This window comes from Stenotrophomonas sp. Nf1 (assembly GCF_003028475.1).
Taxonomy (GTDB): Bacteria; Pseudomonadota; Gammaproteobacteria; order Xanthomonadales; family Xanthomonadaceae; genus Stenotrophomonas.
In genome coordinates, this window is the sequence record NZ_PYTV01000009.1 from 113407 (window position 1) to 170252 (window position 56846).

Annotated in this window: 52 protein-coding genes and 1 tRNA gene (2 of these 53 only partly in view); 16 read left to right on the forward strand and 37 right to left on the reverse strand. The window is 68.5% G+C overall.

Translation table 11 applies throughout. From position 1 onward, the window contains the following. Both C9412_RS16190 and C9412_RS16195 read right to left on the reverse strand, forming a co-directional pair. Nucleotides 1–309, reverse strand: partial view of a hypothetical protein gene (locus tag C9412_RS16190; RefSeq protein ID WP_258190309.1) — the 5' portion only. Its footprint begins 6 nt before the window's first position; 309 of the gene's 315 nt are visible here — the first part of the coding sequence; the start codon lies at nt 307–309; the stop codon falls past the left edge of the window. A 33-nt stretch (nt 310–342) separates the two neighbouring features. Then, entirely contained in the window at nt 343–1200 is an 858-nt protein-coding gene (locus C9412_RS16195; protein WP_107232585.1) for a class I SAM-dependent methyltransferase, read from the reverse strand. Nucleotides 1201–1369: 169 nt separating this feature from the next. Between C9412_RS16195 and C9412_RS16200 the strand changes: the two genes are divergently transcribed. The 4 genes from C9412_RS16200 (at nt 1370) to C9412_RS16215 (ending at nt 5802) form a co-directional block, all read left to right on the forward strand. Continuing rightward, nucleotides 1370–2326, forward strand: coding sequence for an aldo/keto reductase (locus C9412_RS16200; RefSeq protein ID WP_107232586.1), 957 nt, complete (start codon nt 1370–1372; stop codon nt 2324–2326). 648 nt (nt 2327–2974) lie between these two features. After that, nucleotides 2975–3046: transfer RNA gene (locus C9412_RS16205), tRNA-Gln, on the forward strand. 353 nt (nt 3047–3399) lie between these two features. Beyond that, complete coding sequence (locus C9412_RS16210; RefSeq protein WP_107232587.1) at nt 3400–4524, forward strand: slipin family protein; 1125 nt, start codon at nt 3400–3402, stop codon at nt 4522–4524. 57 nt (nt 4525–4581) lie between these two features. Continuing rightward, nucleotides 4582–5802: an RtcB family protein gene (locus tag C9412_RS16215; RefSeq protein WP_107232588.1), complete on the forward strand. Its 1221-nt coding sequence runs from the start codon at nt 4582–4584 to the stop codon at nt 5800–5802. Nucleotides 5803–5985: 183 nt separating this feature from the next. Here C9412_RS16215 and C9412_RS16220 read toward each other — a convergent pair whose 3' ends face one another. Beyond that, entirely contained in the window at nt 5986–6891 is a 906-nt protein-coding gene (locus tag C9412_RS16220; protein WP_107232589.1) for an NAD(P)/FAD-dependent oxidoreductase, read from the reverse strand. Next, complete coding sequence (locus C9412_RS16225; RefSeq protein WP_107232590.1) at nt 6881–7336, reverse strand: Rrf2 family transcriptional regulator; 456 nt, start codon at nt 7334–7336, stop codon at nt 6881–6883. Before C9412_RS16225 ends, C9412_RS16220 begins: the two co-directional genes overlap by 11 nt. Before the next feature lie 184 nt (nt 7337–7520). On the opposite strand from C9412_RS16225, the gene C9412_RS16230 reads away from it, so the two are divergent. Continuing rightward, on the forward strand, nt 7521–9641 hold the full coding sequence (locus C9412_RS16230; RefSeq protein WP_107232591.1) for a methyl-accepting chemotaxis protein: 2121 nt from the start codon (nt 7521–7523) through the stop codon (nt 9639–9641). Nucleotides 9642–9782: 141 nt separating this feature from the next. Here the strand turns inward: C9412_RS16230 and C9412_RS16235 are convergent, their stop codons facing one another. Next, nucleotides 9783–10685: a LysR family transcriptional regulator gene (locus C9412_RS16235; protein WP_107232592.1), complete on the reverse strand. Its 903-nt coding sequence runs from the start codon at nt 10683–10685 to the stop codon at nt 9783–9785. Between the two features lie 105 nt (nt 10686–10790). Between C9412_RS16235 and C9412_RS16240 the strand changes: the two genes are divergently transcribed. Continuing rightward, nucleotides 10791–12005, forward strand: a complete 1215-nt coding sequence (locus tag C9412_RS16240; protein ID WP_107232593.1) for an MFS transporter — start codon at nt 10791–10793, stop codon at nt 12003–12005. 85 nt (nt 12006–12090) lie between these two features. Then, the gene (gene dkgB / locus C9412_RS16245) at nt 12091–12900 is read left to right on the forward strand and encodes a 2,5-didehydrogluconate reductase DkgB (protein ID WP_107232594.1); all 810 of its coding nucleotides are present in this window, start codon (nt 12091–12093) and stop codon (nt 12898–12900) included. Between the two features lie 67 nt (nt 12901–12967). On the opposite strand, the gene C9412_RS16250 is transcribed toward dkgB, so the two are convergent. Further along, nucleotides 12968–13675, reverse strand: a complete 708-nt coding sequence (locus C9412_RS16250; RefSeq protein WP_107232595.1) for an alpha/beta hydrolase — start codon at nt 13673–13675, stop codon at nt 12968–12970. Between the two features lie 165 nt (nt 13676–13840). Here C9412_RS16250 and C9412_RS16255 point away from each other — a divergent pair, with 165 nt between their 5' ends. Continuing rightward, entirely contained in the window at nt 13841–14221 is a 381-nt protein-coding gene (locus C9412_RS16255) for a YbjQ family protein (RefSeq protein ID WP_107232596.1), read from the forward strand. Between the two features lie 60 nt (nt 14222–14281). Here the strand turns inward: C9412_RS16255 and C9412_RS16260 are convergent, their stop codons facing one another. Then, nucleotides 14282–17002: a bifunctional acetate--CoA ligase family protein/GNAT family N-acetyltransferase gene (locus C9412_RS16260; protein ID WP_107232597.1), complete on the reverse strand. Its 2721-nt coding sequence runs from the start codon at nt 17000–17002 to the stop codon at nt 14282–14284. 167 nt (nt 17003–17169) lie between these two features. After that, nucleotides 17170–18540 carry a magnesium transporter gene (gene mgtE, locus C9412_RS16265; protein WP_107232598.1) on the reverse strand — a complete coding sequence of 457 codons (1371 nt, stop codon included), beginning with the start codon at nt 18538–18540 and terminating at the stop codon, nt 17170–17172. 376 nt (nt 18541–18916) lie between these two features. Here mgtE and C9412_RS16270 point away from each other — a divergent pair, with 376 nt between their 5' ends. Beyond that, the gene (locus C9412_RS16270) at nt 18917–20695 is read left to right on the forward strand and encodes a monovalent cation:proton antiporter-2 (CPA2) family protein (RefSeq protein WP_107232599.1); all 1779 of its coding nucleotides are present in this window, start codon (nt 18917–18919) and stop codon (nt 20693–20695) included. Nucleotides 20696–20850: 155 nt separating this feature from the next. On the opposite strand, the gene C9412_RS16275 is transcribed toward C9412_RS16270, so the two are convergent. The 27 genes from C9412_RS16275 to C9412_RS16405 all read right to left on the reverse strand — a co-directional run bounded on the left by C9412_RS16275 (nt 20851) and on the right by C9412_RS16405 (nt 46137). Next, nucleotides 20851–24189, reverse strand: a complete 3339-nt coding sequence (locus C9412_RS16275; RefSeq protein ID WP_107232600.1) for an ankyrin repeat domain-containing protein — start codon at nt 24187–24189, stop codon at nt 20851–20853. Further along, nucleotides 24182–24442, reverse strand: a complete 261-nt coding sequence (locus C9412_RS16280; RefSeq protein WP_107232601.1) for a YcgL domain-containing protein — start codon at nt 24440–24442, stop codon at nt 24182–24184. Before C9412_RS16280 ends, C9412_RS16275 begins: the two co-directional genes overlap by 8 nt. 150 nt (nt 24443–24592) lie before the next feature. Then, nucleotides 24593–25096: a hypothetical protein gene (locus C9412_RS16285; RefSeq protein ID WP_146160153.1), complete on the reverse strand. Its 504-nt coding sequence runs from the start codon at nt 25094–25096 to the stop codon at nt 24593–24595. 52 nt (nt 25097–25148) lie between these two features. Continuing rightward, complete coding sequence (locus C9412_RS16290; RefSeq protein WP_107232603.1) at nt 25149–25589, reverse strand: excinuclease ATPase subunit; 441 nt, start codon at nt 25587–25589, stop codon at nt 25149–25151. 58 nt (nt 25590–25647) lie between these two features. After that, nucleotides 25648–26886: a beta-ketoacyl-ACP synthase gene (locus tag C9412_RS16295; RefSeq protein WP_107232604.1), complete on the reverse strand. Its 1239-nt coding sequence runs from the start codon at nt 26884–26886 to the stop codon at nt 25648–25650. Further along, complete coding sequence (locus C9412_RS16300) at nt 26886–27617, reverse strand: 3-ketoacyl-ACP reductase FabG2 (protein WP_107232605.1); 732 nt, start codon at nt 27615–27617, stop codon at nt 26886–26888. The genes C9412_RS16295 and C9412_RS16300 overlap by 1 nt, the downstream gene beginning before the upstream one ends. Beyond that, nucleotides 27614–28069, reverse strand: coding sequence for a hotdog family protein (locus C9412_RS16305; protein WP_107232606.1), 456 nt, complete (start codon nt 28067–28069; stop codon nt 27614–27616). The genes C9412_RS16300 and C9412_RS16305 overlap by 4 nt, the downstream gene beginning before the upstream one ends. Continuing rightward, complete coding sequence (locus C9412_RS16310) at nt 28066–29250, reverse strand: beta-ketoacyl-[acyl-carrier-protein] synthase family protein (RefSeq protein ID WP_107232607.1); 1185 nt, start codon at nt 29248–29250, stop codon at nt 28066–28068. The genes C9412_RS16305 and C9412_RS16310 overlap by 4 nt, the downstream gene beginning before the upstream one ends. Then, the gene (locus C9412_RS16315; protein WP_107232608.1) at nt 29247–29804 is read right to left on the reverse strand and encodes a DUF3261 domain-containing protein; all 558 of its coding nucleotides are present in this window, start codon (nt 29802–29804) and stop codon (nt 29247–29249) included. Before C9412_RS16315 ends, C9412_RS16310 begins: the two co-directional genes overlap by 4 nt. After that, entirely contained in the window at nt 29792–31042 is a 1251-nt protein-coding gene (locus tag C9412_RS16320) for an NAD(P)/FAD-dependent oxidoreductase (RefSeq protein WP_107232609.1), read from the reverse strand. The genes C9412_RS16315 and C9412_RS16320 overlap by 13 nt, the downstream gene beginning before the upstream one ends. Before the next feature lie 53 nt (nt 31043–31095). After that, a complete protein-coding gene (locus C9412_RS16325) occupies nt 31096–33450 on the reverse strand; it encodes an MMPL family transporter (protein ID WP_107232610.1) in 2355 nt (784 codons plus the stop codon). Continuing rightward, nucleotides 33443–34066: an outer membrane lipoprotein carrier protein LolA gene (locus tag C9412_RS16330; RefSeq protein ID WP_181358703.1), complete on the reverse strand. Its 624-nt coding sequence runs from the start codon at nt 34064–34066 to the stop codon at nt 33443–33445. The genes C9412_RS16325 and C9412_RS16330 overlap by 8 nt, the downstream gene beginning before the upstream one ends. Before the next feature lie 2 nt (nt 34067–34068). Beyond that, complete coding sequence (locus C9412_RS16335) at nt 34069–34500, reverse strand: acyl-CoA thioesterase (RefSeq protein ID WP_107232612.1); 432 nt, start codon at nt 34498–34500, stop codon at nt 34069–34071. Next, complete coding sequence (locus tag C9412_RS16340; RefSeq protein WP_107232613.1) at nt 34487–36037, reverse strand: aromatic amino acid ammonia-lyase; 1551 nt, start codon at nt 36035–36037, stop codon at nt 34487–34489. The genes C9412_RS16335 and C9412_RS16340 overlap by 14 nt, the downstream gene beginning before the upstream one ends. After that, complete coding sequence (locus tag C9412_RS16345) at nt 36027–36968, reverse strand: acyltransferase (protein ID WP_107232614.1); 942 nt, start codon at nt 36966–36968, stop codon at nt 36027–36029. Before C9412_RS16345 ends, C9412_RS16340 begins: the two co-directional genes overlap by 11 nt. Nucleotide 36969: 1 nt before the next feature. After that, complete coding sequence (locus C9412_RS16350; protein WP_107232615.1) at nt 36970–37740, reverse strand: glycosyltransferase family 2 protein; 771 nt, start codon at nt 37738–37740, stop codon at nt 36970–36972. Beyond that, nucleotides 37730–39415, reverse strand: coding sequence for an AMP-binding protein (locus C9412_RS16355; RefSeq protein ID WP_107232616.1), 1686 nt, complete (start codon nt 39413–39415; stop codon nt 37730–37732). The genes C9412_RS16350 and C9412_RS16355 overlap by 11 nt, the downstream gene beginning before the upstream one ends. Beyond that, on the reverse strand, nt 39408–39959 hold the full coding sequence (locus C9412_RS16360) for a hypothetical protein (protein ID WP_107232675.1): 552 nt from the start codon (nt 39957–39959) through the stop codon (nt 39408–39410). Before C9412_RS16360 ends, C9412_RS16355 begins: the two co-directional genes overlap by 8 nt. A 22-nt stretch (nt 39960–39981) precedes the next feature. Beyond that, complete coding sequence (locus tag C9412_RS16365; protein WP_057497823.1) at nt 39982–40239, reverse strand: acyl carrier protein; 258 nt, start codon at nt 40237–40239, stop codon at nt 39982–39984. Between the two features lie 17 nt (nt 40240–40256). Next, nucleotides 40257–40514: a phosphopantetheine-binding protein gene (locus C9412_RS16370; protein WP_005411610.1), complete on the reverse strand. Its 258-nt coding sequence runs from the start codon at nt 40512–40514 to the stop codon at nt 40257–40259. Continuing rightward, nucleotides 40501–41298, reverse strand: a complete 798-nt coding sequence (locus tag C9412_RS16375; protein WP_107232617.1) for a lysophospholipid acyltransferase family protein — start codon at nt 41296–41298, stop codon at nt 40501–40503. Before C9412_RS16375 ends, C9412_RS16370 begins: the two co-directional genes overlap by 14 nt. After that, complete coding sequence (locus C9412_RS16380; RefSeq protein WP_107232618.1) at nt 41291–42034, reverse strand: beta-ketoacyl synthase chain length factor; 744 nt, start codon at nt 42032–42034, stop codon at nt 41291–41293. The genes C9412_RS16375 and C9412_RS16380 overlap by 8 nt, the downstream gene beginning before the upstream one ends. Before the next feature lie 216 nt (nt 42035–42250). Continuing rightward, nucleotides 42251–43264: a cytochrome d ubiquinol oxidase subunit II gene (cydB, locus tag C9412_RS16385; RefSeq protein ID WP_107232619.1), complete on the reverse strand. Its 1014-nt coding sequence runs from the start codon at nt 43262–43264 to the stop codon at nt 42251–42253. 1 nt (nt 43265) lies between these two features. Further along, entirely contained in the window at nt 43266–44663 is a 1398-nt protein-coding gene (locus C9412_RS16390; protein ID WP_107232620.1) for a cytochrome ubiquinol oxidase subunit I, read from the reverse strand. A 251-nt stretch (nt 44664–44914) separates the two neighbouring features. Next, nucleotides 44915–45130, reverse strand: coding sequence for a hypothetical protein (locus C9412_RS16395; RefSeq protein WP_107232621.1), 216 nt, complete (start codon nt 45128–45130; stop codon nt 44915–44917). After that, nucleotides 45127–45771, reverse strand: a complete 645-nt coding sequence (locus tag C9412_RS16400; protein WP_107232622.1) for a sigma-70 family RNA polymerase sigma factor — start codon at nt 45769–45771, stop codon at nt 45127–45129. The genes C9412_RS16395 and C9412_RS16400 overlap by 4 nt, the downstream gene beginning before the upstream one ends. 36 nt (nt 45772–45807) lie before the next feature. Then, a complete protein-coding gene (locus C9412_RS16405; protein ID WP_010482336.1) occupies nt 45808–46137 on the reverse strand; it encodes a hypothetical protein in 330 nt (109 codons plus the stop codon). A 166-nt stretch (nt 46138–46303) separates the two neighbouring features. Between C9412_RS16405 and C9412_RS16410 the strand changes: the two genes are divergently transcribed. From C9412_RS16410 to C9412_RS16440, 7 genes are all read left to right on the forward strand, one after another. After that, nucleotides 46304–48673 carry a S9 family peptidase gene (locus C9412_RS16410; protein ID WP_107232623.1) on the forward strand — a complete coding sequence of 790 codons (2370 nt, stop codon included), beginning with the start codon at nt 46304–46306 and terminating at the stop codon, nt 48671–48673. Nucleotides 48674–48683: 10 nt separating this feature from the next. Continuing rightward, a complete protein-coding gene (locus C9412_RS16415) occupies nt 48684–49103 on the forward strand; it encodes an NUDIX domain-containing protein (RefSeq protein ID WP_107232624.1) in 420 nt (139 codons plus the stop codon). A 30-nt stretch (nt 49104–49133) separates the two neighbouring features. After that, nucleotides 49134–49694: a hypothetical protein gene (locus C9412_RS16420; RefSeq protein WP_107232625.1), complete on the forward strand. Its 561-nt coding sequence runs from the start codon at nt 49134–49136 to the stop codon at nt 49692–49694. Nucleotides 49695–49726: 32 nt separating this feature from the next. Further along, on the forward strand, nt 49727–50698 hold the full coding sequence (locus C9412_RS16425) for a hypothetical protein (protein ID WP_107232626.1): 972 nt from the start codon (nt 49727–49729) through the stop codon (nt 50696–50698). A gap of 37 nt (nt 50699–50735) precedes the next feature. Continuing rightward, nucleotides 50736–52349, forward strand: coding sequence for a hypothetical protein (locus C9412_RS16430; RefSeq protein ID WP_107232627.1), 1614 nt, complete (start codon nt 50736–50738; stop codon nt 52347–52349). A gap of 54 nt (nt 52350–52403) precedes the next feature. After that, the gene (gene hemF, locus C9412_RS16435; RefSeq protein ID WP_107232628.1) at nt 52404–53300 is read left to right on the forward strand and encodes an oxygen-dependent coproporphyrinogen oxidase; all 897 of its coding nucleotides are present in this window, start codon (nt 52404–52406) and stop codon (nt 53298–53300) included. Between the two features lie 97 nt (nt 53301–53397). Next, nucleotides 53398–54918, forward strand: coding sequence for a hypothetical protein (locus C9412_RS16440; protein WP_107232629.1), 1521 nt, complete (start codon nt 53398–53400; stop codon nt 54916–54918). Between the two features lie 109 nt (nt 54919–55027). On the opposite strand, the gene C9412_RS16445 is transcribed toward C9412_RS16440, so the two are convergent. Both C9412_RS16445 and polA read right to left on the reverse strand, forming a co-directional pair. After that, nucleotides 55028–55507, reverse strand: a complete 480-nt coding sequence (locus tag C9412_RS16445; RefSeq protein WP_107232630.1) for a YetF domain-containing protein — start codon at nt 55505–55507, stop codon at nt 55028–55030. Between the two features lie 370 nt (nt 55508–55877). Next, a protein-coding gene (gene polA, locus C9412_RS16450) for a DNA polymerase I (protein WP_107232631.1) crosses the window boundary here: on the reverse strand, nt 55878–56846 show its 3' end. Its footprint extends 1806 nt past the window's final position; the window shows 969 of its 2775 coding nt (coding positions 1807–2775); its start codon lies beyond the right edge, outside the window — the gene reads right to left on this strand; the stop codon is at nt 55878–55880.

The window sequence follows — 56846 nt, forward strand, 5'->3', positions numbered from 1 at the left end:
GAAGACCTTCCACTCCAGCAGGAACGAGCCCAGCACCAGCGCGATGCCGCACGCCGCGATGACATTGGCCCGGCGCCGCAGGCGAACCGGCGGCGGATTCGTGGCACGCGCGCGCTGTTCCAGCAGCGCACCGGCAAACAGCACGGCAAATCCCACCGTCGCCACCAGATCGTAGGCATGTCCGCCGTAGAACACGAAATCAATCAGCCGCGTCAGCACCAGCACCGCGACAGCGATGTAAAAGATCTTCTTCAACAGTCCATGTCCTTGAATACGATTGAATCCCGGCGCGCGCGGTGAGCCGAGCATGGGCTCGGCTCTACAGGGTCAGCGCATGCCCCGTTACGGCTTGATGAAGCGCAGGGTCATACGGTCGCTTTCGCCGATCGCCTGGTACTTCGCATCATCGGCCTTGTCGTGCTGGTTGGTCGGCGGCAGCGTCCACACGCCGTTCGGGTGGTCCTTGGTGTCACGCGGGTTGGCGTTGACCTCGCTGCGCGCCTCCAGCTTGAAACCGGCGGCCTCGGCCATCGCGATCACCTGCTGCTGGCCGACATAGCCGGTGTCATCGTCGTCGGCCACATCGGTCTTGGCGCGATGCTCGACCACACCCAGCACGCCGCCCGGCTTGAGCACGTTGAAGAAGCCCTGGAACATGCCCTGGGCCTGGCCGGCCTTGCGCCAGTTGTGCACGTTGCGGAAGGTCAGCACCACATCGGCCGAGTTGGCCGGGCCGAACACCGGCTTGGCCGGATCGTAGGCCACCACGGCGGTCTTGCCGAACTGCGCCGGTGCAGCGGCGTACTTCTTCTCCAGGCTGTCGCGGCTGCGCTGCTGGTAATCGCGGCCACGGCCTTCGGCCACGGCCATCGGGTCGACCACGGCGGCGATGTAATGGCCCTTGTCATGCAGCAGCGGCGCCAGGATTTCCGAGTACCAGCCGTTGCCGGGGGTGATCTCGATGACCGTCTTCTCCGGTGCGACCTTGAAGAAGGCCAGCGTCTGCGCGGGATGGCGATAGGTGTCGCGCTTGGCATTGTTGGCATCGCGGGTCGACGCCTTCACCGCCGCATCGATAGCCGGCGAAACCTGGATCTTCGCCGGCGCCACCGTGGCCGGTGCGGCAAAGGCGGGAACAGCAGCAAGCAGGGCCGAAGCAAGCAGCAGGCGGCAACCACGCAGGGACGAAGCAGGCATCATCGGGACGACTCCAGCGGAAGATGCGGCGAGACTAGCAGCCGCAGCGCCCCAGGTGTTCACAAAACGTTATCGGCGTGCGCGTTGCGGAACACTGTTTTGTGGCCACCGCCGCAGCACGGTCACACAACGCGTTCTATTCTGGAACACTTCCCCCAAGGAGTCCGTGCCCATGACGGCAACCCGCGAACTGGGCCGTTCCGGCCTGCATGTACGTCCGCTCGCCTTCGGCGGCAACGTGTTCGGCTGGAGCGCCGATGAAAAGGCCAGCTTCGCCCTGCTCGATGCCTTCGTCGATGCCGGCTTCAACCTGGTCGATACCGCCGATGTGTATTCAGCGTGGGTGCCCGGCAATGTCGGCGGCGAGTCGGAAACACTGATCGGCAAATGGTTCGCGCGTAGCGGCAAGCGCGACAAGGTGGTGCTGGCGACCAAGGTGGCCAAGTGGGCCGAGCGCCCCGGCCTGACCCCGGACAACATCAATGCCGCCGTGGAAGATTCGCTGCGCCGGCTGCAGACCGACGTGATCGATCTGTATCAGGCGCACGAGGACGACGAGTCCACACCGCTGGAAGCCACGCTGGCCGCATTCGGCCGCCTGATCGAAGCCGGCAAGGTGCGCGCCATCGGTGCCTCCAACTACAGCGCCACGCGCCTGGCCGATGCGCTGAAGGTGTCCACCGACTACAAGCTGCCGCGTTACGAAACCCTGCAGCCGGAGTACAACCTGTACGACCGCGCCGGCTACGAAAGCGAGCTGGAACCGCTGGTGCAGCGCGAACAGATCGGCGTGATCGGTTACTACGCGTTGGCCAGCGGTTTCCTCAGCGGCAAGTACCGCACGCCGGCCGATGCGGCCAAGAGCCCGGCGCGTGGCGAGACGGTGGTGAAGCGCTATCTGAACACGCGCGGCCTGCGCATCCTGGAGGCGCTGGATGATGTGGCCAGCAAGCACAGCGCGACCGCCGCGCAGATCGCGCTGGCGTGGCAGATCGCACGGCCGTCGATCACCGCGCCGATCGTCAGCGCCACCAGCGTCGAGCAGCTGCATGACCTTCTGGCCGCCGCGAACCTGTCGCTGAGCGTGCAGGATGTCGCGCAACTCGACGCCGCCAGCAAGGAAGACTAAGACCCGGTAGTGCCGGCCGCTGGCCGGCATGACACCCACACCAAAGAAAATAATTCAACAAAATGGTTGCGCACGACTAAATCGTGGTTTATCGTGCGCACCTCGTTTCAACAACCACTGGAAACCTCCCTTGAACGCGCATTCCGTCGCCATCGCCAAACTGCTGCCATGCCTGCGCATGGACGTGCTGGCGCGCGCGTTCGGCAAGGAAATCCAGCTGACAACGGCCTGATACCCGCCCTGCGGAGATCGGCCACCCCGATCTCCGAGGCTTGACGACGCCCTCGGAACGCAAGTCCCGGGGGCGTTTTCGTTTGCGTCGACACAAGGACCCGCGATGCCAGAACTGCACCCCGCGCGGCAGCCCGCCACGCACTGACCCAGGTTTTCCCACCTCGCCGGAGGATTTTCTCTGCGCGCATGGCAACGCCTGGACATTATCTGCATCGCACTCAAACATTATCGCTCGCGATAATGTCGGTGGCCTGCACCCTAGATTTTCCAACGGTCCCGTTTCAACCACGGGCTGGTGCGCGCGGCATTGCCGTGGCGTATGCCGGAGGTCGCGGTCATGCCATCGCCTGGATCGCCTGCTGGAGGCAGGCGCCGGTTCGCCGGCACGCGGTTCGATTCCGCGCGGTTCACCACTGGATAGCTCAGTAGGGATAGAGCAACGGATCCTGATTCCGTCTGTCGTGGGTTCGACTCCCACTCCAACCACATGACCTTCCAAGTCATGACGTGAAGCAACACCCGGGGCGCAAGCCCCAGCGGCCATCGTCGCCGGTCCTGCGAACGCCTTCGGGCGCCACAGGAAGGGCAACGGACCGCACGCCGGGCCTCGGCCTGTCACCACTACCTGCCCCACCCTGCTCCGGTGCTGTCTGCCGGCAGCGATGGCCGCAAGCGTGATGACGCACCGCAGGCTCCGCGCGCGGACCGTCCGCCGATGGCCGCCCTCTTCCGCCGGCGGCACAGCATGTGCCGCCGGCCCTGCCACGACCTGTTCGACCCGGGTCATGGCAGTCATTCCATCGGGTCGAACCACCAGAGCCATACAAGGAGAGACTCCCATGTTCTGGACCATCAAGGTCGTGATCGGCGACGGCGAGCGCGGCCTGGTATATCGCAACCGTCGTTTCCAGCAGATCCTGCTGCCGGGTGTGCACCGCCTGTCGCTGTTCGGCGGCCGCCCGCAGGTGGACATCCACAGCGCATCGAGGGGCGCGGCCTACACCGGCAGCGACCAGGACAGCCTGATCGAAGCGCTGGGCGCGACGCTGGACACGCACTTCGTGCTGGCCAACGTCGGCGCCGGCGAGGTCGGCCTGCTGCTGCGCAACGGCCGCATCGACGAGGTCCTGCCGCCGGGCAGCCGCCGTCTGTACTGGCGCGGTTCGGTCGACACCCAGGTGCGCGTGCTGGCGCTGGGTGACGAGCCGTACGTGCCGGTGGACGTGCAGCAGCGCCTGGGTCAGCTGGGCGTGCTGCCGCGTGTGGCGGTGATCAGCACGGTGCCGAGCGAGTCGGTCGGCCTGCTGTTCATCGATGGCACGCTGCGGCAGACGCTTGGCGCCGGCCTGCACGCATTCTGGAACTTCAACGGCAACGTGTCGGTGGAGCGGGTGGAGCTGCGTGCGCGTTCGCTGGACGTGTCCGGCCAGGAACTGCTCAGCCGCGACAAGGTGACCCTGCGGGTGAACCTGGCCGCGACCGTGCAGGTGGTCGACCCGGTGCGTGCACACCGCACGCTCAGCAATGCCGATGAGTTCATCTATCGGCAGCTGCAGTTCGGCCTGCGCCAGGCGATCGCCGCACGCAGCCTGGACGAGCTGCTGGGTGACAAGGCCGCGCTGGACGGCGAGATCGCCGCCCATGTACAGGCCGCGATCGAGGGCCACGGTGTACGCCTGCTCGGCGTCGGCATCAAGGACGTGATCCTGCCGGGCGAGATGAAGGAGATCCTCAACGGCGTGGTGCTGGCCGAGAAGCAGGCCCAGGCCAGCGTGATCCGTCGCCGCGAGGAGGCCAACGCTACGCGTTCGCAGCTCAACACCGCAAAGCTGATCGAGGACAACCCGGTGCTGATGCGCTTGAAGGAGCTGGAGGCGCTGGAGAAGGTCACCGAGAAGATCGACAAGCTCACCGTGTTCGGCGGCCTGGATGGCGTGCTGAAGCAGCTGGTGACGATCAGGTAGGGGGTAGCGGCGGCGCAGGGACGCGCCGCCGGCCCATCAAGGACATTCAACAAGACAATGGACACGCAACAGAACTATCAATGGCTGCACGCGGAGGGGACCACGCCGATCAAGGGCTGGGTCAACGGCGTGCCGCTGGAAGCACAGGCCCACGAGCAACTGCGCAACATCGCTGCGATCCCGTTCGTCGGGCCGTGGGTGGCGGTGATGCCGGACGTGCACCTGGGCAAGGGCGCGACCGTGGGCTCGGTGATCCCGACCCGCGGTGCGATCATCCCGGCCGCGGTCGGCGTCGACATCGGCTGCGGCATGGCGGCGGTGCGTACCACGCTGCGCGCCAACGACCTGCCCGATGACCTGCGGCAGCTGCGCAACAGCATCGAGCGCAGCATCCCGGTCGGCAATGGGCGCGGTGGCGAGCATCACCGCATGCCTGACAGCATCCACACCCGGCTGGTGCAGTCCGGGCTGGCCGCCGGGCTGGAGAAGATCAAGGACAGGCATCGGAGGATCCGCACCGACAAGCTCGACCGCCAGCTGGGCACGCTGGGCGGCGGTAACCACTTCATCGAGCTGTGCCTGGACGAGACGGACACGGTGTGGGTGATGCTGCACAGCGGCTCGCGCGGTACCGGCAACCTGATCGGCACCTACTTCATCGAGAAGGCGCGCGAGGAGCTGGCACGGCGTGTGCTCGGCTTCCACCTGCCGGACAAGGACCTGGCGTTCTTCATGGAAGGCGAGCCGCTGTTCGACGACTACGTTGAGGCGGTGTCGTGGGCGCAGGACTACGCGCGGCAGAACCGCGAGGCGATGATGTCGCGGGTGCTGGCCGAGATGCGCCACCGCTTGCCGAAGTTCCAGCTGGCGGCGATGGCGGTGAACTGCCACCACAACTACGTGCAGAAGGAAACGCACCACGGCCAGGAACTGCTGGTGACGCGCAAGGGCGCGGTCAGTGCGCGCGAGGGCGAGCTGGGCATCATTCCCGGCAGCATGGGCACGCGCAGCTACATCGTGCGCGGCAAGGGCAACGCGGACAGCTTCCACAGCTGCAGCCACGGTGCCGGCCGGGTGATGAGCCGCGGTGCCGCGCGCCAGCAGATCACGCTGGCCCAGCATCGCGAAGCCACCGCACACGTGGAATGCCGCAAGGACAGCGGGGTGCTGGACGAGTCACCGGCAGCATACAAGTCGATCGACGATGTGATGGCCGCGCAGCTGGATCTGGTCGACGTGGTGCACACGCTGCGGCAGGTGCTGTGCGTGAAGGGGTAATGGAAGGGTGCCGGACAGGGCCGGCACCCACCACGCCCGATTGCGGTGGTTCCATGCACTGCGTGGATGTAGATGCACCCACGTCCGTAGCGTCCAGCTTGCTCGACCGCCCTGCAGTAGATCCACGCCATGCGTGGATGAAACAGCGCCGACCAAGGTCGGCATCTACCGGAACACGCGCGTTCAGCGCGGCACGCTGTCTTCGGCCACCAGCGCGTGATGCATGCCGATGCCCGCGCGCACGCCTTCGGCAGCAGCCAGGGTGATGTTGCCCACGGTGGTCGCATCGCCGGCGGCGTAGACGTTCGGCACCGAGGTCTGCTTCATCGCATCGACCTCGATCAGCACGCCCAACGGGCTTTCCGCCAACGCGCAACCCAGCTGCTGCACCAGCGGCGTGGCCATCGCCTGCGTGGCCGGCACGAACAGTGCGCGCTGGGCGATGCGGCGGCCATCGGCCAACTCCACTTCCAGCCAGGTCGGCTGATCGCCGTGCACACCCACCACCGGCACCGTCTCGATCTGCACGCCGCGCTGCTGCATGGCGGCGAGCTCTTCGTCGGTGATCGCCAGGCCCTGGCTGAAGAAGGTGACATTGCCCCAGTCGGCAAACAACGGCGCCTTGGCGGCCGACATCGGATGACCGCCAAGCAGGCCGATGGCACCGCCACCGACTTCATAGCCGTGGCAGTAAGGGCAATGCAGCACGGTGCTGCCCCAGCGCTCGGATAGGCCCGGCAACGCCGGCAGCTGGTCGGCGATGCCGCTGGCCAGCAGCAGCTTGCGCGCCGCCAGCACCTGGCCATCGGCGGTACGCACTTCCACACCGTCGGTGGTGGCACGGGCCTGCATGGCCTCGGCATTGAGCCAGCGCACACTGGGGTAATCCAGCAGTTGCTGGCGCGCGGTCTTCAGCAGCTCGGCGCCACTGATGCCGTCGAGCCCGAGTACGCCGTGCGAGTGGCTGGCGAAGCGGTTGCGCGGTGAACCGGCGTCGATGATCGTGACCGGCCGACGGGCACGCGCCAGGATCAGGCCAGCGGCGATGCCGGCATAGCTGCCGCCGACGATGAGCACATCAGGATTCATGGTGACCTTCCAGGGAGCGGTGATGAGCGAGATGACGGGCGAAGTCGGCGCCGAGCTGGTCCAGCGTGGTCGCCTGCAGGCGCGCTTCCAGCAACCGCTGCGCCTCGCGCGCGCCCTCCAGCAGGGCGTTGTTGACCAGCTGCTGGATCGGGCAACCATGGCCGGCATCGCGCGTACCGACCTGCACCAGCGCAGGCGCCCCGACGGCCAGATAGATGTCGTGCAGGGTGATCGCTGCGGCATCGCGTGCCAGCTGGCTACCGCCGCCGTGGCCGCGCGTGCTGTTTACCAGCCCGGCTTTGTGCATCTGGGCCAGCAGGCGGCGGATCACCACCGGGTGGGTCGGCAGGCACGCGGCCAGCTGTTCGGAGGTGCGCGGGCCCTGCTGGCCGACCAGGTGGGCCATCACGTGCAGGGCGTCGGAAAGCGGGTTCGCAGATTTCATGTAACTACAATAGTTACATTTAAATCCCCTGTCGAGGGTCTGCTTTCGTTCCATCTGGACACATTTGTCCTATGAAATGTTTCCTTCACCTCCTTGAACGAAACGCGAATGTGATGGATGTCCCACTTCAGAGGTGGTCGAAACCGGTCGATACCGCATCGCCCCTTCCCGAGAGTGCTCCCACATGAATGAGTCCACCCGTGCGCCGCGGCTGCAGTCCAAGCTGCTCGGCGCGGTTTCCGTTGGCCTGGCTGTGGTTCTGCTGTGCGCCCTGGCCGGCCTGGCATCTGCCTGGTTGAAACTGTCCACCGAAGTCCCGCCCGAAGTCGCGCACAGCCGCGACGCTGAACGCCTGCAGCGCGAGTTCCGCGGCCAGGTGCAGGAATGGAAGAACGTGCTGCTGCGCGGCCACGACGATGCGCTGCGCAAGCGCCATCTGGAGGCCTTCGACAGCGAGGGCCGCCTGGTCGAACAGCTGGCCAAGGGCCTGCTGGCCAGCCCGGATGCACGCACGCGTGAACTGGCGCAGGCGTTCACCGGCCTGCACGCGCAGCTGCAGCGCGATTACCACGCCGCGCTGCAGGCGTTCGCGGAAGCCGGCTATGACCCGGCCGCCGGTGACAATCTGGTGCGCGGCAAGGATCGCCCGGTGGCGAGCGCGCTGGACGCACTGAGCACGCACGCTACGCAGGTGGCCGAAGCGGCGGTGGCGGCGCGCTCGCAGCAGGCGCGGCAGACCCTGCTGCTGTGCGCGGCGCTGACCGTGCTGGCTGCGGTGCTGCTGCTGATGGGACTGGCCTGGTGGCTGCGACGCGCCGTGGTGCAGCCGGTGCTGGCGGTGGAAGCGGCCGCCCGCGCGGTAGCCGCCGGCGACCTGCAGCACGTGGTGCAGGTGCGCAGCCGCGACGAGATCGGTCGCCTCGCACAGGCCATGCAGGCGGTGCAGTCCACGCTGCGCGGCGTGCTGGATGCACAGACCGCGATGGCGCAGGCGCATGAGGCCGGCACCATCAGCCACCGCATGGATGCCAGCGCCTTCCCCGGTGCGTTCGGCACCATGGTGGCCGACAGCAACACGCTGGTCGATGCGCACATCCAGGTGAAGATGCGCGCGATCGCGATCATGGGCCGCTACGCCATCGGCGACCTGAGCCAGGACATGGAGCGCCTGCCTGGTGAGAAGGCGGTGATCACCGAGGCGCTGGATGCGGTCAAGCACAACCTCGGCGCGATCAATGGCGAGATCCGCCGTCTGGCCGAAGCCGCCGCCGCCGGCGACTTCAGCCAGCGTGGTGACAGCGCGCGCTTCGAGCATGATTTCCGCGCGATGATCGACGGCCTGAACCGCCTGATGCAGACCACCGAGCTGAACCTGGGCGAGGTCTCCAGCATGCTGCGCGCGATTGCCGATGGCCGCCTCGGGGCGCGCATGCATGGCGATTTCCAGGGCGTGTTCGCACGCATCGCCGGCGACGCCAACACCACCGCCGCACAGCTGGCAACCATCGTCACCGACATCAAGCACGCCTCCGGCAGCATCCACACTGCCGCCGCAGAAATTTCCGCCGGCAACAACGATCTGTCGCGCCGTACCGAGCAGCAGGCTGCCAACCTGGAAGAGACCGCTGCCTCGATGGAGGAACTGACCTCCACCGTGCGCCAGAACGCCGAGCACGCACGCCAGGCCAACCAGCTGGCAATCGGTGCGCACAGCGTCGCCTCGCAGGGCGGCAGCGTGGTCGGCCAGGTGGTGGCGACGATGGGCGCGATCGAGACCTCGTCGCGGCAGATCGCCGAGATCATCAGCGTGATCGATGGCATCGCGTTCCAGACCAACATCCTGGCCCTGAATGCCGCAGTGGAAGCGGCACGCGCGGGCGAACAGGGCCGTGGCTTTGCGGTGGTTGCCAGTGAGGTGCGCACGCTGGCGCAGCGCTCGGCCGGTGCCGCTAAGGAGATCAAGGCGCTGATCGAAGCCTCGGTGGAACAGGTCGGCCACGGTGCGCAGCGCGTGCGCGAGGCCGGCGACACCATGGCCGAGATCGTGGCGTCGGTGCAGCGCGTGACCGACATCATGGCCGAGATTTCCGCCGCCTCGCAGGAGCAGAGCGCGGGCATCGAGCAGGTCAGCCAGACGGTGATCCAGATGGATGGCGCCACCCAGCAGAATGCCGCGCTGGTGGAGGAAGCCAGCGCCGCGGCGCGCAGCCTGGAGCAGCAGGCGAACCGCCTGATCGATGCGGTGGATGTGTTCGACCTGTCGGCCAGCGCCGCAGCGAAGGACGCGCTGGCGCGCGCGGCGTGATTGATCCGGTTGCCGGCCAGCGGCCGGCACTACCGGACGGGGTAGCGCCCGACCGTTGGTCGGGCGACGGCAGGATCAGTGCGGACCGACGGTCCGCACCCACCGAAACCTGCGGTAGTGCCGGCCGCTGGCCGGCAACCCTCAGCGCAGGTAATCGCTCTTGGCCATCGCTTCACCCAGGTAATCCAGGAACGAGCTGATCCGCGCCGACACCGCCGTGTTGCGGTAGTACACCGCGTGGATCGGCTGATACACATCCAGCGTCTGCGCGGCCAGCACCGGCACCAGCGTGCCAGCGCCACGGTCGCGATCGGTGACGAAATCGGACAGGCAGCTGATGCCCACCCCTTCCACCGCCAGCCGGCGCAGGGTTTCGCCGCTGGATACCGCGATATCCGGGCGTACCAGCAACTGACCGTCGGCATCACCGGTCAACGGCCAACGGTTCAGCGACTCCGGTTCATTGAAGCCCAACAGGGTGTGCTGACCCAGCGCGGCCACACTGGCCGGTTCACCGTGCGTGGCCAGATAGGCCGGGCTGGCGACCAGCTGCAGGCGGCATCGCCCCAGCGAACGGGCATGCAGGGTGGAATCGGTCAGCGGACCGATGCGGATGGCCAGGTCCGTGCGCCGTTCCAGCAGGTCGATATAGCGCTCGGAACTGTTCAATTCCAGCTGCACTTCGGGGTAGCGCGCACGGTAGCCGGACACCAGCGGCGCGATCACGTGCAGCACGAACGGCATCGCCGCATCCACGCGCAGGCGTCCGGCCGGACGCTCGCGGCGCGCGGCCATCTGTTCTTCGGCCGACTCCACCGCGTCGATGATCGCCCGGGCGTGGCGCAGGTAGGCCTCACCCTCGGCGGTCAGGTGCAGGCGGCGCGTGGTGCGGGTCAGCAGCGTGGTGCCCAGCTTGTCCTCCAGCCGTCCCAGCGCACGGCTGACGCCCGAAGGCGTCTGCCCCAGCTGCTCGGCAGCGGCACTGATCGAGCCACTGTCGATCACGGCGAGGAAGGCCTGCATTTCGTCGAGGGTGGTCTTCATGCCGCCATTATTGACCGACAGGCAAGAGTGATTGGCGTGAAGACCGGTTTTTCCGCAAAGGTGGGCCGCGCACACTGCGCGCCTTCCCTCTCTCTGGAGCCTGCCATGATCCGTGGCATTCCCCTCGCATTGCTGGCCTTGACCCTCGGTGCCTTCGCCATCGGCACCACCGAATTCGTCATCGTCGGCCTGATCCCGACCATCGCTGCTGACCTGCAGGTCAGCCTGCCCTCGGCCGGCCTGCTGGTCTCGCTGTACGCACTGGGCGTGGCCATCGGCGCACCGGTGCTGACCGCACTGACCGGCCGCGTGCCGCGCAAGCAGCTGCTGGTGGCGCTGATGGTGCTGTTCACCGTCGGCAACGTCATCGCCTTCCTGGCACCGGGCTACACCTCGCTGATCGCTGCGCGCATCCTCACCGGCCTGGCCCATGGCGTGTTCTTCTCGATCGGTTCGATCATCGCCACCGCGGTGGTGCCGAAGGAGAAGGCGGCCAGTGCGATTGCCATCATGTTCACCGGCCTCACCGTGGCGCTGGTGACCGGCGTGCCGCTGGGCACCTTCATCGGCCAGCACCTGGGCTGGCGCGCCACCTTCCTGGCGGTGGCCGCGCTGGGCGTGGTCGCCCTGCTGGGCGCGCTGCTGTTCGTGCCGCGCAACCTGCCGCAGAGCGTGCCGGCCAGTTTCCGCCAGCAGCTGGCGGTGCTGGCCCAGCCGCGCCTGTTGCTGGTCTATGCGATGACCGCGCTGGGTTACGGCGGTACCTTCCTGGCCTTCACCTACCTGGCGCCGATCCTGCAGGACGTCACTGGCTTCTCGGCCAATGCGGTCAGCCTGGTGCTGCTGGTGTACGGCGTGTCGGTGGCGATCGGCAACCTGTGGGGCGGCCGCCTGGCCGACCGCGTGGGTCCGGTGCCGGCGCTGAAGCGCATCTTCGCGCTGCTGGCGGTGGTGCTGTTCGTGCTCACCTTCACCGCCTACAACACCTGGCTGATGCTGCTGACGGTGCTGGCGCTGGGCGCGGTGGCATTCGGCAACGTGCCGGGCCTGCAGGTGTACGTGGTGAAGCAGGCGCAGCGCTACGCACCGCAGGCCAGCGACGTGGCCTCGGGCCTGAACATCGCCGCGTTCAACATCGGCATCGCGCTGGGCGCCTCGCTGGGTGGCCTGGTGGTGGAGCACATCGGCCTGATGCACACGCCGTGGCTGGGCGCGCTGGTGGTGGTGGGCGCGTATGCGCTGACCGTGCTGAGCGGCCGCCTGGACCGTCGCGACGGTATCGATGACCGTGCCGAGGGCATTGCCGTGGCCGCACATTGATTCATGCAATGCAGCGTTGCCGGCATGCATACGGCACCTGCCCTACCCTCTTCCTTCTGCGACGCCCTCCCCCTTGGAGCTTCACATGACTGTCCCCGCTTTTGGTCTCGGCACCTTCCGCCTGAAGGACCAGACCGTGATCGACTCGGTGCGCAACGCGCTGGACGTCGGCTACCGCGCCGTTGATACCGCGCAGATCTATGGCAACGAAGCCGAAGTCGGCCAGGCCATCGCCGAGTCCGGCGTGCCGCGTGATGATCTGTACCTGACCACCAAGGTATGGATCACCGAGTTCAAGCGCGATGCGCTGCTGGCCAGCCTGCGTACCAGCCTGGAAAAGCTGCGCACCGACCGCGTCGATCTGGCGCTGATCCATTGGCCGTCGCCGAACGACAAGGTCGACGTGCCGATGGAGGAGTACCTGCCGGCGCTGGCCGAAGCCAAGGCGCAGGGCCTGACCCGCGCGATCGGCATCTCCAACTTCACCATCGCCCAGACCCGCAAGGCCATCGAGATCCTTGGTGCCGAGGCCATCGCCACCAACCAGATCGAGATCCACCCGTACCTGCAGAACCGCCTGCTGGTGAAGTTCCTGCAGGACAACGGCATCCACATCACCGCCTACATGAGCCTGGCCTATGGCGAGGTGATCAAGGACCCGGTGATCCAGGCCATCGCCGGCCGCCACCAGGCCACGCCGGCGCAGATCGCGCTGGCCTGGGCATTGCAGCAGGGCTTCTCGGTCATTCCGTCTTCGACCAAACGCGAGAACCTGGCCAGCAACCTGGAAGCGGCCGCGATCCGCCTGACGGACGAGGACATGGCGCAGATCGCCAAGCTCGATCGGGGGCACCGGCTTGCCAACCCGGAAGGCATTGCGCCGGCCTGGGATTGATCCCGACCGCGGTTGCGGAACCGAATCGGTGGGTGCCGACCTTGGTCGGCACCGACCAGAAGCGGGCTTATCCCTCGCTCTGCAGCAACCACCCACGCATCGCCGCGCTGACTTCTTCAGGCTTCTCCATTGGCGCCAGGTGCCCGCAATCGGGCACCACCACCAGCTGCGAATGCGGCACCAACGCGTGCATTTCCTCGCTCACCGCCAGCGGCGTGATGCGGTCGTTGGCACCGCACACGATCAGCAGCGGATCGCGGTAGCCCGCCAGCACGTCATGGCCATCGCGCCGCTCCAGCGCACTCTGGCGCAGGAACACCTCCGCCCCCAGGCGGGCGGTCATGTCGCGCACGCGCTGCACCAGCACGTAGTCGTCCAGCCGCGAGGCATCGATGTAGCTGCGCATCAGCGCATCGCCGAAGCCATGGAACCTGCCCGGCAGGCGCACGCTGGCGCGTTGGCTGCGGCGCTGCTCGGCGCGCTCTGCTGAGTCGGCGTGGATCGAGGTATCGATCAACGCCAGCTGCATCACCCGTTCCGGTGCAATGCGCAGGATCTGCTGGGCGACGAAACCACCCAGCGAGAAGCCCGCCAGCGCGAAGCGTTGCGGCGCCTGTGCCAGCACATCCTCGGCCACCGCCTGCAGGGTTTCGCCACGGGTCTGGTCGCCCACCGTGCAGTCGGCGATATCGGCCAGGTCGGCCAGCTGGGCACGCCACAGCTCGGCGTCGTTGAGCAGGCCGGGCAGCAGCAACAGGGGAATACGGTCGGTCATGGGGCTATTGTCGCGCCAGCGGGGTGACGGAACCATGCCGCAACGGGTGATTGCATTGTAGAGTCGAGCTTGCTCGACTGCTGTGCGCAGAACAGTCGAGCAAGCTCGACGCTACGAAACCCCAGAGCAGTCGAGCAAGCTCGACGCTACGACACGGACGCGACCATGGCAGATCCCTACAACAGCAGCCCCACTTCACCGCCCGCCCTTCGTTTCGACGATGCGCTGGTCACCACCGCCTTCGAGCTGCCCGGCCATCGGGTGGTGCGCAACCTGGGCGTGGTACGCGGTATCACCGTGCGTTCGCGCTCGATCGTCGGCAATTTCCTTGGCGGCATCCAGACCCTGTTCGGCGGCAACATCACCATCTATACCGAGCTGTGCGAGCAGGCCCGCGAGGAAACCTACCGCGACATGGTCAAGCATGCGCGGCAGCTGGGTGCCAACGCGATCATCGGCATGCGCTACGACGCCACCGACGTGATGACCGGGCTGACCGAGGTGCTGTGTTATGGCACGGCGGTGGTGGTGGAGCCGCTGCGTTGATGCTGTAGAGCCGAGCCCACGCTCGGCTCAGGCGCAAAACAGCCGAGCGTGGGCTCGGCTCTACAAAGGCGTTTCGGGCACTTCAACCTGCTGCACCGGCAGGGTCACCACCATCACCGTCGGGTCGTCCGGGTCGAGTCGGGTCTTGAAGCCCAGGCTCTGGCACATCGCCAGCATGGTGCTGTTCTCGCGCAGCACCTGGCCTTCGACCACATCCAGGCCCAGCCACTTGGCGTACTCGATCATGATCGCCATCAGCCGCCAGCCAATGCCGTGGCCCTTCAGGTCCGAACGGATCAGGATGCCGTACTCGCCGCGATGGTAATCGGCATCGGCGTGCAGGCGCACCGCACCCAGCATTTCGCCGCTGCGCGGTTCGATCGCCACCAGCGCGATCGAACGCGCATAGTCGAGCTGGGTCAGGCGCGCGATGAACTCGTGGCTGAAGTGCTTCACCGACTGGAAGAAGCGCAGGCGCAGGTCCTCGTCACTGACCCGGGCGAAGAATGCGCGAAACAGTGCGTCGTCCTCCGGCCGCACCGGGCGCACGAAGGCACGGCCACCATCGGACAGTTCGATGGTGCGCTCCCACTCCTTCGGGTACGGGAACACCGAGAAGCGCGGATGGCCGCGGCCTTTGTGCAGAATGCGCGAGGGTGCCACCGCTACACGCGCGTCAAGGGCGAGAATGCCCTTGCTGTCGACCAGCAGCGGGTTGATGTCCAGCGTGCGCACTTCGGGAATGTCGGCGGCCAGCTGTGCCAGCTTCACCAGTGCCAGGGCCAGCGCGCGTTCGTCGGCAGCCGGCACATCGCCATACGCCTTGAGGATGCGCGAGGCGCGGGTCTGCCCGATCAGTTCGTGGGCCAGGCGCAGATCCAGCGGCGGCAGCGCCAGTGCCTTGTCGTTGATCACTTCCACCGCCGTGCCGCCACGGCCGACCACGATCACCGGGCCGAACGTGGCGTCATCGGCGATGCCGACGATGATCTCGCGCGCCTTGGGGCGGACGATGGTCGGCTGCACCAGCAGGCCATCGATGCGCGCGTCCGGCCGCAGCTGGCGGGCGCGCGACAGGATCGCGTTGGCCGCGCTCTGCACTGCCGGCAGCGTCGTCAGGTTCAGGCGTACGCCATCGACTTCCGACTTGTGCGGAATGTCCGGTGACAGGATCTTCAGCGCCACGCTGGCGCCACGCTCCAGCAGCGGTTGCGCCAGATCCATCGCCTCGTGCGCATCGCGCGCGTGCATCACCGGCGCCGACGGAATGCCGTAGGCCTTGAGCAGTTCGTGGGTGGCCAGCGGGTCCAGCCACTGCTGGCCGTTGGCCAGCGCCGCATCGACCAGCGCGCGTGCGGCCGCCGCGTCGACACTGAAGTCCTGCGGCAGGCTGGGCGGCGTTTCCATCAGCGCGTTCTGCGCTTCGCGATAGCGCACCAGATGCTGGAAGCCGCGCACCGCTTCGGCCTCGGTCGGATAGGTCGGCACCCGCGCCGCGTTGAGCGTGGCGGTGGCCTGGTCATCGTTGCCGAGCCACACCGCGAACACCGGCTTGTCGCGATGGTGGCGCGGGCGCAGGCCGAGCGTGCGGGTCAGTGCCTGCGCGGCGTCGGCCGATGAGGTGAACGCGGTCGGCACATTGACCACCATCACTGCGTCGTTCTCGTTGTCGGCCAGCAGCGCCTCGATCGCCGCGGCGTAGCGGTCACCATCGGCATCGACCACGATGTCGACCGGATTACTGCGCGACCAGCCCTGTGGCAGCACCTTGTCCAGGGTTTCCACGGTGCTGTCGGAAAGCTGTGCCAAGGTGCCGCGCAGCGCCACCAGCTGATCGACGGCGAGCCGGCCGACACCGCCACCATTGCTGAGAATGGCCAGGCGGCGGCCGGGGAAGGTGCCCAGCCGACCCAGCGATTCGGCGGCGGTGAACAGTTCGTCCAGCGCGCCCACGCGCAGCAGGCCGGCGCGGTTGAACGCGGCGCCATACACATCGTCGGCGCGCGCCAGTGCCTGCACATGGGTATCGCGGCTGCCCGGCTGCACGCGTTCGGCGCGACCGGATTTCACCACCACCACCGGCTTGGCACGCGCGGCGGCACGTGCAGCCGACATGAACTTGCGTGCGTCCTTGATCTGCTCGACGTAGAGCAGGATGGCGCGGGTGCGGTAGTCGGTGGCGAAGTAGTCGAGCAGGTCGCCGAAGTCGACGTCCAGCGTGTCACCCAGCGACACCACGGCAGAGAACCCCACCGAGCGCGCCACGCCCCACTCCACCAGCGCCGCGGCAATGGCGGACGATTCGGAGATCAGCGCGAGATCGCCGGCCTGTGGGAAATGCGCGGCGATGCTGGCGTTGAGCCGCGCATGTGGTGCGATCACGCCCAGGCAGTGCGGGCCGAGGATGCGCAGGCCGTGCTTGCGCGCCACGCTTTCCACCTGCGCCGACAGCGAGCCCGGGCCTTCACCCAGGTGCGCGGTGAGGATGATCGCGGCCTGCACGCCACGCTCGGCGGCGGTACGCACCACCTGCGGCACGATCGCCGCCGGTGCGGTGATCACCACCAGGTCCGGCACCCAGTCCAGGTCCTTCAGCCGCTTGATCGTGCGGATGCCATCGATCTCGGCATGCCGCGGGTTGATCCACGCTACCTTGCCGGGGAAGCCAGTGCCACGCAGGTTGCGCATCACCGCGCGGCCGGCCGAGCGCTCGCGCGGGCTGCCGCCGATCACCGCGACCGACTGCGGACGGAACACGGACTGCAGGTGGTAGGTACTCATGCGCCTACGGTACCCAAATTCCGTGGCGATGGGGTCAGATCCCTTTCCTCAGGAAAGGGCTCTGACCCTTGCGTGCCGACCAAGGTCGGCAACTACCGGAGCACGGTGCTTCAGGGGTCAGAGCCCTTCGCGGCGCGAAGGGATCCGACCCCGCAACCGGCCACGGCTTACAACAACGTGCCGTGCAGGATCATCGCGGCGATGCTGAAATAGATCACCAGGCCGGTCACGTCCACCAGGGTGGCCACGAACGGGGCCGAGGCGCTGGCCGGGTCGAAGCCGAGGCGCTTGAGGATGAACGGCAGCATCGAGCCTGACAGCGAACCGAAGGTGACGATGCCGACCAGCGCCGCGCCGATGGTGATCGCCAGCAGGATCCAGTGCTCACCGTAGTCATGCAGGCCGCCGAGCTGCCAGATCACGATGCGCACGATCGCCAGGCAGCCGAGGATGGCGCCCAGCACCATGCCGGTGGGAATCTCGCGGATCGCCACCTTCCACCAGTCACGCAGGCGCAGTTCGCGCAGCGCCAAGCTGCGGATCAGCAGCGAGGTGGCCTGCGAGCCGGAGTTGCCACCCGAACTCATGATCAGCGGAATGAACAGGGTCAGCACCACCGCGCGGGCCAGTTCGTCTTCGTAGTGCTGCATCGCGCTGGCGGTCAGCATCTCGCCCAGGAACAGCACGCTGAGCCAGCCGGCACGCTTGCGCAGCATCTCGAAGAAGCCGATCTGCATGTACGGCTTGTCCAGCGCTTCCATGCCGCCGAACTTGTGCGCGTCTTCGGTGGATTCCTCGATCAGCGCATCCAGTACGTCATCGACGGTGACGATGCCGAGCATCTGCTGCTGCGCATCGACCACCGGAATCGCCAGCAGGTCGTGGCGGCGGATCAGCCGCGCCACTTCTTCCTGGTCCATCAGCGCATCCACCGTCACCGGTGGGTTGATCTGGGCGACGTCCAGGATCGACTCCTCCGGCAGGCCGGTGATCAACCGGCGCATGGTCACCACCTGCTGCAGCTGCTGGGTAGCCGGGTCCAGCACGTAGATCGCGTACACCGTCTCACGGGTGCGCTCGACCTGGCGGATGTGCTGCAGGGTCTGCGCCACGGTCCAGCTGGCCGGCACCGCCACGTACTCGGTGGTCATCAGCGCACCGGCGGTGTTGGGCGGGTAGCTGAGCAGCTTCTGGATGGCCTGGCGGGCATCGGTGCCGAGCAGCGGGATCAGCCGCGCGCGCTCGTCCTCGTCCAGCTCGTGGACGATGTCGGTGGCGCGGTCGTCGGCCATCAGCCCGAGCAGGGCGGCGGCGCGGGCCGGCGGCAGCACCGCCACCAGCTCGCCGCTGCGCTGCAGCTCGGGGGCTTCCAGCATCTTCACCGCACGCGGCAACGGCAGCGCTGCCAGCGTGTCGGCGGCGCGGGTCAGCTCCAGCGTATTGAGAAACTCCACCGCGTCGGCGGTGTTGTAGTTCGCCAGCGGTGCGGCCAGGGCAGCGGCATCGGCCACCGGGCGCAGCAATTGCTTCTGGTTCATCGGGTTTGCCTTGTGGGGGTGCGACCTCGCGCAACGCCAACGCAGGCAAACCGTCCCGATGTCAGGCGGTGGCCATCGCTGGCGTCGAACGAGGTCGACTTCTACTGTCGCTGGACATGGGTTGGGAACTCCGGGATGGGTGTACTGCCTGACACGCTCGACAACAGCGGGGCCGGCAGCGGCGGGCAGTCTGGACCTGCCGGCACGCCCGGTCAACCCTGGCCCGGGCGGATGGTCAGACGCCCTTGGGGTCAGAGCCCCTTGCTGCGCAAGGGGATCCGCCCCCCCGCATGCGCGCATAATGAAGGGGTGGCCTGCACGGCCGCGCTCCCCCGGACGAACGCAGCACAGGCCCCCGCGATGACCAGGTATTCCCATGCATAGCGGTGGTCTGGAACTGGCCCTGGTGCTGCTGCTGGCGGCGGTCATCGCCGTGCCGGTATTCAAGAAGTTCGGCTTCGGCGCGGTGCTGGGCTATCTGGCGGCCGGTGTGGTGCTGGGCCCGGACGGGCTGGGCTTCGTGCAGGACGCCGACCGCATCCTCGGCGCGGCCGAAATCGGCGTGGTGATGCTGCTGTTCGTGATCGGCCTGGAGCTGTCGCCGGCACGCCTGAAGGTGATGCGACGCTCGGTGTTCGGTGCTGGCGCGGCGCAGGTGGCGCTGTCCGGGCTGGTGCTGGGCGGCCTGCTGCTGCTCGACCACTTCCAGTGGAAAAGTGCGCTGGTGGTGGGTGTGGCGCTGGCCCTGTCATCCACTGCGGTCGGCCTGCAGCTGCTGTCCGAGCACAAGGCGATCAACAGCGACCACGGCCGGCTGGGCTTTGCCATCCTGCTGTTCCAGGACCTGATCGCGATCCCACTGCTGGCCGCCATCCCGCTGCTGGGCGGGGTGAAGAACGAGACCCTGCGCTGGGAAGATGCGGCCGTGGCGCTGGGCGCGCTGGCGGTGGTGATCCTGTGCGGGCGGCCGGTGCTGCGCCGGGTCTTCAGCACCATCGCGCGTACCCGCAGCCCCGAGGTGTTCACCGCCACCGCGTTGCTGGTGGTGCTGGGCACCGCCTGGTTCATGCAGGAGGCTGGCCTCAGCCCCAGCCTCGGCGCGTTCCTGGCCGGCGTGCTGCTGTCCGACTCGGAGTTCCGGCACGAGCTGGAATCGCAGATCGAGCCGTTCAAGGGCCTGCTGCTGGGCCTGTTCTTCATCGCGGTGGGCATGGGCATCGACCTGGACCGCATCGCCGCCGAGCCGTGGATGATTGCCGGGGGCGTCGGCATCCTGCTGGTGGTCAAGTTCGGCCTGCTGTACGCGATCGGCCGCGTCGCCCGGCTCAGTTCGCGGCAGTCGCTGCTGCTGGGCAGCGTGCTGTGGCTGGGCGGTGAGTTCGCGTTCGTGGTGTTCAACGAGGCGCAGCGCGCGCACCTGCTGGGCAACGCCAACCACGACCGGCTGGTGGCCATCGTCGGCCTGTCGATGGCGATCACGCCGCTGTTGATGATCGCGCTGCTGAAACTGCTCGGCCAGGAGAAGGCCGCGCCGCGCGAGCCGGCCGACGCCGACAAGGTGGCGCCGGACAACCGGCCCAAGGTGCTGATCGCCGGCATGGGCCGCTTCGGCCAGGTGATCGCGCGCCTGCTGACCGCGCAGAAGGTGCCGTTCGTTGCGCTGGAAGCGAACCCGGACACTGTGGCCGACCTGCGCCGTTTCGGCAACCAGCTGTACTACGGCGACCCGACCCGGCCGGAGATGCTGCGCGCGGCCGGCGGCGAGCATATCGATGTGTTCGTGATCACCGTGGATGACCCGGAAACCAACCTGCGTGCGGTACGCATGGTGCGCCGGCTGTACCCGGACGCGACGGTGCTGGCGCGTGCGCGCAACCGCCAGCATGCGTGGCGGTTGATGGACATGTCGGCCGAACCGTTCCGCGAAGTGTTCGGCACCAGCCTGGAGATGAGCGGGCGTGTGCTGACCGCACTGGGCGTGGCGCCGAACGTGGCCGAGCGCCACGTGCAGCGCTTCCGCGAGCACGACGAACAGCTGCTGCGCGACCAGTACCTGGTCTACGACGACGAGGCGGCGGTGATCCAGACCTCGCGTGATGCGCGCAACGATCTGATGCACCTGTTCGAGGCCGACGCGGAAAGCGACGACAAGTAGGCGTGCCGACCAACGGTCGGCACCCACCGTGGGCAGGATCGGCACCCACCCGATCGATGACGGACCCGGTAGTGCCGGCCGCTGGCCGGCAACCTGGGGATTCCGCAGGATTCATGAGGTTGCCGGCCAGCGGCCGGCACTACCCCTCTGGGGGATCAGCCGTTGTCGCGCAGGAACCGGGCCATCGACGAAACGCCCGGCACGCGCGGTTCGAACTCGCCGGCCACATCGATGAAACCGCGCATCACCGCGATCTCGCGCGGACTGCGGTTGAGGCTGTCGCGCACTTCCGGATCGGCACCGGCGCGCAGCAGGCGCTGCACCAGCAGCGGCAGGCCATGCAGGGCGGCCAGGTGCAGTGGGCCGAAGCCACGCGGATCGCGTACCTCCAGGCTCACCTCTTCATCGAGCAGGCGCTCCACCGCCGCCATCACCACCTGCTCATCGCAGGCGGTGCCGGGCTCGGCGCGCGCGCCCAGCAACAGCAGCAGCGGCGTAACCGAACCGGCGGCGGCCTGGTCCGGTTCGGCACCGGCCAGCAGCAGGGTGTCGAGCAGCGCCAGCAGGCGCGAGCGGTCGCGGGCACTGAAGCCGTACAGCGCGGCGCAGTGCAACGGGCCCAGCTGCTGCGCATCACCGGCATGCACGTCGGCGCCGGCGGTCAGCAGGCGCGCAACGATGTCCGGCAGGCCCAGCGCCGAGGCCAGCATCAGTACGGTCACCCCGCCCGGCAGGCGGTGTTCCAGCTTGGCGCCGGCGTCGAGCAGAGCCGAGACGATATCCACCTGGCGCATGCTCACCGCCGCCGACAGCGGCGTGGCACCACTGGCCGCCGCGTGCTGCGGATCGGCGCCGCGCGCCAACAGCAGGTCGGTCACCGCCAGATGGCCGCCACCGGCCGCGCGCAGCAGCGCGGTGCAGCCCTGCGCATCGACGGCATCGACGGCGAAGCCCAGATCGATCAGGCGGCGCACTGCATCGACGTCACCGGCCATTGCGGCAGCCGGCAGATCGGCCTCGCGCAAGGTGCGGCGCGGCAACGGCCACACCCGCCAGTCCAGCCAGTCGGCCAGATCGCGGCGGCCGATCGACAGCGCCACGCCCAGCGGCGTCTGGCCATCGGCGGCGCGGGCCTCCGGCGAGGCGCCGTGCTGCACCAGCAGCTTCAGCGCGCCTTCGCGGGCCAGCGCGGTGGCCAGATGCAGCGCGGTCATGCCGTGGCTGTCGCGCGCCTCGCGATCGACGCCCGCCTTCAGCAGCGCCTGCTGCAGGCGCAGCCAACCCAGGCGCACCGCCAGCGACAGCGGCGGATCACCGGCCGGCGACGCGGCGAACGGGTCGGCGCCGCGTTCCAGCAGTTCCAGCGCCAGCTGTTCCAGGCCACGCGCGGCCTGGTCGTGCTGCGCGCAGGCGGCCAGGAAGCGTGCCAGGCCACCGCGACCGGCCGGCGACAGGCCACGCTGCAGCATCACGTGCAGCGCCGGCACGGCATCGATGCCGCGCGACAACAGCGCGAACATCGGCGTGTCCGAGCAGGCATCACGTACGTAGGGATCGGCACCGTGGGCCAGCAGCCAGTCGACCGCGCGCGGCTCCAGCGCCAGTTCCGGATCGAGCAGCAGGCCGCCCAGTTCTTCCGGCTGGCACAGCTTGGCCAGTGCGGCCATGCCGTCGGTGTTGCCGAAGCCGAGCGCTTCGCGCAGCAGGGTCAGTGGCGGGCGGTCCGGCAACAGGCCACTGGCAGCGGCCGCGTCGCCGCGCTCGGCCAGGCCATCGCTGACTGCGGCCGGCAACGGATAGGCGGGATCCAGCAGCGCGACGATCGCCCAGCGGCCGGCTTCGGCGGCGTAGTCCACCGCACGGCGACCGACCGGATCGGTCGCGTCGGCGGCGATGCCCAGTTCCACCAGACGCTTGATCAGCAACGGCGAAACATCCTCGGCCATCGCGGCCAGCTGCACGGCATTGCGGCCTTCGCCATCCACGGCAATCAGGTCCGGCTTGTGCGGCAGCAGGTGTTCGACCACCGCGGCGCGGCCGGCGCGGGCGGCTTCCAGCCAGGGCGTGCGGCCCAGTGCGTCGCGCGCTTCCAGATTGGCGCCGGCACCGAGCAGCACGCCGATGATTTCAACGTGACCGGCCAATGCTGCCTCATGCAGCGCACTGCGGCGCTGGCGGTCGCGGGCATCGGCGCGTGCCTTGTGCTTGAGCAGCAGCTGCACGCCGGCCGGGTCGTCGTCTTCGGTGGCCGCGGCGGCGAGCAGTACCGGGGTACCGTCGGCCGGCTCGCTGCGGGCACCACGTTCAAGCAGGAAGCGCGCCAGGCGCCAGTTGCCGACCTGGCAGGCCACCGCCAACGGCGACCAGCCATCCTGGTTCAGTGCGTCGACTTCGGCGGCGGCATCGCGCAGCAGCGCGGCCACGCCCGGGTCGGAACTGCGTGCGGCATGGTGCAACGGGGTGTTGCCATCGCTGTCGACGGCGCGCGAATCGGCGCCGTTGGCGAGCAGGGTCATCACCGCCTCGGGGCGGCCATGCCAGCTGTCACGGGTGGCTGCCAGCAGCGGCGTCATGCCACGGTGCGGTGCATTCACATCGACGCCGCGGGCGATCAGTTCGCGCAGCAGGCGCAGGTCCGGCAGCACGGCGGCCAGCACCGCCAGACTGCGCTGGTCACGCCAGTTCGGGTCGGGCAACGCATAGGGATCGGCACCGGCCTGCAGCAGTTGCAGGCCGCGATCGATGCGGCCATGGCGGGCGGCCTCGTACAGCGCCGGCGTCAGTTCCTGCGGTGCCAGTGCTTCCAGCGGCGCGGTTTCGGCCGCTGCGGAGAACAGCGGTTCGTGCTCGTTGCTGGGCGTGGCCAGCGCGCCCGGACGCAGCGAGACCAAGGGCGCAGGCGCCACCCGCTGCAACAGCAGATGCAGCAGCGGCGACAACAGCACCACCGCCAGCGCGGCGGGCCAGCGTGCACTTTCCGGCAGCAGCCCGGGCCATGCCGGCAGCACGACCAGCGCGGCCAGTGCGATCACCAGCGCGGCCACACCGAGGCCGCGCCAGGCGGTCAGGTCGCGCCCGGCCAGCGCCTGCCAATGCTGGGCCAGGCTGCCATCCAGGCGTTCAACATCGTTCCACAGCGGCCAGGTGCGCCAGGCCGCCAGCAGGCCGGCACTGACCAGCACGCTCAGGCCCAGCACGGCGGCCAGACTGCCGCTGTCACGCAGCGCCGCCAGCGGCCAGGCCAGCAGCAGTGCCAGCAACACCGGCGCGGCCGACCACAGCGCCAGCAACGCCGGCAGGTCCTGGCGTGCCACCACCTTCAGCGGCAGCAGCACGCGGCTGCGCCGCCACCACGACACGCCCAGCGCGAACGCCGGCTGTGCCAATGCGGCAAGGATCGCCCCGGCAATGCCGCCCACGGCGGCGCCCAGCGCCAGCGCGGCGCCCACGGCGAAGGCGATCGACAGGGCGCGCGGACGGGACAGGTCAGTCATAGTGGCGCGGCATCAGGCTGGCCACCGACGGCGGCACCTGCAGATAGAAGCCACGCTCGCTCATTTCGCTGCGGACCTTGTCCGGGTCGGCCTGGGCCAGGCGGCGCTGGGCATCCAGGGCCACGTCCAGGACGAAGGTGAGCGTGCCCAGCGAGCGGAGCAGCGGCGCAGGCAGCGCGCTGAAATCATCGCGTCGGGGAACGTAGACGTAGGTGTCCGGCTTGAGTTGGCTTTTATAGACGTAGGCGTGCATGTCCACGGGACGATAACCCGGGAAGAGCCGTGATTGTGTCGGAAAGCCGACACCGGGGAAAGCCGTCAGCCGACGATGGCGGCGTGATCGACGGTGTTTCCCCGGCAGGGTTCAGCAATGTGGCGGCGGCGTTCAGGCAACGCCACGCGCTCAGTTGGCCGCGATCTCTTCGGTCATCAGCGGATCGAGCGTGGGGTTTTCCAGCCAGCGCGCCACATCGCCGCCCAGTGCCTCGGCCACCAGCTTCAGGGTGGTGCAGGCGCGGAAGGTGAAGGGCCGGCTGGTGGTGCGCTTGAAACTGAAATTGCCGACCACGCGGCCGTCCTCCTTCAGTTCGCCATAGATGCGCCCCCACTTCGGTCCTGAAATGGCGCCGCCCCCTGCGGCGTGGGCCTTGGTCACGACGATGTCCAGGCGGCGTCCGGCGTCTTCGCCCGGTGCGGCAACCACTACCCGGCCACCGGCATGGCGCACGATGCTGCTGCTCAGGTCGCGGCCGAATTCGCATTCCTGGCGGATCAGCTCGCCGCCGACCTCGGCCCGGTACGGCACCTCGGCGGCAATGCGGATGGGTGTTGCATCGGCGGCGTGCGCGGACCGCGCAGGCACGCAGCAGAAAGCCGCGGCAAGGGCCGCGACGAGCATCGATTTCATGGTGTCCCCCTGTGGACGGCATCCCCGACCGGCGGTCGGGGATGGCGATGGCTTACTTGACCTTGGCGTAGGTGCCCTTCAGCGCCACGCCGGCGACGAAGGTGCCGGCCCAGCACTCATAGTTGGTGCTGCTCTTGAACTCGTTCTTCTTGTAATAGCTGACGATGTCGACCACGGCGTTGGCACCACGCGACCTGGCGCCATCCTGCAGCGCGCGCAGCGCCGACAGCGCGACCCAACTGCAGGCTTCTGCGTCGCTCTTGTTGGCGGCGTTGGTCTTCTTGTTGGTCACGTCTTCGCCCAGGCGCTGCTGCACGCTGACCGGCTGGCCGGCCAGGTAGAAGCGCACGCTGCCGTCGATGCCGGCGTCCTTGGCGGCCTGCGAACTGACCAGTTCCTGCAGGGACTGCTCGAGGCGGGTATCGCGCGCGGAGGCGGTGGAGCTCAGGGCCAGCAGCGCGGTGGCAGCGGCGATCATCAGGGTACGGCGCATCGAAACATCTCCTTGTCGAGGGTGCGGGGTAACGGGAACGGTGCGGTGACGCGGTGGATCATTCGCTCCAGCGGCGGAACACCAGCGAGGTGTTGATGCCGCCGAAGGCGAAATTGTTGCTCATCACGTACTCGGCCCGCAGTTCGCGGCCCTGCCCGGTGATGAAGTCCAGCTGGCCGCAGCGCGGGTCGACCTCGGCCAGGTTCAGGGTCGGCGCAAACCAGCCGGCACGCATCATCTCGATGCTCAGCCAAGCCTCGAACGCACCACAGGCGCCGAGCATGTGGCCGACATAGCTCTTCAGCGAGCTGATCGGCACGCGGCCGCCGAATACCTGCGCGGTGGCCTGGGTCTCGGCGATGTCGCCGTGGTCGGTGGCAGTGCCGTGGGCGTTGACGTAGTCGATCTGCGCCGCATCCAGGCCGGCATCTTCCAGCGCCAGGCGCATCGCCTGGGCCATGGTGTCGGCGCTGGGCTGGGTGACGTGCTGGCCATCGCTGTTGGTACCGTAGCCGACCACCTCGGCGAGGATGGTGGCGCCACGCGCCTGCGCATGTTCCAGGTCCTCCAGGATCAGCGTGCAGGCACCTTCGCCCAGCACCAGGCCATCGCGGCCGGCATCGAACGGGCGTGGTGTGGTCTGCGGCGCATCGTTGCGCACGCTGGTGGCAAACAGCGTGTCGAACACCGCCGCAGCGGTGGCATCGAGCTGCTCGGCGCCACCGGCCACCATCACCGTCTGCTTGCCGCTGCGGATCGCTTCATAGGCCGCGCCGACGCCCTGGCTGCCCGAGGTGCAGGCGCTGGAAGTGGTGTAGACACGCCCGGACAGGCCGAAGAACACGCCGATGTTGACCGGTGCGGTGTGGCTCATCATCTTCAGGTAGGTGGTGGCGCTGATGCCCTCGGTGGTGAACTCGTTGAGCATGCGCCCGAATTCGCCGGTGGCCTCGTGGCTGCCCGACGAGGACCCGTAGGCCACCCCGGTACGACCGCTGCGCAGCACCGGATGTTCGTGCAGGCCGGCCTCGCGCAACGCCACTTCGGTGGCGCGCACCGACATGATCGCGACCTTGCCCATCGAGCGGGTGGTCTTGCGGTTGTAGTTGGGCGGCAGTTCAAAGTCCTGTGCCGGTGCGGCCAGCTTGGTGTTCAGCCCGGCATAGACGTCCCATTCGGGCATCGCGCGCACCGCGTTGCGGCAGCTGCGCAGGTGCGCCTCGATGGTCGGCCAGTCATGGCCCAGCGGACTGATCGCGGACGCACCGGTCACCACCACGCGACGATCGGCGGCCATCAGAGCATGCCTCCGTTCACCGAGATCACCTGGCGGGTGATGTAACCGGCCGGTTCGGACAGCAGGAACGCCACGGTGGCCGCCACTTCGTCGGGACGGCCGACGCGGCCGGCGGGAATCAGCTTGAGCGCGTGTTCAACCACTTCGTCGTTGAGCATTTCGGTCTCGATCAGGCCCGGGGCCACGCAGTTGACGGTGATCTGGCGGCTGGCCAGTTCCAGCGCCAGCGCCTTGGTGGCACCGATGATGCCGGCCTTGGCGGCGCTGTAGTTGACCTGCCCGCGGTTGCCGGCCAGGCCGGACACCGACGACAGGGTGACGATGCGGCCCGGCTTGCGCCGCCGCACCATCGGCATGATCAACGGGTGCAGCACGTTGTAGAAGCCATCCAGATTGGTGTGGATGACCTGGTCCCAATCGTCGGCCGACAGTGCCGGGAAGGCGCCATCGCGGGCGATGCCGGCATTGCAGACCACGCCGTAGTACGCGCCGTGCGCTTCCACATCGGCCTCCAGCGCGGCGCGTGCGGCCTCGCGGTCGGCCACGTCGAAGACCAGCACGCGGGCCTGTGGGCCCAGTGCCTGGATCTCGGCCACCACGGCCTGTGCCTCGTCCACGCGGCTGCGGCAATGCACCACCACGTCGAAGCCATCACGCGCGATGCGCAGCGCGATGGCCCGGCCGATGCCCCGGCTGGCGCCGGTCACCAGCACGCTTCGATTCCCTGTCATGCCTGTCCACTCTCCAGATAGGCCATCGCGTCGGCCGGTTCGAACACCGACACGTTGGCTGTCGCCCATTCGTCCTCGCCTGCCAGGATGCGGCAGGCGAACATCCCCAATCCATTGTCACCCAACAGCTCGCAGCGCGCCTGTACGCGCAGGCGGGTGCCACTGGGGAAGCCACTGCGCGGGCTGCTGTAGCGGCGGCTGCCGAGCAGGAAACCGAGCTGCGGCGGCTTGCCGGCCGCGCGTGCACGGCAGCCCGCCCAGGCCGCGATGGCCTGCGCCATGTATTCGATGCCGACCCACGCCGGCACCTGGCCGTCCTCGACGAACAGGCCGGCCTCGGGCACCACCAGTTCGGCCTCGATGGCGTCCTGGTCCCACTGCGTGATGCGCTCCAGCAGGCACATGTCCTGACGGTGCGGCACCACCTCTTCGATTGCGTACAGCGTGTTCATCGACGCTCCAGCGCCAGCACGGCATTGCTGCCGCCGAAGGCGAACGAATTGCTCAGCACCCTTCGCGGCGGCTGCGCCAGGCGGGTATCGGGTGCGACCAGCGGCAGCACCGGCAGCGCCGGATCGGCCACACCATCCCACCAGTGCGGCGGCAACTGCTGCTGCGGATTCTCGGCAAGCAGGATCCAGCACAGCGCGGCTTCGATCGCACCCGAGGCACCCAGCGTGTGCCCGGTCAGCGGCTTGGTCGAGCTGGCCGGCACACCCGTGCCCAGCACCTGCGAGACCGCCAGGCTTTCCATCGCATCGTTGTGGCCGGTGGCGGTGCCATGCAGGTTCACGTAGTCCACTTCACCAGCCGCCCAGCCGGCGCGTTGCAGCGCCTGCTGCAGGGCATCGATGGCGCCCAGCCCCTGCGGGTCGGGCGCGGACATGTGGTGGGCATCGGCCGATTCGCCCCACCCGGCCAGGCACACCGGGCCCGGCTCGCGGGTGAGCAGGAACAACGCGGCGCCTTCGCCGATGTTGATGCCGGCGCGGTGCTGCGAGAACGGGTTGCAGCGCGATGCCGACACTGATTCCAGCGCGCTGAAGCCGGCCACGGTGAAGCGGCACAGCGAGTCGGCACCGCCAGCGATGACCGCATCGACGATGCCGGCGCGCAGCATGCGCGCGGCCGACATCAGCGCCTTGGCACTGGACGAGCAGGCGGTGGACAGGGTCCACGCCGGGCCTTGGGCGCCACTACGCTGGCGCACGAACTGCGCGGCGGTGCCCATTTCCTGCTGGGCGTAGTCGAAGCCCGGCGGCCACTGGCCCTGTTCGGCGTGGGTGCGCAGCGCCTGCTCGGATTCACCAATGCCCGAGGTGCTGGTGCCCAGCACCACCGCGACGCGCTCGGCACCGTGGCGGGCGATGGCGGCGCTCACCGCCGGCGCGATCTGCGCCAGTGCCACCTCCAGCAGCGCGTTGTTGCGACCGCGCAGGGCGACCGGCAGGTCCTCCAGCGCCGGCAGCGGCGTGCGCACTTCGCCCAGCGCCAGGGTCCGCCCCGGCAGCAGGTGGTCGTTGTCGCTGAGCCCGCCCGGTGCATCGGCAAACAGCGCCGACGCTACCGCAGCACGGCCCTCGCCAAGCGCGCAGACCACGCCCAGGTCGTTCAGGTAGATCGGTGCACTCATCGGTCCTGCCCGGCCATGTCGATCGATTCGATGCGCAGTGCATAGCCCTCGGCGCGGTTGTCCAGCTGCACGCTGCCGTCATCCAGGCGCTGCAGCTGCAACCACACCACGCCATCGCGCGACAGGCTGCGCTGCTGGCCGTCATCGCTGACCTGCCAGCCGGCCGGGAGCGCGGCGGCGATGGCGGCGGTCGGCCACAGCGCGAACTGCAGGTCGTCCAGCACACGCTCGGCGCGCACCTGCGGTGGCAGCCACGGGGCGCGCTGCTGGGTCAGCTGCTGGCCGTCCCACTGTAGGCGAACGCCGGTCTGGCCCATCGCCTGCACGGCCAGCTGCACCTGCTGTGCATCGGCTTCCAGCAGCGCATCGAGGTCGCGTTCATGGCTGCCGAAACGGAAATGCAACTGCTGCTGCAACGCCAGCGGCGCCGGCAGGCTGGCCGGCGACAGGCGCAGCGGCGGCAGTTCCACCTGCGGCTTGGGCATGCGCCCGGCACAGGCGGCCAGCAGCAGGCACAGCAGCAGGGCCGTGGTGCGGACGATCAGGCGCTGCACAGTTCCTCCAGCACGCGCATGCGGCGGCCACTTTCGTCGGCCACATACGGGTTGTTGGTGTCCCAGGCGTATCCGGCCAGGATGGAACTGATCATGTTGCGCACTTCCGGCTGCTGCTGCGGGTGGTAGATGATCTTCTGGAAACCGCCCTGGTACCAGCTTTCCACGAAGCGGCGGAAGGTCTTCACGCCCGCGCGCAGCGGCCTGGAGAACTCCGCCTCCCAGTCCACGGTTTCACCGGCGTAGCGGCGCTTGAGGCAGTCGCTGGCCAGCTGCGCGGACTTGAAGGCGATGGTGACGCCGGAGGAGAACACCGGATCGAGGAACTCGCCGGCGTTGCCCAGCAGCGCATAGCCCGGGCCCCACAGCGAGCTGACATTGGCCGAGTAGCCGGTGATGCGGCGCACCGGCAGCACCGCCCATTCGGCATTGGCCAGCAGCCCGGTCAGGTTCGGGTCCTCGCCGACGATGGCCTGCAGCTTCTGCAGGTCGTCGCCTTCGTAGCGTTCGAAGAACGATGGCTCGGCGACCACGCCCAGCGAGCAGCAGCCATTGGAGAACGGGATCGTCCAGTACCAGACGTCGATGTGTTCGGGGTGGGTGGTGATCAGGATCTTGTTGCGGTCGAAGTCCGCTTCGGCCGGAATGTTGTCGCGCACGTGGCAGAAGATCGCGCCGCGCACCGGGAAGTTGGACGGCGACTCCAGCTGCAGCAGGCGCGGCAGCAGGCGTGCGAAGCCGGAGGCATCGAGGATGAAGTCGGCTTCGATGCGGTATTCGCTGCCATCCGGGCGGCGTACGTTCACCGCCGGCTCTTCACCGGGTTCGACCGACAGCACTTCATCGCCGAAGCGCAGCGTGGCGCCCATGCGCTCGGCACCGCGTGCCAGCACGTTGTCGAAGTCGGCGCGCTGCACCTGGTAGGTGGTGCCCCAGCCGGGTGAGAACTTCTTCCTGAAATCGAACGCGGTACGCGCCTCGCCGTGCACGAAGGCGGCACCGTTCTTGTACTGGAAACCGGCCTCGACCACGTCCTGCAGCAACCCGGCCGCTTCGATGTACTCCATGCTCTGCGGCAGCAGGCTTTCGCCGATGGAGAAGCGCGGGAACTGCTGGCGCTCCAGCATCAGCACCTGGCGACCCTGTTGGCGCAGCATCGCCGCGGCAACGGAGCCGGCCGGGCCCGCGCCGATGATCAGGATTTCAGTGCGTTCGACAGCATCCACAGCAGTACTCATCGGGGCGTCCTTGTTGCTCGATCAGAGGAAGAGAAGAAAACCGGAAGGTGGGCTCAGGCTGGCGGCATGTCGTGCGGCGCTGGCCGGAACAGCGGCGAGATCAGCCAGACCAGACCGATGCCGAACAGCAGGGTCAGGCCGAAGGCGCGCAGCGCCGGGGTCTGCGACAGGCCCAGCAGGCCGAACGACAGCCAGGTACTGGCCGCACCCACGCACACCGCCAGCCACGCGCTGGCATCGCCACGGTGCTCGATCAGGAAGATGCCGTAGTCGATGCCCATGCCCAGCAGCAGCATCAGCGCCAGCACGTTGAACAGCTGCAGCGGCTGGCCGAACAGGCCCAGCAGGCCCAGGGTCAGCGCACCGGCGATCAGGGTCGGCGCGAACACCCGCCAGGCCTGGCGGCGGTAGCGCAACCACAGCGCACCGAACACCAGCACGATGCCGACCAGCAGCAGCCCACCCATCAGCTTGCGGTAGTGGCCGAGCAGCTGCGAGAAATCGGCGGTGCGGTCGACCCAGCGCACGCCCGGCAGGCCCTCGGCCGCGCCACGCAGAGTCGTCAGTGCATCGGCGCGTGACAGGTCATCGACCATCACCACGCTGATCATCTGCCCGCCCACCGCGCCCACCCACAGATGGCGGAACGGTTGCGACGCCGGCGAGGCGAGGAAGGCCTCGGCAGTCAGCGGCGCGGCGGCGAAATCGGGGCGCGGCAGCGGTTCACCCACCGCCTCGGACACGGCATCCAGCACGCCCGGTTCCACCTTCGCGGTCAGCGCCGCATCGGCCTGCTGCCGCGCGGGCGACGGCAACCAGTCGCTGATCGCGCGGTAGCCGCCGATGCGCTTGTCATCGGCCAGCGCACGCAGGCGCGTTGTCAGCGCTTCCTCGCGTTGCAGCAGCTGCGCCGCATCGGCGCCCTGCACCAGGTAGAACTGCGCCGGGCTGGGCATGCCCAGCAGCTGGCTCAGGCGGATCTGCTGGGCCATCAACGCCGGCGGCGAAGACTGCAGGCTGCGCAGGTCGTCGTTGCTGTGCAGGCGCGCGATGCCGAGCGCGGACAGCGCCAGCGCGGCCACCACGAAGATCGCCACCGGTCGCGTGCCGTGCAGGCGCGGGAAACGTTCCAGCGTGTTGCCCAGCCACTGCGAGAAACGGGTCTGGCGGATCTCGCCACCATCCAGCCACGGGAACCAGAAGATCACCGTGAGGAACGCGGCGGCCAGGCCAACCACCGAGAACAGCGCCATCTGGCGCAGGCCCGGGAACGGCGCCAGGCCCAGCGCCAGATAGGCCAGCGCGCTGGTCAGCAGGGCCAGCCACAGGCCCGGCAACAGGTGCCGCAGCAGCTTCCAGCGGCGATCGGCCGGCTCGGCCTGGCGCGAGGCGAACCAGTGGATGCCGTAATCCTCGGCCACGCCCACCAGCGACGCACCGAACACCAGGGTCAGCACGTGCACCTTGCCGAACACCAGCACGGTCACCGCCAGCGCCACGCCGCAGCCGATCAGCAGCGAGGCGGCCACCAGCAGGATCGGGCGCAGCGAGCGGAAGGCCAGCCACACCAGCAGCAGCACCGCCGCCAGCGAGCCCCAGCCGATGGTGTTGATCTCCCGGTTGGCCTGTACGGCAGCGGCTTCGGCGTGCAGCGGCACACCGGCATGCAGGATTTCCAGCTCCGGCGCAGCCGCCTTGGCCGCCTTCCCGGCTCGTTCCAGCAGGCCATCAAGATGGCGCTCGCCATCGAGCTGGAAGGCCGAGCCCGGCGTATCAAACTGCAGCGCCGCCCAATGCTTGCCCTCGGCTTCGAGCAGGCCGTCATCGCCCAGGCGCAGGCCCGAGCCCTGCGCCTGCTGCTGCCACCACTGCGGCCACAGCGACAGCGGGTCCTGTCGCCAGTCGGTCAGCCGCGGCGCGCCCATCGGGCCGTACAGCGCGGCAAGTGCCTGCTCAGCCAGCACACCCGGTTCGCTGTTCTGCAGCTGGTTGCGCTGGCTGGGAGTCAGCAAGCGATCGCGGTACGGTGCGTAGAACGCGCGCGCCTCATCGAACCAACCCTCGATCGAACCACTGGGCACCAGCAACGCGCTGTCGGCATCGGCAGCCATGGCCGCAGCGAACGCCGCCTGCGCGCGCTTGGCGGCGGCGCCGTCCTGGCTGCCGAGCAGCACCACCACCTGCCGCGAACTGCCATCGGCAATACGCCGGGTGACATCGCTCAACAGGCGGTCATGCGCATCCTGCGGCAGCAACGCGAGGATGTCGGTGTCGATCCGCGACTGCTGGCTCCACAGGCGCCACTGCTGCACGCCCAGTGCCAGCAGCAGCACCAGCCAGGCGATGCCCAGCCAGTGCCACCAACGCCGCAACCGGTCCGGTGCGTTCAACGCCACGGCGTCACTCAAAGCGGCGTGCCTCGTCGGGGTTCAGCGTGGCCGGGGCCTCGCTCAACGCGCTGAACTGGATCTGCGTGCGGTCCTTGTTGGCCTCGACGATCTCCACCTGGCGCACATAGCGGTCACCCTGCAGGGTCAGCGATTCGAAGGCCTTGGCCAGCATCGCCGACTTCGGTGTCAGGCGCAGGCGCCAGCCCTGCCCTTCGCGGCTGGCAGCAACGTTGAACTGGCTGGACAGCGCCTGCACGTCGCCGCTCATCAGCGCGAACATGATCGCGTTGACCGAACGCATCGCCGGCTGCTGCCGCGCGTCGAGCTCGACGCGGGTGCTGCCATCGCGCTGGCGGCTGAGGATGCGGTCGGCAGTGACCACCACTTCAGAAGGGAACGGCTTGAGCGTGGCCCAGATCACGCCGTGCTGGCGCGCGACCACGAACCGGCCCTGCGAGCGCAGCGGGTTCTTGAAGCCGCTGACCTGCTTTTCCTGGCTGAACTGGCCACGCAGCACATCGGGCCGCGCCACCGCCTGAGTGATCGCATCGACGGCGGGGTCGGCCGCCTGTGCACGCGGTACGGCCACCAGCAGCAGCGCGCACAGCAGCACGCTCGAAAGACGGGCAAGCATCGTCACGGCGCAGGCACTCCCAGGCGTTCCCACAGCACCGGCGGGCACTGGTACTGCATTTCCTTGCTGGCCGCGTCCACCGCGACCTGGATGGTCATCGCACGGGTCAGCACCTGGCCGCTTTCCGCATCGAGGATTTCGTACTCGATCTTCAGCCGGTTCTCCCATTCCACGATGCGCGCGACCACGCGCAGGGCCTGGTTGAACAGCAGCGGGCGCACGTACTTCACCCGCGCATCGACCACCGGCCACAGGTAGCCCGATTCGAGCATCTGCGGGTAGTCGTAGTCGTAGCGGCCGAGCAGCGCGCAGCGTGCGATCTCGAAGTACTTGAAGTAGTGACCATGCCAGACCACGTTCATCGGATCGCAGTCATGGAAGGCGGGGGTCAGCGTGATCTCGCCGACCCGTTCAATGGCCTCATTCACCGGCATACAGCTCCCAACGTTGCGCGCGGATCTCCACCAGCAGTTCCCGCAGTTCGCGATCCAGCGCGCGGTCTTCTTCGACCAGGGCGATGCGCTGCCCCAGGTCGGCGTACATGTCGGCCAGACTGCCATGCAGCTGCGCATTCAGGCCAACCCGCTCGCGCAGCGCCAGGCCCTGGCGCGCGGCGATCAGCATCGCGGCCACCACCTGTTCGGTCAGCTCGATCACGCGCAGGCAGTCGCGCGCGGCGATGGTGCCCATGCTGACCTTGTCCTGGTTGTGGCATTCGGTGGAACGCGAGAACACCGAGGCCGGCATGGTCTGCTTCAGCGCCTCGGCGGTCCAGGCCGACACGCTGATCTGCAGCGCCTTCAGGCCATGGTTGATGGCCGCGCGCGGGCCGGTGGCCGCCGACAGGTTGGCCGGCAGGCCGTGGTTGTAGCGGGCATCGACCACCAGTGCCAGCTGCCGGTCGAGCAGGTCAGCGACGTTGGCCACGGTGTTCTTCAGCGTATCCATCGCCAGCGCGATGTGGCCGCCGTAGAAGTGGCCACCGTGCAGGATGCGCTCGCCGTCGGCGTCGATCAGCGGATTGTCGTTGGCGCTGTTCAGCTCGGTTTCGATCAGCTGGCGCAGGAACGGCAGGCTGTCTTCCAGCACGCCGATCACGTGCGGTGCGCAGCGCAGCGAGTAACGGTCCTGCAGGCGCTGTTCGTTGCGCGGCGGACGCTCGCTGTGCAGGTCGCTGCGCAGGCGTGCGGCGATGCGGCCCTGGCCGGGGTGCGGCTTGGCCGCGAACAGGGTCTGGTCGAAGTGGTGCGCGTTGCCGTCGCTGGCCAGCACGTTGAACGCGGTCAGGCGCGTGGCCATGCGCGCCAGGTAATCGGCGCGCTGCCAGGCCAGGCAGGCCAGGCCGGTCATCACCGCGGTGCCGTTCATGATCGCCAGGCCTTCCTTCGGCCGCAGCTTCAGCGGGGTCATGCCGATCTTCGCCAGCACCGGGCCGGCCGGCTGCACCTGGCCTTCGAACAGCACTTCGCGCTCGCCACACAGCACCGCCGCCACATACGACAGCGGGGTCAGGTCACCACTGGCACCGACCGAGCCTTCGGCCGGAATCATCGGCAGCACATCGCGCTGCAGCAGCGTGGCCAGGCCTTCCAGCAGCGCCACGCTGACCCCGGACATGCCGCGCACCAGCGAGGCCAGGCGTGCCGCCAGCACCGCGCGGGTTTCAACCGGGTCCAGGTAACGGCCCAGGCCGCAGCCGTGATAGGTGTACAGGTGGTGCGGCAGCTCAGCCACCAGCGCGGGCGGAATGTTCACCGTGCACGAATCGCCGTAGCCGGTGGTCACGCCGTAGATCACGCCATCCTCGCGCAGCAGGCGGTCGAGGAAATCGGCGCCGCGCTGGATGTGCGCGCGGAACCCCGGCGCGTCGCTCAGCGCAGCTTCGCACTGGCGCTGGGCCAGGGCCACCACGTCTTCGATGGTCAACGGTGCATCGCCAAAGCGGCACACGGGTACGGCGTCAGTCGTCATGCGGAGCCTGATCCCAGAAGGGGAAGAAATTGAACCAGTCCAACGGCGACTGGATGACCTGGAGTTCGAGCCAGCGCGCGAAGCGCTGGGCCTGTTCGGCCAGCGCGGCATCGCGCGAGCCACGCGGCAGCACGATGCGTTCGGCGAACTGTTCAAACGCCACCCGATAGCCCTCGCCCTGGTGCAGGCAGGCCATGGTGTAGACCGGGCAGCCCAGCGCGGCGGCCAGCACATAGGCGCCGATCGGGAATGGCGCGCGATGGCCGAGGAAATCGGCGGTGACACTGCGGCCGCCCTGCACCGGCGTGCGGTCGCCGACGATGGCGACGAAGCCACCGGCCGCCACCCGCTCGGCCAGCATCACCGCGGTGGCCGGTCCCATTTCGGTGACCTGCACCAGCTCCACCGCCGCCAGCGGGTCCAGCCGCTGCAGCAGGCGGTTGAAGCGCTGCGCATGCGCGGTGTGCACCAGCACGGTGATGCGGAACCCCGGCACCTGCTCGGCCAGCACCTGGCACAGTTCCAGGCAGCCGATATGCGCGGTCAGGATCAACCCGCCTTCGCGGCGCGCGATCTTGTCCAGCACCAGGTCGCGGTGCAGGTGAATGCGTTCGGGCGGGTAGCGCCCGCCAAGGCCGAGGATCTTGTCCAGCATCGTATCGGCGAAGGCGAAGAAGTGGCGCAGGCTGTCGCGCCGCGTGGGTGCGCGGCCGAGCACGCCGCTGTGTGCCTGCAGGCGCTGCAGGTACTGCATCGAGGCCTGGCGGCCGACGCGGTTGCCGAGCCAGTGGCAGGTCACTACCGGCCACACGCACAGGCGGAACGGCCAGCGCCCGAACCAACGGTGTACCCAGCACAGGAACAGCACGCCGGCCACCGAGGTGGACTCGCCGATGTCGGCCCAGTGCGGGGCGTCGTGCGCGGTCGCCATCTCAACCCTGCCCGCGCAGGCGGCGCCACAGCAGGCGCGGCGCGCGCCAGAGCATGCCGAAGAACAGGCGGGTGTGCATGCGGCTGATGCGCACGTTGTCGCGCCACACATCGAAGTGCGACACCCCATCGGACGGATAGGTCACGCGCGTGGCCAGGTGTTCAACCGGCAGCTGCCGCCAGTACAGGCGCACCATGATCTCGGTGTCGAAATCCATGCGCCGGCCGATGGTCTCTTCGCCGATCAGGCGCAGCACCGGTGGCAGCGGATACACGCGGAAGCCGCACATGGTGTCGCGCAGGTGCAGCGACAGCGTGTTGATCCAGACCCAGATGTGGGTGGCGTAGCGACCGTACAGGCGCGCCTTCGGCACGCTGGCGTCGTAGGCCGGAATGCCGCAGATCACCGCTTCGGGCCGCGCACGCGCAGCCTCGATGAAGCGTGCCAGATCGGCGGTATCGTGCTGGCCGTCGGCATCGATCTGCAGCACGTGGCTGTAGCCACGCGCGCCGGCTTCAGCAAAGCCGGCCAGCATCGCCCCACCCTTGCCCTGGTTGACGTCCAGGCGCAGCAGGTCGACGCCCTGGCGCTGTGCCAGTGCACGCAGCACCGCCGCACAGGACGCGTGCGAGCCATCGTCGACCAGCAGGCACGGCAGGCCGGCGGCCTGCACGCCATCGACCACCGCCGCGATGGCGTGCTCGTGGTCGTAGACGGGAATCACCACCAGTGGCGCGAACGCGGCACCGGCAACGGCCGGGTCAGTCCACATCGGCGAACACCACCTTGCCGCTGGCATGCACGCCGTGGCGGGAGGTATAGCGGAACGTGAGCACCCCGCGCGCGGCATCCCAGTCCAGCTGCAGGGTCAGCTCATCCCCCGGGCGCGCCACGTGCTGGAACTTCACCGCATCCATGCGCAGGAACCCCGCCGGCATCGCGAACGCCTGGCGGCCGAAGCGCACCGCCCAGTCCAGCTGGGCCACGCCGGGCAGGATCGCTGCCTGCGGGAAGTGGCCCTGGAACGGCCGCAGCGCCGGGTCGAGGGTCATGTGCAGGGTGGCGCTGTCCGCGCTGCGCCGGTCCCACACCGGTTCGGGCATCAGTGGCTGGAACAGCGCTGCCAGGGCGGCCTGGGTGACCTTGCCCTGCGCGTTGATCGGCAAGGCCTGCACCAGGCGCCAGCGGCGCGGCCGGGTAACCGCGTCGTGGGCAGAGGCCAGGCGCGCGCCCAGGCGCTGGCCGAGCGCGCGGCGCGCGGCATCGCCACCGTCCAGCAGCGCGCGGTCGGCCGGCACCACCACCGCCGCCAGCTGCTCGCGCTGGCCCGGCAGCACCAGCACGCGCACGTCATCCACCTCGGCGTCTTCGCGCAGCGCGCGCTCCAACGCATCCAGCGATACACGGCGCTCTTCGATCTTGACGATGCGGTCGGCCCGGCCCAGCAGGCGGAAACGGCCATCGGCCAGTGCCTCGACCCGGTCCTGGGTGCGCCACCAGTCAGCGTTTTCCAGGTGCGCCGAGGCCACCGCTAGGCAGCCGTCGTCGATCCGCCACTGCACGCCCGGCAGCGGCTGCCATGGCGGCAGGTCGGTGTCCCAGCGGCGCCAGGCGATGCCGCCGGTCTCGCTGCTGCCGTACACCTCGGTGGGGGCCACGCCCAGCCACTGCCGCACCTGCCGCGCCGCCTCTTCCGGCAGCGGGCCGCCGGAGGAGAACACCGCGCGCAGGCGGCCATGCAGGCTGGTCCAGTCGAGCTGTTCGGGCAGGCGCTTGAGGTGGGCCGGGGTCGCCACCAGCACCGTATCGGTGGCGGCCAGCGCGCCCACCAGGTCTTCGTGGAAGAACCGGCGCGGATGGATCAGACGGCCGGCAGCCAGCGGCCACAGCACACGAAACAGCAGGCCGTAGATGTGCTGGTGGGACACCGTGCCATGCACCTGCACGCCGTCCAGCTGCGCGCCGAAGGCGGCCTGCAGCGCGTCCACTTCGCGCGTCAGCTGGTCCATGCGCTTGATGATCGCACTGGGCTGGCCGGTGCTGCCGGAGGTGAACACACACAGCTCGCAGGCGCGCTCGTCCAGCACCTGCAGCGGGCCATCCAGCGTTGCGTCCAGCGGCGCCAGCGGCCGGTAATCGGCGGACACATCACCGGCGAAACCGCTCACCTGCGGTTGCAGCGCCTGCAGCGTGGCCGGCAGGTTGTCGGCGGCCAGGAACACCCGCTTGCCGGCATGCCAGGCACCGAACAGCGCTGCCGCGAAGGCCACTGCATCATCGAAATAAAGCGCCCAGTCGCGGCCATCGGTGACGGCAAAGGCCGCGCGCCAGGCCAGCACCCGCTGGCGGAAGCGGGGGTGATCGATCACCTCGCCTTCGCAGAGGCCGATGCGGCGCTGCGGCTGCGGGTCCACCAGCAGCCGGTCCAGGGCGATCCACTCAGCCATGCGCGTGCGCCGCCTTGACCCGCCGCCGCACCAGCCACTCACCTGCAAACAACACGCCCATCATCACGTACGCCAACAATCCGTTGTAGAGCATCCAGACCCGGTCCGACGCGTACAGCGCGGTCAGCAGGGCCAGGCTGCCGTTGAGAACGAAGAAGCCGCACCAGACCTGGGTGACGCGGCGGGTATAGGCCACCGCGAACGGTGGCAGGTCCGGTTCCTGCAGCCGCGCCAGGCGCTCCACCAGCGGCGGGCCGAAACGCAGGCTGGTGCCGAACACCGCCAGCATCACCATGTTGACCAGCGCCGGGTACAGCTTCAGCGGCAAGGCCTGGTTGAGTATGGTGGCCAGCACGGCCAGCAGGCCGGTACCGGCAGCAGCGGCCCACCACAGCGGCTGGCGCGTGCTCAGGGCACGCAGCAGGGCCAGGGTGAACAGCAGCAGCGACAGCCAGCGCGGCTCGAAACGGCCCATCGCCAGGTACACCAGCAGCGGGTAGGCCAGCGAAATCGCGGCCACCACGACGGTGCGTGCGCGTGCCATGGCGAAGCCGCCGGCGCTGCGGTCAGGCGGCTGCCTGGTCCGGCAGCAGCCCATGCACGACATCGACGATGTCCTGCACGGTGCGCACGGCCTTGAACGCTTCCGGCTGCAGGTTGCGGCCGAGCAGCGGCTTGAGCTGCACGATCAGGTCCACCGCATCGATGCTGTCGATGTCCAGGTCGTCGTACAGGCGCGCCTCGGGGGTGATCCGCGCAGGCTCGATCTCGAAGCTGTCGGTCAGGATGCTGACGATGCGTTCAAACAGTTCATTCTTGGTCATGGCAGTTCCTGGCGCCGTTACGACTGGCGGGCGGCGACGAACTCGCCGAGCGCGCGCACGCTGGAGAAATGGCGACGGGTTTCTTCCGAATCGGCCGAGAGGCTGACACCGTACTTCTTCTGCAGTGCCAGGCCCAGCTCCAGCGCATCGATCGAATCCAGGCCGAGGCCTTCAACGAACAACGGCGCGGTCGGATCGATGTCCTCCGGCGTGATGTCCTCCAGCGAAAGGGAGGAAATGATCAATTCCTTGATCTCGTGCTCAAGTGCTTGCACGGGGCGGCTCTCCAGACAGGTCGAAATAACGAGAAAGGTGCTCGGTAACGCGGCGTGCCGCCAAGGCATCCCCCCTTGGCGAGTCGTCTTCGGCCAGGAAAGGCGCGATCGGGATATCTTCGCCGATCTGCAGCCGAACGTGAAAGCGACGTGAGGGTACACGATACCACTTCTGTCCCTTGGTCAGGGTCGGGGGGGTACAGGTGATCCGCACCGGGGTGATGTCCAGCCGGCCGCGCACGGCGATGTTGGCCGCGCCCCGCTGCAGCCGCGGCGGCTGACCGGGCACGCTGCGGGTGCCTTCGGGGAAGATGACCAGGGTGCCGCCGGCCTGCACCGCCGCAACGCAGTCGTCCACCAGCCCGGCGCCGTCGTCGTTGGAGATGTAGCCGGCCGCCCGCACCGGGCCGCGCATGAACGGGTTGCAGGCCACGGCCCGCTTGACCACGCAGTCGGCGTTGGGCAGCAGCGCGATCAGGCAGACCACGTCGATCAGGGTCGGATGATTGGCCAGAACCAGCAGGCCATCGCGCTGCAGGCGCTCGCGGCCCTCGATCTGCAGGGTCATCACCCCCAGCCGGCACATCAGCCGGACATGGCTGGCGAAGGCCGCCTGCACTACCCGGCGGGCCCGGCGGCGGCGGGCCATCGGGTCACGCATCAGCATCAGCAGCGGCATCACCAGCAGGCCCAGCAACAGGCCGCCCACGCCGAACGCGGCAAAGCTCAGGCCGGTGCCGAACACCCGCCAGGCATGGTCCAGGCGGCGCTGCAGCTCAGCCACGGCGCCCCCAGCGCCAGCGCTGGCCCTGGGTCACGTGCTCCAGCGTCGGCGCAGCCGACAGCAGGAAGCGGTGCAGGTCCAGCGCGTGCGGCAGCGTGCCCGGTGCGGTACTGGCCTGGCCTGGGGCCGGCTGCCACTGCAACGACAGGGTCGGATGGCCGTCGGCGGGCGCGGTCAATCGCCAGCACCAGGCGAAGAACGGGTCGGGTTCGTCAGCGAACGTCGCGTAAATTTCAGGAAGCGGCGATTCATAGACCACCACCCGCACCTCGCGCGCGCCATCGGCCAGCAGGCCGGCGGCCTCCAGGCAGGCGGCCTCGACGGTGGACTGCCCGGCGGCCAGTGCCAGGTAGTTGCCGCGGTGGCCACGGGCGATCGAGTACAGCGCGGCGATCGCGTTGTGCACCGACAGGCCGAACCCGGTCGGCGACAACGGTTGTTCGCCGATCAACGCGGACAGCAGATCCATGGACCGGGCGACGTCGCCGTGGCGGCTGGCGAACACCAGCGGCACCTGGCTGTCAGCGCCCTGCCCGTCCTCGCACCAGCACGCGGCCTGGATCGCCATCCGGCCCAGCCGCTCGATGCGGCGGCGCTGCATCGCCGGCACCTCGGCCAGCGCCGGGGTGTCCTCGCCCTGCGGCAGGTACGGGGCCTCGGCCCAGCGCAGCCACTGGCTGCGCTCGCTCAGGCCGGGCGCCCAGGCGGCCCAGTCGACGATGGAGAATTCGATCATTTAGCGGTGGTGCTTCAATGGGAGAACGATAGGCACGAGCCATTACGGCGACGCGCGGCGGCCCCCCATTCCTGCGGCCGTGCGTCCGTCCAGGACGTCGCCGGCTGCCCCCCTGGCCGCCGGAAAGGAGCGCACGCTAGCACGTCCGGCACAGGGTGTGCAGGTTTCACATTCCCCAACGCGGGCCCGCCACCCTCGGGTCCGCGTTTGGATCGATCAGTGGTAACCGGTATCGGCGTGCACCTTGCCGCGGAATACCCGGTAGGACCATGCCGTATAGCCGAGGATGACCGGCAGCAGAACGACCAGCCCGACCAGGGTGAAGCCCAGCGAGGAGGCCGGCGCGGCGGCCTGCCACAGCGTCATCGATGGCGGCAGCAGGTACGGCCACATGCCCAGCACCAGGCCGAGGAAGCCGAGTACGAATAGCGCCAGGCTGAGCAGGAACGGCGGCAGGTCGCGGCGCGGATGGGTGGCACTGCGCCACAGCGCTGCCGCCACCGCCAGGGTCAGCAGCGGTACCGGCGACAGCCACCAGAAGTTGCCGTCGCTGAACCAACGCGCCATCAACCGCGAGTCGAGGAACGGCAGCCAACTGCTGACCAGGCCCATCGCCGCGATCACCGCCACCACCAGCGGCCGGGTCAGTTGCCGTGCGAGCGCCTGCACGCGCCCTTCGGTCTTCAGGATCAGCCAGGTGCTGCCCAGCAATGCGTAACCGGCCACCAGCGCGGCACCGGTCAGCATCGCGAACGGGCTGAACCAGGCGAACGGGCCACCGTGATAGGCACCGTCCACCAGCGGGATGCCCTGCACCAGGGTGCCCAGGATCACGCCCTGCGCGAACGTGGCCAGCAGCGAGCCGAGCGCGAACGCCACGCTCCACAACCGCCGCGAGCGGTGCGCCTTGAAGCGGAACTCGAAGGCCACGCCACGGAACACCAGCGCCACCACCAGCAGCAGCACCGGCAGGTACAGCGCCGACAGCAGCACCGCATACGCCTTGGGGAACGCCGCTAGCAGGCCGGCGCCGCCCAGCACCAGCCAGGTCTCGTTGCCATCCCAGATCGGCGCGGCGGTGTTCATCATCAGGTCCAGCTGGTCCTCGTCCTCGGCGAACGGGGCGAGGACGCCGATGCCGAGCACGAAGCCGTCCAGCACCACGTACATCAGCACGCCGAAGCCGATCACCGCGAACCACGCCACCGGCAGCCAGGTCATCAGATCCATGTCAGCGCTCCTCCAGCGGTTCGTCGGCGGCCGACAGCGGGCGAGCCGGGGTGTGGCTGCCGTGGTCCAGCGACGGCCCTTCGGCGTAGGGCTGCGGCCCATGGCGCAGGATCTTCACCAGGTACCAGATGCCCCAGCCGAACACGAACGCGTAACCGATCACGTAGACACCCAGCGACAGCGCGGTCATCCACGCACTCTGCGGGCCGACGGCATCGGCGGTGCGCAGCACGCCGTACACCACCCACGGCTGGCGCCCCATCTCGGTCACGAACCAGCCCGACAACAGTGCAATGAAGCCGCTGGGCAGCATCCAGTTCCAGCCGCGCAGCAGCCACGGTGAATCCAGCAGCTTCTTCCGCCACAACTGGAACGCCGAGACCCAGGCCAGCAGCAGCATCAACGTGCCCAGCCCGACCATGATGCGGAAGGCGAAGAACACCGGCGTCACCGGCGGCCGCTCGCTGGCCGGCACCGAGGTGAGCGGATCGAAGGTACCGTCCAGCGAATGGGTGAGGATCACGCTGCCCAGCTTCGGGATCGCCACTTCGAAATCGTTGCGTTCTTCCTTCTCGTTGGGCAGCGCGAACACCACCAGCGGCACGCCCTCGCCTTCCCGGGTTTCATGCCAGTGCGCTTCCATCGCCGCGATCTTCATCGGCTGGTGCTTGAGCGTGTTCAGGCCATGCATGTCGCCGACGAAGATCTGCACCGGCACGGTCAGCGCGGCGAACGCCACCGCCGCCACCATCATGCGCCGGCCCGCTTCCACGTGCGTGCCCTTGCGCAGATACCACGCGCCGACGCCACCAATCACGAAACAGGTGGTGATGAACGAACCCAGCGCCATGTGTGCCAGGCGGTAGGGGAACGAGGGGTTGAACACCACCTGCCACCAGTCCACCGGATGCACGATGCCGTTGACCATCTCGTAGCCGGCCGGCGTATGCAGCCAGCTGTTGGACGACAGGATCCAGAACGTGGAGAACAGCGTGCCCAGCGCCACCATGCAGGTGGACAGGAAATGCAGGCGCGGCGAGACCCGGCCCCAGCCGAACATCATCACGCCCAGGAAGCTGGCCTCCAGGAAGAACGCGGTCAGCACTTCATAGGTCAGCAGCGGGCCGATCACGGTGCCGGCCACTTCGCTCAGCCGCGGCCAGTTGGTGCCGAACTGGAAGGCCATGACGATGCCGCTGACCACGCCCATGCCGAACGACACCGCGAAGATCTTCTGCCAGAAGAAATACAGCTCGCGCCAAACAGGCAGCTTCGTGCGCAGCCAGCGCCACTCGATGAAGGCCAGCCAGCTGGCGGTGCCGATGGTGAAGGCGGGGAACAGCACGTGGAAACTGATGACGAATCCGAACTGGATCCGGGACAACAACAACGCGTCCAAGGGACGCCTCCTGCCTGCGACCGGTGGGATACCGGACCACTTTAGGAGGAATTGGTTAAGCTGGGATGCGACCCGGTGACGCGCTGCTTCACTTTGTCGCAGGGGCGGACTGGAGTGGCCGGCCCTCTGCCCTGGTAGGTGCCAACCTACCCGCTCTGGCAGGTGCCAACCTTGGTTGGCACACCGCAAAGCGCCGACCAAGGTCGGCCTCTACCAGAAGCAACTGCAACCGGCTTCCGGCGGCGGGGGCTTCAGCGCCAGAAATACCAGGCCGCTGCAGCCAGCAGTGCACCAAACAACAGCACCTGCACCACCACATAGCCCACACCACTGTCGCGCGACTCAGCGGTAATGCGCTGCTGCAGCGCCTCACTCACATCCGGCGTTTCTTCCTGCTGCGCCTGCTCACGCAACGCCTGTGCCAGCGCGCGTGCTTCCGCCTCGCGGGGGTCGGTCGGTGGGTTCACAGCAGTTCTCCGGCGGTGGCGTGCCGCGTCAGTTCCTGTTTCAGGACCTGGCGTGCGCGGAACAGGTGGCTCTTGATGGTACCGCGTGCCAGCCCGGTCACCTGTTCGATCTCGGCCAGATCGAAATCTTCCAGATAATGAAGCCCCACGATCAGGCGCTGTGGCGGGCTCAGCCGTTCCAGTGCCGCGCCCAGCTGGCGCCCGGCCTGCAACGCCTCGCTCAGCTCCGCCGGCCCAGGGCCTTCATCACCGACGCCCAGTTCCTCGGGCACCTCCACGGCCACCATCCATTGCGCTTCCAGCCGTCGCCGCCGCAGGTACTGCAGCGCCGTGGTGTAGGCCACCCGCGAGACCCAGGTGCGCAACGAGGATTCAAAGCGGAACCGGTGCAGCTGGCGGAACACCGCCAGGAAGGTCTCCTGCAGCAGGTCGGCCACCTGGTCGCGGTCGCCGACCATGCGCCCGATCACATGCGCGCAGGTGCGTTGATGGGCCTGCACCAGCTGCGCGAAGGCCGCTTGCGAGCCATCGATGATCGCGCTGACCAGCGCGCGGTCGTCGTCCGCGGCCGGTGCCGGTTCGACGGGGACGTCGCGGTGACGCCCCCGCAAGGCAGCCAGTGCTCCGCCCAGCAGGCTCATGCGCGGGGCGCCCCCTGTGCCCGTGGCATGCCTGCCTCAGCCCTTGCGTGCGGCGGGGCGGGTGAAGTGCCAGGCCAGCAGCTGGCCGAGGCCGGCACTGCCGACCATCGCCGCAGCAGCGCCGAAGGTCAGCTCGCGTGCGCCGATCGCCTCCAGCAGGCCCATCGCCACGGCCAGGCTGACCAGGCTGATGCCCCAGCGCAGCGCGCCCTGGCGGCGGCGTTCCTCCTCCAGCACCGCCAACGAGCGGATCACTTCCTCCGGCACGTGTGGCGCCACCAGCTTGCTGCGGGCACGGGCATCGGCGATGGCATGGATCGCATAGGCGATGCAGATGAAGAGGGTGATCGGGATCAGTTCCTGCATGGTCGGGCTCCTGTTCGGTGGATGATGCGGGTTCAGGAGAATGGATGCGCGGCCACGGCGACCGGTTGCAGCATTTTGCCGATTCCGCTGCCATGACCTGTGGCCCCCTCCCCCGGCGCAGGCGGCTGCTACCCTTGCCCGGTTTCCTCATCTGGTGCGTCCGCCCATGTCCCGAGTGCTGCCCCTGTCCCTCCTGCTGTCGGCCGTACTGGCCGCACCGGCCGCGCATGCCGCGCCGACGCCGATCACCATCGAACAGGCCATGGCCGACCCGGACTGGATCGGTCCGCCGGTCGAAAAGGCCTGGTGGTCGTGGAACAGCCAGCAGGTGGAATACCAGCTCAAGCGCAGCGGCAGCCCGGTGCGCGACACCTTCCGCCAGCCGCTGGCCGGTGGCGTGGCCGCGCAGGTGGCCGATGACCAGCGCGGCACCCTGGACGTGGCCGAGCCGGTCTACGACCGCAGCCGCAGCCGCAGCGCCTTCGTGCGCAATGGCGATGTGTTCGTGCGCGACCTGCGCAGCGGCGCACTGACCCAGCTGACCCGCAGCAACGAGCGCGCGGGCAACGTGAACTTCGCCGCCGACAACGGCGTGATCTGGCGTGTCGGCCAGAACTGGTTCCACTGGACCGCCGCCAGCGGCGTGCAGCAGGTGGCCAGCCTGAAGGCCGAGAAGGACCCGCGTACGGCACCGAAGGCCGACGTGCTGCGCGACCAGCAGCTGCGCACGCTGGAAACCCTGCGCCGCGACCGTGACCAGCGCGAAGCGCTGAAGGACCAGGACCAGCGCTGGCGCCAGGCCGACCCGACCCGCGCGCCGGGCCCGGTGTACCTGGGCGCCGACGTGGAGATCGCTGACAGCGTGCTGTCGCCGGACCTGACCCACCTGATCGTGGTGACCAAGCCGAAGGACTTCGACGACGGCCGCACCAGCAAGATGCCGCTGTACGTGACCGAATCGGGCTACGAGGAAACCGAGGACACCCGCACCCGCGTCGGCCGCAACGGCTTCGAACCGCACACCCTGTGGTACGTGGACGTGCGCACCGGCAAGGCCGAGAAGGTCTCGCTGGCCAGCCTGCCGGGCATCAGCACCGACCCGCTGGCCGAGCTGCGCCGCAAGGCCGGCAAGGATGCGCTGAAGGGCGAGCGCAGCGTGCAGGTGATGAGCGACTTCATGGGTGGCGGCATCCGCTGGAGCGCCGACGGCCAGCAGGCCGCGGTGATGCTGCGCGCCAACGACAACAAGGACCGCTGGATCATCAGCGTCAACGCTGCCGACGGCCGCGTGCAGAACCGCCATCGCCTCACCGACAACGCCTGGATCAACTGGGGCTTCAACGATTTCGGCTGGATGGCCGATGGCCGCACGCTGTGGCTGCTGTCGGAGGAATCGGGCTTCTCGCACCTGTACACCCAGGCCGGCAACGCCAAGCCGCAGGCGCTGACCAGCGGCAAGTGGGAAACCTCGGCACCGGTGCCGTCGGCCGATGGCAAGGGCTTCTACTTCCTGTGCAACCAGCAGGCGCCGCATGACTACGAAGTCTGCGCGGTCGACACCGGCAACCGCCAGGTGCGCGAGCTGACCAGCCTCAACGGCGTGGAAGACTTCGCGCTGTCGCCGGACGGCCAGCAGCTGCTGGTGCGCTACTCCGGCGCCTACCTGCCGCCGCAGCTGGCCGTGCTGCCCAGCGCCGGTGGACAGGCCCGCGTGCTGACCGACACCCGCACCGCCGACTACAAGGCGCGCCAGTGGATCCAGCCGAAGCTGGTGGCGGTGCCGTCCAAGCACGGTGCGGGCGTGGTCTGGGCCAAGTACTACGAGCCGGAAACCAAGGAGCCCGGCAGGAAGTACCCGATCGTGATGTTCGTGCACGGCGCCGGCTACCTGCAGAACGTGCACCAGCGCTACCCGGCCTACTTCCGCGAGCAGATGTTCCACAACCTGCTGGTGCAGAAGGGCTACATCGTGCTGGACATGGACTACCGCGGCAGCGAGGGCTACGGCCGCGACTGGCGCACGGCGATCTACCGCAACATGGGCCACCCGGAACTGGAAGACTACAAGGACGGCCTGGACTGGCTGGTGGACACCCAGCAGGGTGACCGCGACCACGCCGGCATCTACGGCGGTTCCTACGGCGGCTTCATGACCTTCATGGCGCTGTTCCGTGCGCCGGGCACCTTCAAGGCCGGCGCCGCGCTGCGCCCGGTGGTGGACTGGCACAACTACAACCACGGCTACACCAGCAACATCCTCAACACCCCGGACATCGACCCGGAGGCGTACCGCGTGTCCTCGCCGATCGAGTATGCGCAGAACCTGCAGGACAACCTGCTGATCGCCCACGGCATGATGGATGACAACGTGTTCTTCCAGGATTCGGTGAACCTGACCCAGCGCCTGATCGAGCTGCACAAGGACAACTGGTCGATCGCACCGTACCCGCTGGAACGCCACGGCTACGTGCGTGCCGATTCCTGGCTGGACCAGTACAAGCGCATCCTCAAGCTGTTCGAGCAGAACCTGAAGTGAGCAGACTGGCATGAGCCGCGCCGCAGCCACGATCCACATCGTGGCTGCGGTCATCCTGGATGACCGCGGCCGGGCGCTGGTGGTGCGCAAGCACGGTGCCACCCGCTTCATCCAGCCGGGCGGCAAACCCGAACCCGGCGAAGCGCCGCTGCAGGCGCTGGCCCGCGAACTGGACGAGGAGCTGGGCATGACGTTGCGCACCGATGCTGCCATCGCGCTCGGTGTGTTCGAAGACTGGGCAGTGAACGAGCCCGGTCACCGCGTACAGGCGCAGGCGTGGTGGGTGCAGGTGGTCGGCACGCCGCAGGCGCGCGCCGAGATCGCCGAATTGGCCTGGGTGCCGCTGCAGCCGCCGCATGGCCTGCCCTTGGCACCCTTGAGCGAACACCATATCCTGCCGGCCGTCGCCACCCGGGTGACGGCCCACTGATCGCGCGGGCATCGACTGCAAGGACACCGGATGTCAGCCCCCTCACCCGTCTCCCTACGTGCGGCGGTTCCTGCCAATGACTGGGTACGCCCGGTGGCCCTGTCCTGCCTCTGGGTATCGGCCGCCTGCACCGTCGCCCTGCTGCTGGTCACGCTGCTGGCCTGGCCGCTGGTCCACAGCGAAATCTGGCAATCACTGGCGCTGGACGCCTGGCACATCGGCATGGATCGCAGCGTGTTGTGGTTGCTCAGTCATCCGGTGGCGGCTTTGCTGCTGACCGCCCTGGCCTGTGCCCTCTCCACCGCCGCCAGCTGGGGCCTGCTGCGCCTGAAGCCGTGGGGCCTGTGGAGCTTCATCGCCCTGCTGCTGCTCACCGCCCTGGCCAACTTCTTCGTGACCGGCTGGTTGGACGGCGTGGCCGCACCGCTGATCCGCCTGCTCGGCGATTCGCCCGAGGCGCTGCGCTCCCTGCAGATCCAGCGAAGGCTGTTCATCGCCACGATGTACGCCGCTTCGTTGGCGCTGGCGCTGTTGCAGGGCGGCGTGGCCTGGCGCCTGCTGCGTCCGGACATCCGCGCGCGGTTCCACTAGGCGCCCCACTTCTGCACGACAAGGACCGTCGCATGCGCCCGCTGACCCTGCTCCCCACACTGCTGTTGTTGGCCGCGCTGCCTGCCACTGCCGCCACCGACGCACTGCGCTGCGGCGAGTACCGCAGCACCGATGGCGGCGTGGCCCTGGTGTTCGAATCATCCACCACCGGTTATCAGGCGCTGCACGGCCAGGAACGCACGCCGCTGCGCATCGATCGCAGCGCCGGCGATCTGCGCCTGGTGTTTCTCGACGACGGCGTATCCACCGCCATCCACGTGGCTGCTGACGGGACGCATATCGACGACGGTGTGGCCGACTACACGTTGCATCGAGCCCAGGCCTGCCAACGCGCCCCTGCACCCCGCGCCGACGGCTGCCTGGCCCACCCTGCGCTGTGCATTGCGCGGCTCGCTGAGGCGCCTCCGGAACAGGCCCAGCGCGCGTGCGAGGAAGGCGTCGGCGCCGGCTGCTCGGCGCTGCTGCGCCACTTTCTCGCTGCACCCACCACCAGGGCCGGGCAGCAGGACGCGCCCTTGCCGGCCGCGCAGCGCGCCACCCTGCAGCGGCTCTGCCTGCAACAGCGCGGTGGCCGCTTCTGCACCGGGGTGGCCGAACAGCAGTTGATCGCACGCGAACCGGCGCTGGCGGTGCAGGCCCTGCAGGTAGTCTGCGACGCAGGCCGCGTCAGTGCCTGCGAGCGCACTGCGCCCTTGCTTGAGCTCGGCGCCGACCTGCGCCTGGTGCCGGCCCGGAGGCTGCCCTGCGGCCTCTACCAGGCTGATGGTGGCGTAATCGACACGATCGACTTCGCTAATGGCACGCAGGCGCGTCTGCACGAGGGTGCCGTTCATCTGCAGCAGGACGGTGAAACCCTTGTGCTGCGTCCGCTCGGCAACGGCGACCTGCTCGGCATGGATGCGCAGACCGGCTACCAACGCTACCGGCGCGTGCCTGGCACGGCACAATGCACGCCCCCGCGCGAGGCTCGTGATCTGCCGTAGCGCCTGGAGCTTCCTGTTCGATCGTCAAGGAGACGACATGCGCTTACTGCGACCGCGCCACCGCTGGCTGGCCTGGGCGTTGCTGCTGGCCACGCCGGTGGCCGCCGCCCAATCGCCCCAGTGCGGCCTGTTCAAGGCCGATGAAGGCAGCAGCACGCTGCGCGTCATTTCGCCCAACCGGGGCGAGCAGAAACACTACGGCAGCGCGCCATCGCCCGTCGTTTTCCAGCAGATCGAGGGAAAGCTGCAGCTGGTGAACCTCGAGTACGGCCTGCCCAGCGAACTGCAGGTGCGTGATCGTGGCCGCAGCGTCGAGGTGGATGGCACACGCTACACCCTGCAGGCGCCGGAAGCGTGCGCCGCTGCGGCCACCCCGGCAGCGGGCAGCTGCCTGGCCGATGCGGCAGCCTGCCTGGACAACCGCCGCGACGCGACGCCGATCGCGCTGGAAGCGGCCTGCCGCGAAGGTGTACCCGGCATGTGCCTGCAGCTGGCCGACCGTTGGCGCGAAGACGCCACGCCTTCGGTCGTTCCGGACGCTGCGGCGCATAAGGCGCTCCTCGATGCGGCCCTGGCCGGCATCGAGCTGCCCGCCCCGTGCCGCGAGGGGGGCTTCCAGGACCAGACGCCTGCCTGTGCAGCAGCGCTGGAGGCAGATCCGGCATTGCAGGAGCAGATCGTCAGTGCGGTGATGGGCGCGGCGATGGCCGACGCGATGAAGTCGCTGGTATCCCCGTCCACACCGGTAGTGGTTCCACCCGTACAGCGCCAGCAGCTACTGCAGTTGTGCCAGCAGGTTCCGCATGAGCGCTTCTGCGCGCGCGTGGCCGAGCTGGCCTGGGAATCGGGTGACCACCTGCAGGCGGTGCAGGCACTGGCGCTGTCCTGCGCAACGGGGGGTGAAGGCGCCGCCTGTGCGCACCTGCCGGCGCTGCAGGCACTGGGCCCTTCGCTGAAACCGCAACCGGCGGTCGCGCTGCCCTGTGGCAACTTTCATGCCGATGGCGGCCTGATGGATACGCTGGAATTCGGCGATGCCGGCCTGGTCGGCGTCGGCTGGAACAGCCAGCTGCGCGCCCGTGTTGAAGACGGCGACATCCGCATCCGTCATGACAAGGGCGGCGACTTCGTACTGCGCCCGCTGCCGGGCGGGCAACTACTGGGTATGGATACATGGACCCGCTACCAGGTGTTCAGCAGCACCGGCGAGGGCCCCGCCAGTTGCAGCGCGCCGAAGCAGTACACGGTGCTGCCACTACCGCAGGACTGCCCGCAGGCGCGGGCCGACGGCGGTGCCGAGCTCTGCTGCGCGCAGGGCAGGCTGCAGGGCTGCAACGTGCTTGGCAATCGATTGGCGATGTCCGGGAAGTGGCAGCAGGCGGCCGACCACTACGTGACGGTATGCCGCGCCGGCGTGCGCGAGGGGTGCGAGAACCTGGTGAGCGCCCACGAACACAGTGCCAAGGTGGATGCGCATGCCACGCTGGAGCAGCTGTGCAAAGCCGATGGCAGCGGGCGCCATGTCGCCTGCGACGTGCTGGAAACCGGCAACTGGAGCGCACTGGAGCTGGGCCGCGCCCTGCAGAAGGCGTTGCAGGAGGCTGCCCTGGATGAGACCCCGGCGCCACGCACCCCCAACCACAAGCGCTGAACCCATCAGGGCCTGCCCGCAGCTTCCGGCAGGCCCTGCGGTAAAGTACGCGCCATGAACGATTTCGAGCGCGTGCGCGCCTACCTCACCGACCTGCAGGACCGCATCTGTGCCGCGATCGAGGCCGCCGACGGCCAGGCCCGCTTCCAGGAAGACCTGTGGCAGCGTGCCGAGGGCGGTGGCGGGCGCACCCGCGTGCTGCGCGACGGCGCGGTGTTCGAACAGGCCGGCATCGGCTTCTCCGACGTGGCCGGCAGCCGCCTGCCGCCGTCGGCCTCGGCCAACCGTCCGGAACTGGCCGGCGCCTCCTGGCGCGCCACCGGCGTGTCGCTGGTGTTCCACCCGCTCAACCCCTACGTGCCGACCACCCACGCCAACGTGCGCTTCTTCCAGGCGCAGCGCGACGGCGAGGTGGTGGCCAGCTGGTTCGGTGGCGGCTTCGACCTGACCCCGTTCTACCCGTTCGATGAGGACGTGCAGCACTGGCACCGCGTCGCACGCGACCTGTGCGCGCCGTTCGGCGACGAACGCTACGCCGCGCACAAGCGTTGGTGCGACGAATATTTCTTCCTTCGCCACCGCAACGAAACGCGCGGTGTCGGCGGGCTGTTCTTCGATGACCTGCACGGCGATTTCGAGCGCGATTTCGACTACCTGCGTGCGGTCGGTGATGGCTTCCTCGATGCCTACCTGCCGATCGTGCAGCAGCGCAAGGACACGCCCCACGGCGAACGCGAGCGCGAGTTCCAGCTGTATCGCCGCGGCCGCTACGTGGAGTTCAACCTGGTCTACGACCGCGGCACGCTGTTCGGCCTGCAGAGTGGCGGCCGCAGCGAGAGCATCCTGATGAGCCTGCCGCCGCGGGTGCGCTGGGAATACGGCTTCGCACCGGAGCCCGGCAGCGCCGAGGCACGCCTGACCGATTACCTGGTGCCGCGCGACTGGCTCTGAGCTTCCGGCGCCACGCCTGACGCGTGGTGCCCTTCCCCCGCCTGCGCTGCGCTGCGCGCCGTACGGCCCCCGTTCCACTTCCTTCAAGGACGAACCGATGTTCCCTGCGGTATCCCTTCGCCCCCGCGCTGCGGGCTGGCGCGCCCTGCTGTTGCTCGCACTGGCCTCGGCCAGCCTGCCGGCCGCCGCGCAGTCGATGGCCTGCGGCACCTACAGGCAGGACGATGGCCATGCCACGCTGACCATCGAGAGCGAAGCGCACGGCTTCATTGCCGGCCCCTACCAGGCCACCGAGCAGCTGCGGTTGGCGCGCCAGGACAACATTCTGGCGATGGGAAACCTCTCCACTGGCGCGCTGGAGAACCACGAATTCAGCGACGACGACCGCACCATCACCGGCGGTTACCACGATTTCCATCTGGAACGCGCCGCGGCCTGCAAGCCGGTGCCGGACATGGTGGAAGGCAGCTGCATGGCCAACACCAGCGATTGTCTGGACGCCCTGCCCCGCGCTGAGCCGGCGCAGCTGCACGCTTGGTGCAGCGAGGGCATCGAGGTCGCCTGCAACACCCTGTATGACCACTACCAGATGCAGGCCGACCGCGAGCGCCCGCAGCTGACCGGCACCGAACCGGTAATGCCCGACATCTGCCGCGAAGAATCACCGGCCTACGAGGCGGACAGCTGCATGGCCATGGTCAAGGTCATGGCCGGCGAATTGATCGGACGCTCGATCATGGGCCTGGACAAGTCGCGCAGGGCGCCGCTGACGGACGCGCAGCTGGACGAACTGACCGGCCTGTGCCGGCAGCAGCAGGGCGAGACGTTCTGCGACAAGGTGGCCGACGCGCTGTGGACCGGCGGACGCCTGCAGCCGTCGCTGGACGCGTTGCAGCGCTCCTGCGCGCAGCGCGCCGACGCGTATGCCTGCACTCCGGCCAAGGCGCTGGCGCCGCTGTCCGGGCTGGGCGCGGCATCGCTGGCGGCGGTGCCTGCCAGCGCATTGCCGTGCGGCAGCTATGAGGCCACAAGCGGCCTGCTGTCGGAGTTGCGCTTTGTCGACACTGGGCTGGTCGAGGTGCCCGGGCTGGATACCCGCCTGCGCGCGCGCCTGCAGGACGGGCAGATCCACATCCGGCGTGACGTCGGCAGCGATTTCGTACTGCAGCCGTTGGCCAACGGCAACCTGGCCGGAATCGACCGCGACCACCGCTATGCCTACTTCGTGCGCAAGCCGGCTGCCGCTGACGGCAGCTGCAAACCGCCGCTGGCCTTCGTGGAAATCCCCATGCCGCTGGACTGCCCGACCGTCGGGAGCAGGAACGGTGCCGAGGCCTGCTGCAGCGACGGCAAGCTGCTGGGCTGCAAGGTTGCCGGCGAAGCACGGTACAAGGCCGAGAAGTGGGCCGCGTCGTTGCCCTATTTCGAGACGCTGTGCAGCGCCGGCGTTCGCGAAGGCTGCCTGGCCATGGCAGAGGTGTACGCGAAGACAGCGGACCCGAAGATTCCGCAGGCCATGGCGGCACTGTGCGCCAAAGACGGCAAGGGCACCCATGTCGCCTGCGACGTGGACGCGACGCGCAACTGGCCGGCGCTGAAGGCCGCAGCCACGCCCTGACGCCAGGCATCTGTAGCGCCGGGCCCACGCTCGGCTGAAGCACCTGTAGAGCCGAGCCCGCGCTCGGCTGATGAACAGTGCAGCCGAGCATGGGCTCGGCGCTGCAAGGTCAGGTGTTCTTCCGGGGGATGATGGTGATGTGCCCGTTGATCTCCAGCAGGGCCAGCTCCACATCCTCCACGCCCAGGCAGCCCTGCTGGCGCATGGCGGCCTCGAAATCCGCACGGGTGACCTGTTCACGGCGCAGAACGGCGTCGAACAGGCGCCCATCGCGCGCGATCACCACCGGCTCCCCCTCGACCAGGCGCTCGATCCGGCGGCTGCGGGTGCTCACCCAGCCCACCCCGTAGTTGAGCAGGATCAGCGTCGCCGCCAGCAGCAGGCCACCGCCCAGCGAGGTGTCGGTGCCCAGCAGCGCGTTCTGCACCGCATTGCCCAGCAGCACCACCAGCAGCACGTCGAACGGGGTGATCTGCCCGAGCGGGCGCTTGCCGCTGAGCCGGACCATGCCCAGCACCACGACATACACCACCACCGCGCGCAGGATGAATTCCCACCACGGCATCGCCAGTGCGAACAGATCGGGCATTGCGGGTTCCCCAGCTGGACAGTGGCCCAGCCTAGCACCTGGGGTCAGATCCCTTTGTCCGGTGGGCAAAGGGATCTGACCCCATCTGCGGTTCCGGCGGCACAAATAAAAAGCCCCGCTGACCAGGGGGAGGTCAACGGGGCCGGGGAACGGGCACTTGGGGAGGAGTCCCCGTTCCGAGATCTGCTCCAGGGGATGGGAGAGATCCACAACAGGCGTTGCGCCTGTCGGGAGTTATAGAAGCACTCCGAACACTAACGGTTCGTGAAGGGGCCCAATTTAATGAACGTCAATCAGGGCGACATTCATGGTCGAGTCAGAAACCTCTGACTTATGAACAAATTCACGACGTTTTCGGCCCGAAATGCCCTCAGTGCGCTTCATCCCAGTTGTTGCCGATCCCGGTATCGACCACCAGCGGCACCCGCAATTGGGCCGCTTGCGACATGCGTTCCACCACCTGCAAACGCAAGTCTTCGACGAAACTACTTTCGGTTTCGAACACCAGTTCGTCGTGCACCTGCAGGATCATCCGCGCCGGTGCGCCGCTGTCACGCAGCCATTGGTCCACGTCCACCATCGCCCGCTTGATGATGTCCGCCGCGGTGCCCTGCATCGGCGCGTTGATCGCGGCACGCTCGGCGCCGGCGCGCAGGCCCTGGTTGCGGGCATGAATGTCGTTCAGGTACAGGCGGCGGCCGAACAGGGTCTCCACGTAGCCCTGGTCGCGGGCCTGCTGGCGCATCCGCTCCATGAAGTCGCGCACGCCCGGGTAACGGCTGAAATACAGCGCCACATAGTCCTGCGCCTGGCCACGGTCGATGCCCAGATTGCGGGCCAGGCCGAAAGCGCTCATGCCGTACATCAGGCCGAAGTTGATCGCCTTGGCGGCGCGGCGCTCGTTCGGGGTCACCTCCTCCAGCGTGCGCCCGAACACCTCGGCAGCGGTGGCACGGTGCACGTCGGCGCCCTGCTCGAAGGCACGCACCAGGCCCGGGTCTTCGGACAGGTGGGCCATGATCCGCAGCTCGATCTGCGAATAGTCGGCCGCCAGCAGCTGGAAGCCCTCCGGTGCGATGAACGCGCGGCGGATGCGGCGGCCATCTTCGGTGCGGATCGGGATGTTCTGCAGGTTCGGATCCGACGAGGACAGGCGGCCGGTGGCGGCACCGGACTGGTGGTAGCTGGTATGCACCCGGCCGGTGTCCGGGTTGACCATCTCCGGCAGCTTGTCGGTGTAGGTGCTGCGCAGCTTGGCCAGGCCACGGTAGTCGAGGATCACCCGCGGCAGTTCGTGCTGGTCGGCAATCGCCTCCAGCGCCTCTTCATTGGTGCTGGG

Excerpts from the sequence above, each read along its gene's own strand:
- C9412_RS16195 (WP_107232585.1), bottom strand. The coding sequence starts at position 1,200 with ATGATGCCTGCTTCGTCCCTGCGTGGTTGCCGCCTGCTGCTTGCTTCG.
- C9412_RS16200 (WP_107232586.1), top strand. The coding sequence starts at position 1,370 with ATGACGGCAACCCGCGAACTGGGCCGTTCCGGCCTGCATGTACGTCCG.
- C9412_RS16210 (WP_107232587.1), top strand. The coding sequence starts at position 3,400 with ATGTTCTGGACCATCAAGGTCGTGATCGGCGACGGCGAGCGCGGCCTG.
- C9412_RS16215 (WP_107232588.1), top strand. The coding sequence starts at position 4,582 with ATGGACACGCAACAGAACTATCAATGGCTGCACGCGGAGGGGACCACG.
- C9412_RS16220 (WP_107232589.1), bottom strand. The coding sequence starts at position 6,891 with ATGAATCCTGATGTGCTCATCGTCGGCGGCAGCTATGCCGGCATCGCC.
- C9412_RS16225 (WP_107232590.1), bottom strand. The coding sequence starts at position 7,336 with ATGAAATCTGCGAACCCGCTTTCCGACGCCCTGCACGTGATGGCCCAC.
- C9412_RS16230 (WP_107232591.1), top strand. The coding sequence starts at position 7,521 with ATGAATGAGTCCACCCGTGCGCCGCGGCTGCAGTCCAAGCTGCTCGGC.
- C9412_RS16235 (WP_107232592.1), bottom strand. The coding sequence starts at position 10,685 with ATGAAGACCACCCTCGACGAAATGCAGGCCTTCCTCGCCGTGATCGAC.
- C9412_RS16240 (WP_107232593.1), top strand. The coding sequence starts at position 10,791 with ATGATCCGTGGCATTCCCCTCGCATTGCTGGCCTTGACCCTCGGTGCC.
- dkgB (WP_107232594.1), top strand. The coding sequence starts at position 12,091 with ATGACTGTCCCCGCTTTTGGTCTCGGCACCTTCCGCCTGAAGGACCAG.
- C9412_RS16250 (WP_107232595.1), bottom strand. The coding sequence starts at position 13,675 with ATGACCGACCGTATTCCCCTGTTGCTGCTGCCCGGCCTGCTCAACGAC.
- C9412_RS16255 (WP_107232596.1), top strand. The coding sequence starts at position 13,841 with ATGGCAGATCCCTACAACAGCAGCCCCACTTCACCGCCCGCCCTTCGT.
- C9412_RS16260 (WP_107232597.1), bottom strand. The coding sequence starts at position 17,002 with ATGAGTACCTACCACCTGCAGTCCGTGTTCCGTCCGCAGTCGGTCGCG.
- mgtE (WP_107232598.1), bottom strand. The coding sequence starts at position 18,540 with ATGAACCAGAAGCAATTGCTGCGCCCGGTGGCCGATGCCGCTGCCCTG.
- C9412_RS16270 (WP_107232599.1), top strand. The coding sequence starts at position 18,917 with ATGCATAGCGGTGGTCTGGAACTGGCCCTGGTGCTGCTGCTGGCGGCG.
- C9412_RS16275 (WP_107232600.1), bottom strand. The coding sequence starts at position 24,189 with ATGACTGACCTGTCCCGTCCGCGCGCCCTGTCGATCGCCTTCGCCGTG.
- C9412_RS16280 (WP_107232601.1), bottom strand. The coding sequence starts at position 24,442 with ATGCACGCCTACGTCTATAAAAGCCAACTCAAGCCGGACACCTACGTC.
- C9412_RS16285 (WP_146160153.1), bottom strand. The coding sequence starts at position 25,096 with ATGAAATCGATGCTCGTCGCGGCCCTTGCCGCGGCTTTCTGCTGCGTG.
- C9412_RS16290 (WP_107232603.1), bottom strand. The coding sequence starts at position 25,589 with ATGCGCCGTACCCTGATGATCGCCGCTGCCACCGCGCTGCTGGCCCTG.
- C9412_RS16295 (WP_107232604.1), bottom strand. The coding sequence starts at position 26,886 with ATGGCCGCCGATCGTCGCGTGGTGGTGACCGGTGCGTCCGCGATCAGT.
- C9412_RS16300 (WP_107232605.1), bottom strand. The coding sequence starts at position 27,617 with ATGACAGGGAATCGAAGCGTGCTGGTGACCGGCGCCAGCCGGGGCATC.
- C9412_RS16305 (WP_107232606.1), bottom strand. The coding sequence starts at position 28,069 with ATGAACACGCTGTACGCAATCGAAGAGGTGGTGCCGCACCGTCAGGAC.
- C9412_RS16310 (WP_107232607.1), bottom strand. The coding sequence starts at position 29,250 with ATGAGTGCACCGATCTACCTGAACGACCTGGGCGTGGTCTGCGCGCTT.
- C9412_RS16320 (WP_107232609.1), bottom strand. The coding sequence starts at position 31,042 with ATGAGTACTGCTGTGGATGCTGTCGAACGCACTGAAATCCTGATCATC.
- C9412_RS16330 (WP_181358703.1), bottom strand. The coding sequence starts at position 34,066 with ATGCTTGCCCGTCTTTCGAGCGTGCTGCTGTGCGCGCTGCTGCTGGTG.
- C9412_RS16335 (WP_107232612.1), bottom strand. The coding sequence starts at position 34,500 with ATGCCGGTGAATGAGGCCATTGAACGGGTCGGCGAGATCACGCTGACC.
- C9412_RS16340 (WP_107232613.1), bottom strand. The coding sequence starts at position 36,037 with ATGACGACTGACGCCGTACCCGTGTGCCGCTTTGGCGATGCACCGTTG.
- C9412_RS16345 (WP_107232614.1), bottom strand. The coding sequence starts at position 36,968 with ATGGCGACCGCGCACGACGCCCCGCACTGGGCCGACATCGGCGAGTCC.
- C9412_RS16350 (WP_107232615.1), bottom strand. The coding sequence starts at position 37,740 with ATGTGGACTGACCCGGCCGTTGCCGGTGCCGCGTTCGCGCCACTGGTG.
- C9412_RS16355 (WP_107232616.1), bottom strand. The coding sequence starts at position 39,415 with ATGGCTGAGTGGATCGCCCTGGACCGGCTGCTGGTGGACCCGCAGCCG.
- C9412_RS16360 (WP_107232675.1), bottom strand. The coding sequence starts at position 39,959 with ATGGCACGCGCACGCACCGTCGTGGTGGCCGCGATTTCGCTGGCCTAC.
- C9412_RS16365 (WP_057497823.1), bottom strand. The coding sequence starts at position 40,239 with ATGACCAAGAATGAACTGTTTGAACGCATCGTCAGCATCCTGACCGAC.
- C9412_RS16380 (WP_107232618.1), bottom strand. The coding sequence starts at position 42,034 with ATGATCGAATTCTCCATCGTCGACTGGGCCGCCTGGGCGCCCGGCCTG.
- cydB (WP_107232619.1), bottom strand. The coding sequence starts at position 43,264 with ATGGATCTGATGACCTGGCTGCCGGTGGCGTGGTTCGCGGTGATCGGC.
- C9412_RS16400 (WP_107232622.1), bottom strand. The coding sequence starts at position 45,771 with ATGAGCCTGCTGGGCGGAGCACTGGCTGCCTTGCGGGGGCGTCACCGC.
- C9412_RS16405 (WP_010482336.1), bottom strand. The coding sequence starts at position 46,137 with ATGCAGGAACTGATCCCGATCACCCTCTTCATCTGCATCGCCTATGCG.
- C9412_RS16410 (WP_107232623.1), top strand. The coding sequence starts at position 46,304 with ATGTCCCGAGTGCTGCCCCTGTCCCTCCTGCTGTCGGCCGTACTGGCC.
- C9412_RS16415 (WP_107232624.1), top strand. The coding sequence starts at position 48,684 with ATGAGCCGCGCCGCAGCCACGATCCACATCGTGGCTGCGGTCATCCTG.
- C9412_RS16420 (WP_107232625.1), top strand. The coding sequence starts at position 49,134 with ATGTCAGCCCCCTCACCCGTCTCCCTACGTGCGGCGGTTCCTGCCAAT.
- C9412_RS16425 (WP_107232626.1), top strand. The coding sequence starts at position 49,727 with ATGCGCCCGCTGACCCTGCTCCCCACACTGCTGTTGTTGGCCGCGCTG.
- C9412_RS16430 (WP_107232627.1), top strand. The coding sequence starts at position 50,736 with ATGCGCTTACTGCGACCGCGCCACCGCTGGCTGGCCTGGGCGTTGCTG.
- hemF (WP_107232628.1), top strand. The coding sequence starts at position 52,404 with ATGAACGATTTCGAGCGCGTGCGCGCCTACCTCACCGACCTGCAGGAC.
- C9412_RS16440 (WP_107232629.1), top strand. The coding sequence starts at position 53,398 with ATGTTCCCTGCGGTATCCCTTCGCCCCCGCGCTGCGGGCTGGCGCGCC.
- C9412_RS16445 (WP_107232630.1), bottom strand. The coding sequence starts at position 55,507 with ATGCCCGATCTGTTCGCACTGGCGATGCCGTGGTGGGAATTCATCCTG.